The organism is Paenibacillus brevis, from assembly GCF_018919145.1.
Taxonomy (GTDB): domain Bacteria; phylum Bacillota; class Bacilli; order Paenibacillales; family Paenibacillaceae; genus Fontibacillus; species Fontibacillus brevis.
Map to the genome: position 1 here is coordinate 1 of NZ_JAHLQJ010000006.1, position 57671 is coordinate 57671.

Here is a 57671-nt window from a genome sequence, read left to right on the forward strand (position 1 = left end):
TTTAGACGCGAGCCGGTAATAAAGGCTTATAGCCTTAGAGCAAACCACCCGTTTGACGGGTGGTTATGATTTGAATAATATCTAGAGGTGCAGGATGATCCAAAAGCATTTTATAGCGTCCCAGATCAGAAGAACGAATCGGAATCTAGGCATATTGACACTGCTTACGATTATTCCCGGAATCATCTTATTAGCTGTTGGAGGAATTGAGGGAATATTGAAGCTGATTGCTGCATTTATTGAAGGGCCTCTTGGATTTGAATTGCTGCTTGAGATCATGTCTAACTTTTCGGAGCTTCTATTCTTCGTTGTTGGATTAAGACTCCTGATTTATGGTTCAAAGAAGATGTGGCGGTTAGTACCCCGTTTCATTCATTTTGAGCGGCATCCTATTTACAAAGAGGTGGCTTATTATGGTGAATTTGAAGATGTGGCCCTCAATATTCATTATGATCTTATCCAGAGTGGGCATAAGAAATACAAAAATATATACATAACCGAACACTGGGTCATGCAAATAACTGCTTTCCATTTAGCGGTACTCAAGCTGGAGGATGTTGTCTGGGCATACGAAAGAGTCTCAAAGCAAGAGCATGCAGCAGTGATTCCAGGCGCAGTATCCGTAGGACCGTCGGAAGTGGCCAGGACCTACAGCGTAGTTATACATTCCAAAAATCCCCTGGTACCGATGCTTCAAGCCAGTATTACACATGAGCTTGATCTTACGGAGGATATAGAGGGCAATGCGCTTGAGGGAAAAAGAAAGCAAGCATACATGAATACGATTCTAGAGGAACTGGAGCGTAGGCATCCGAGGGCTGTCTATGGGTATTCAAGAGATCTAGAAGAAATGTGGTATAGAGATCGAATGACCTTTATTAAAAGCGCAGGGTTTAGTATGAACTAGAGGAAGAACTGAAAAAAACGTAGCCCCAGCTTGTTACTGGGGCTCACCGCCTATAAGTTGACCGGGTCTCAATCAGTCCGCAACGCATATATAGGACGAAGCTTGGACGCTTTGTAAGCGGGAATCATGCCAAAGATGATTCCGATAAATAAAGAGAAGCCGAAGGAGAAGGCAACCACAGGTGTAGATACACTGGTGGAGAGCTCCGAATATTGGCCGATCAATGCACTTGCTCCGTACCCGAGGCCGATTCCTACCAATCCCCCAAATCCGCTTAGTGCAATAGATTCCACGAGAAATTGAGTAAGGATGTCCCGCTGCTTGGCGCCAATCGCCTTCCGTACCCCGATTTCCCTCGTCCGTTCACTGACCGATACCAGCATGATATTCATAATTCCGATTCCGCCGACAAGCAAGGAAATACCAGCTATGCCTCCAAGCGCAAGAGACAGCATTTGAGTGGTTGAGTTTAAGGTGTCGAGCATTTCCTGAGAGTTGAAAATGTTGTATGCATTATCGGCATTTAAAAACTTCTTGTCCAGCACAGCCTCCAGCCGGCTCTTGACTGCATCAATTTGATTCGTATCCTCAACTTGGACCGTAATCGAGCGAACCCCCGGACTACGCAGAAATCGTTCGGCTGTGCTGATCGGAATCAGCAGCTTGTTATCGTTTGAGGCAGTCAAGCTGGAGCCCTTTGATTCTAACAAGCCTACGATCTTGAAGCTTACCCCGTTCAGTTGAAGCGTTTGGTTCACCGGATTTTCTGTTCCGAAAAAGGTGGCTGCCGCTTCGGTCCCGATCAACGCAACTTTCATCCGAAAGCTGTTGTCCAGGTCAACGATGTAGCGTCCTGATTGAATGTGGAAATCCTGGACCTCTTCATAGGAAGGCGTGATGCCCTCGACAGAGAGGCTGTCGTTGGTCGTTCCTTTCTTCGCAGTGACGGATCCGGATATAACAGGGGATACATTAGCGACCCCTTCAAGATCAGCCAAGTCCATAGCCTCTTCGAGGGTTAGGGAACTTGAACTTCCGCGGCCCATAATACTTACGGTAAGGAGATCCGTCCCCAATCCTTCGAGCTGCGCTGTAATCTGTGAGGTCGTTCCTTGGCCGACGGATACGAGTGTAATGACCGATGATACGCCAATAATGATACCCAGCATGGTTAGAAAAGCGCGAACCTTTGATCCGGAGATGCTCTTCCAGGCCATTTTCATACTCTGCAGCAGATTCATTCCTGGCTCCCCCGATCCTCGACAATTTCGCCATCCTGAATGCGAATGACGCGTTTCGCCTGTTCGGCAATGGAAAGGTCGTGAGTAATGATGATGATGGTATGTCCGAGAGCATTCAATTCCTTCATTTTTTCCATAACCTCAACTCCGGTCTTGCTGTCGAGCGCTCCGGTAGGCTCGTCGGCAAGCAAAAGGGGAGGGGAACCAGCGATTGCACGGGCAATGGCGACTCTCTGCTGTTGTCCCCCTGAGAGCTCTGATGGACGATGATGCATCCGGCTCTCCAAACCGACAATACGCAAGGATTCCTCGACAGCTTTCTTGCGCTCTTTATGAGGAAGATTACGGTAAATTAAGGGGAGTTCCACATTTTCATAGGCTGATAATTTGGACAATAGATTAAATTGTTGAAAAATAAAGCCGATCTTCTCGTTGCGAATGATAGCCAGCTTGTTGTCTGAAAGCTCCCGAACATTTTGTCCGTCGAGGAGATAGGTCCCGTCATTCGCCACATCCAGGCAACCCAGCATATTCATGAGTGTAGATTTTCCCGAACCCGATGGACCGATAATAGCTACAAATTCGCCGTGATAGATTTTAAAAGTCACTTCATGAAGGACGGTCATTAATTCACCGGCCATGACATATCCGTGGCCCAAGCCTTGAACCTCAATTAAAGGAAGAGCGGGTGAAATCATCTATCTTCCACCCCCGCCGCCACCGAAGCCGCTGCTTCCACTTGGAGCAGAACCTCCTCTTCCGCCGCTGAAGCTGCTGCCCCCCGGTGCAGAACCGCTTCCTCCTCCAAAGCTGGCTCCACCGTCAAAGCCGCCAAAGGGTCCTTGCATGGCCGGTTGTTCGGAGGAACCCGATGAAGATTGGAGGACAGTAGGAATAACTACCTCATCTCCTTCGGCAAGTCCGCTAACGATTTCTATGAGGTTTTCGTTGTGAACCCCGACCTCGACTTCCTGGAACCGCTGGTTGGTACTGGCAGCATTCCCTCCAGGACGCCTCGAAGGCATTGATCCTTCAGAACCGGAAGCACCCTCCTGTCCTTCGGGCTGTATCGCTTCAGGTCTTGCTGGATTTCCGGCACTGTTGTCCTGCCCTGACGAACCGGCGGGAGCCGCTGCTGCCGTAGCCGCATTATCAGGCAGAATAACGATATAACGATCGCCCATTTGCTGCACTGCCTCAATAGGAAGCGTCAAAGTATCCGTCTTTTCGTTAATGGTGATTGTGGCTTCTGCGGACATCCCTACCCGGACATTTTCGGAATTGTCCAATGCAACTGTGACATCAAATAAGGATACGCCATTGGAGGAAATCCCCTCGTTAGCAATTTGAGAAACCTTCCCCTCAAAGGTTTGATCCGGCAGCGCGTCTATCTGTACCGTTGACCTCATTCCGACGGCTACGTCAGGAATCTCCAGCTCGTCTATTTGAATTTGAACGCTGAGCTGCTGATAGTCATTAATAACGAACAATTCGGAGCCGCTCTTTGTCTGCTCTCCTGCGGTGATATTTACACTCGTAATCGTCCCGGCAATTGGAGATATCAAAGGATCCGGCGGAATCATCTCTTCCTGCAGGCTTGCAATCTCCGCTTCGGTGTTCTCGATATTCATCTCTTGCTTGGTAATGGATTGCTTGGTAGATTCAAGGGTTTCCTCATCCGCACCTTCCTGCACCTGCTTTTTGAACTGGCCTTGCAGACTGGTCAATTCCCATTGTTGAGACTGAAGGTTATTCTGCATGGATCTAAGGCTATCCGTATGATCTGTCGCTTCAAAGGTCAATAGGGTTTGTCCTTTTTTTACAACATCGTTTGCTTTTACAAGCACCTCGCTGACTTTGCCTTCATCCTTGGTACGGACTGTCTCGCTTTCCGTGGAAATAATAGAACCCGAACCGGAGACGCTGACAGTAATATTATTTTTACTGACTCGGGTTGTATTTTGAACAGGTCCGGCTGTAGTAACCTCTTTGTCTGGGATAACTAAAGTTACTATAACAGCAGCAATACAAACGATTGCAATTCCAATTCCGATCCATAGCCATTTTTTCTTCATCGGTCACTCCAACTTCCTGCTAATTTTGGTCTGTAACATTATGTATTGCGAGTTGTTTATCATTGTTATCGTAGGGTTTGTACATGAATAAAACCTGAATCCCAGCTTAAAGTTTTCTGAAAATTGTTGACGGAAACGCTTGGAAGCCAAGCAGGGATCAGGTACAATAAACATAATATGAGCATCCAAATGATGTATCTGCCGAGGAGGACGTTTTTTCATGAATCAGCAACCACCGAATCAATATCAATATGACAGTTTTAACCCTCAACAAAACTTTCAGCAATATCCTTATCCGCCTGCACCAGCCAAGACGAGTACGAAGTCCATTGTTGCATTGGTCTTTGGTATTCTGTCTGTTCTGCTTCCTTACATTGGCTTTATTCTAGGGATTGTAGCCATTATCGTTTCTAGCCTGTCTTTCAAGGACTTCAAGCAGAAGGGTGAGCAAGGCAAAGGTCTTTCCATCGCAGGCTTGGTCTGCGGGATTATCGGCACGATTGTTTGGGGCTTGGTCGTCTTACTCGTGGTTATTGGACTCTTAATGTATGTAAATGGCGGAGAAAATTTTTACAATAATTACTACACCAATTTCTGATTCCAAAGCGAAGCACCGTCGGTCCATACTGACCCGGTGCTTTCTTTATTTATAGGACTCATTGGCATCAGGGGTAGAACTGGAAAAGCCGACTCAACTTTGTGATAATAATAAGGAGCGCATTTTGAAGGAAAGAGGGATTTTTTTGACGCAGCAGGTGACGGAACATCAACAACAAGACATTCAAGCTTCTATAGATCAGGAAAGACTCGTTCAGCAGGTAGCCAAGGAACTTAGTCTTTCGCTGAAGCAAGTGAGAACGACGATCGGGCTTCTGGATGAGGGGAATACGATTCCGTTTATCGCCAGATACCGGAAAGAAATGACCGGTGAGCTGGATGAGAATCAGTTGCGGGACATCGAGGAACGGACGGCATACTTGCGCAATTTGGAAGAACGTAAATCCGAAGTGATCCGCATCATTATGGAGCAAGAGAAGCTGACGCCGGAGCTTGAGGCTTCGATTCGGCAAGCCGTAAAGCTTCAAGAGGTGGAGGACCTTTACCGGCCGTACCGCCAGAAGCGGAAGACGCGTGCCAGTGTGGCAAAGGAGAAGGGGCTTGAGCCCCTGGCGGACTGGATCCTGTCTCAGCCGAAGCAGGGATCGCCTGCCGTAGAGGCCGAGCAATATCTTCAGCCCGATCTTGGGGTGAATACGGTAGAGGAAGCGATACAAGGCGCAATGGATATTATTGCTGAAAGTATCTCGGACGAAGCAGCTACCCGGGCTTGGGTTCGTAAATATACAATGGACCACGGAATGATGGTATCGGAGGCCAAATCGAAGGATTCGGAATCCGTCTATGAAATGTACTATAACTATCGTGAATCCGCTAAGAAGATGCCTTCTCACCGGATTCTGGCAATGAACCGCGGGGAACGGGAGGATATTCTTAAGGTTGCGCTTGAAGTAGAGACTGAGCCGATTCATCGGTACATTGCTTCAAGGTGGATTCAAGGACGGTCTGTAACCGAAGATTTATTGCGCGCAACTATTGAAGATGCTTACAAGCGGCTCATTGCGCCATCCATTGAGCGTGAGGTGCGGGGAGAGCTAACGGAAAAGGGTGAACAGCAGGCAATCTCCATCTTCTCTGCCAACCTGCGCAGCTTGCTGCTCCAGCCGCCTGTGAAGGGGCAGGTTGTGCTTGGAGTGGATCCGGCTTATCGTACAGGCTGTAAGCTGGCGGTCATTGACGATACAGGGAAGCTGCTTGAAGTAGCTGTAACCTATCCGACACCGCCAAATAATAAGAAGGTCGAAGCCGAAAAGAAGTTCAACGAACTGATCGACCGCTATGGCGTGACCTTGATTGTCATAGGTAATGGAACCGCATCGCGTGAGACAGAGCAGTTTGTTGCGGAAGTTATTGCAGGACGAAAGGCTAAGAAAATGGCCTATTTAATTGTAAATGAAGCCGGTGCGAGCGTGTATTCTGCTTCCAAGCTGGCTCAGGAAGAGTTCCCTGATCTTGATGTGGCCGAGCGAAGCGCGGTATCCATTGCTCGCCGTCTGCAGGACCCGCTGGCTGAGCTGGTCAAAATCGAGCCTAAAGCAATCGGGGTAGGACAGTATCAGCATGATGTGTCCCAGAAGCACCTGGACGAGAGCTTAAAAGGCGTTGTAGAATCTGCTGTTAACCATGTTGGCGTTGATGTGAATACGGCTTCTCCGTCATTGCTTGCTTATGTGTCCGGAGTCAATGCCACTACGGCCAAGAATATTGTGAAATATCGGGAGCAGACTGGGCGTTTCATGAACCGTAAGCAATTGCAGAAGGTTCCTCGCCTTGGAGCAAAAACCTATGAGCAATGTATTGGCTTCATGCGGATCATGGAGGGAGAACATCCACTGGACAGCACACCGATTCATCCTGAGTCCTATGAGGTGGTTAACCGTCTGTTCTCCTTGTTGGGTGTTGACTTCAGTCAGTTAGGCTCCAAGGAGCTGGCTGCTCATCTGGCTTCATTGGATCCGGAAGAGCTGGCAGGCCGGCTCGAGGTCGGGGTGCCTACACTCCGGGATATCCTCGACAGTCTTCGACGCCCGGGCAGAGATCCGCGGGAAGAGCTTCCGTTGCCGATTTTCCGTACTGACGTACTGAAAATCGAAGATCTGATACCTGGGATGGAGCTTCAGGGAACGGTCCGTAATGTAATCGATTTTGGAGCCTTTGTGGACATTGGAATTAAGAATGACGGACTTGTCCATATATCCCAATTAAGCGAGGGCTATGTAAAGCATCCGATGGATGTTGTATCTGTCGGAGATAATGTGACCGTATGGGTGCTTCAGGTTGACTTGAAGAAAGGCCGCGTAGGGCTGACGATGAGAAAGTCCCAGGCGCCGGCAGTGACTACAGAACAGATATAGCGCTATACTGTACAGAAAAAGAGGGCACCGGAAATTCTGATTTTCCGAGCCCTCTTTCTTGTCGTTACGATTCGGTTTTTCCGAGTTCGCTTCCAGCTTCCCGGCGGTTATAATAGAAGAACCAGCAGTCATTCAACAGGCGAATCTGACGGCGGTCACGCTTAAGGAAGGCGCGCATCATCTGGTTGCTGAGCCATTTTGGCAACACGATCTCCTCCTTGGCACCCTTTCGAGTAGCATATGGGGAAATGCCCGGAGATGTGCAGGTCCGACCAAACTTTTAGTGAAGCTGTTCCTCTTCGTACCACTGTTCAAGCTGTGCAAGCAGTGCGCGAATCTCGGTGAGCAGGGAAATTAGCGGATAGTTCTCTTCTTTAAGAGAGGAGAAGGAAGACTCAAGCTCTTGGACGTATTCCAGTCCGCTTCTAACCGCCAGCGATTCCTGAAGCAGATCAAGCTCCTCACATTCGGCGACGGCAAGAGGAAGAACAGGGATATTGTCTGCGGTGAGCTTGCCCACTTCCTTGTTCAAACGCAGATTTAGGGCACTAAGCTGGTAAGCATAGTCACGGGGCATTTCCACAAAGATAAGGTCTTGCTCACGCTGCAAAATAACGTATCTCATAAGAGCCATTAGATGAAATCTCCTTTTACTATCGGATTCTACTTGACAGTGTAGCCTAAGGAGAAGCTAAAATTCAAGTACATTGGGGAAAATGGGGGGGCTGGAGAATGAATGATGCTGAGCTTCAGACCTGGGTGGAACAAATATCGCTGAATAGCTTTGGTATAGCGTTTCGCCATCGTGCCAGGTTCAATTCGAGACTTCGGACGACCGGCGGAAGGTATTTTATGAAGACTCATGATATCGAGATTAATCCCGCACAGCTGGACAATTTTGGACGAGACGAAGTGGAACGGATCATCAAGCATGAGCTATGCCATTACCATCTTCACTTGGCTAAAAGGGGATATCGCCACCGCGATCCTGAGTTCAAGGCGCTGCTTGCAAAGGTAGGAGGGAGCCGGTACTGTCAGTCCTTGCCCGGGAGCTCAAAGCGACGCACCTTGCCCTATCGTTATCACTTGATCTGTGAAGCGTGTGGAATGACCTATCCCAGAAAGCGGAAGGTAGATACGCATAAATACCGCTGCGGGAAGTGCAGCGGCAGTTTAAAGCAATATAAATTGAAGGAACAGGTATGATATAATGAAGGAAATATGCATATAAAGGAGAGATGCAAGATGGCCAGATCAAGCGCCAGTAAGAAGCGGCTCAGAGCCGTGCGCGAGGGCAAACGCGATCCGCTGCTTAGCAGAAGCCCGTTTGCCGCTCATGACCTGAGAACGAGAACCACAAAGACGAAGCAGGATGTATTGAACAGGAGTAAATATAAGAACCGGATTTCCTACGGAGGAGATGGCGGTTCTTATTTATTTTGCCCAGGCAGCATGTCATGCGGGATTTTCGTAATTGTAAAGAATAGCTCGTATATTTCCTGATCCGGAGCTCTGTCTTTACGTTCATGGGCTTTACAAAAATCAAGTATAAGCTGGTTAAGCTGATCAAATTCTTCCCGAGTCAGCTGCAGCTCGGTATTCGTAATTCTTCCATCAGGTTCTTTTTGTTGATTGGCCTGTAAAAAACGCTTTTTATTCTCATCGTACAAATTGCTGAGCAGCTTCGTTGTTTCGGAATGGAATACTTGATGGACCGTCTCGTCGATCTCGCTCTTCTTAATCTTTACTGACCCCTCGTAAGCTTTATAATATTTAGCTGTTATGCCATTGATCAGCTTCGTATCCACCAGAGTAAGAAGCCCAATACTTTCCAGCTTCTTGACGTGATAATGAACTTTTGCAGGTACTTGTCCCATCGTATCGGCAATTTCTTTGACCGTAGCGGGACGTCCGAATTTATTGAAAGCATTTAGAATCTGAATACGATAAGGATCCGAGTAGATTCGGATTTCTTCCAAGGTTTTGAGCTCGATCATAAATTGGGTGCTCCTAAGCATTTTTGTTTCTATTATATCTCATCGTTGTTCAGGCGTACAAAGCCCATGATACCTATTCAGCTCAAGCGGCAACTATATAGACATGAAGCTGCGGTGTCTTGGCAGCAGGAGCGCCGGGATGATCAGCAGGAGGCCGAATCCGAGATAGATCATATCCGTTCGGATCGCATCCCCTAATGCACCAGCCAACAGGCTTCCCAACGGAATAGCGCAGGTGCAGATCATGGAGTGGATAGCCCCAACCCGGCCAAGCATTTCTTGCGGCACATTCTCCATGAAGTAGGTTGTCGTAGGTGTGCTGATTAAGGAGACGGCTGCCCCCATTCCGAAACTGAACAAGGAAGCGGCAGCGATTGAAAGAACAGGCAGAAAGCCGGGAAGATAGAGCAGGGCATAATTAACACCAAGCAGAGTATATCCGGCAAGAATGAGCACGCTTTTCCGATAGTTATTGCCTTTACGGGCCAGCCACAGTCCGCTGATAGCCATGCCACTGACCAAGGAGATCCCCATAATGCTTAGTCCGGCCGGACCCTCTCCAAGAACTTCTGCGATAAAGGCTGGGCCCAGTACGTTGAAGGGAGAGAGGCAGAAATTAGAGAATGCCGCAATGATTACGATGGTAAGAATCGTCTTTTGACGCAAAATAAATGCAATTCCTTCTCTGACTTCTTGAAGTAAGCTGCGGCTTAACTCCTCCGTCCTGGCACGCTCCTTGGACTTCTCTGCCAAGGAAATGAATCCGACCAACAGGGCTGCGGAGAAAAAGGTCGTCCCGTCAACAAGCATAGCTCCGGATACACCGGCAATGGCAATAATACCGCCTGCAGCAGCCAATCCGGCCAGCTCTGTAATTCGAGTAATGGATGTGCTTAGCGAATTTCCGATAAGGAGCTTCTCTTTGGCCAGTAATCTTGGAACCAATGATATTTCAGCGGGCGAGGCAAAGCATTCCAAGGTGGAAGTCAACAAAGTCAGGATATATAGATGCCATGGCTTCAGCAGGGAGGTTGCATAGAGTGCTGCTGTGAGGATGACGATGAGTCCCCGGCCCACATGGGTGATTATAAGGACCCGACGTTTAGACCAACGATCTACCAGCGCCCCGCTAAAGAAGCTTAGGACTAGATTGGGTACAAAATTCAGCGCGAAGAGAGTGCCCATCATCAGCTTGGATCCGGTTAACAAATAGACCATCCAGCTGTAAGCGATGGAATCAATGGAATCTCCGAACCGGGTAATTACACGAGCGGCAAGAAGATACATAAATGACTTGTTCTCAAGAATTGCGGCCCATTTTTGCCTTTTAGTTAAAGCGTTTGCCTGTTCTGTCATAGCGATTCAACTCCTTAATTTCACTTACATTCACCGATAAAATTTTTTTAACGTTAAATTTATTTTAATGGAGAAACGGAATATTGCAAGAGGTTTTAGTTAAAACGATAAATTTTTTTTCACGACTTGAATTTGAGCAGCAAGAGAGGGGCAATTTCTTGACTTCATTACAGAAACGTGATAAATTAAATCTTGTTCTAGCGTTCCCTGATAGCTCAGTTGGTAGAGCACTCGACTGTTAATCGAGTTGTCACAGGTTCGAGTCCTGTTCGGGGAGCCACTTTCTTGGAGAGATACCCAAGTGGCTATAAGGGGACCCTCTGCTAAGGGGTTAGACTGCGTAAGCGGTGCGAGGGTTCGAATCCCTCTCTCTCCGTATTGAGATACATCATTACAACAGCCTCCGCGATCCGGAGGCTGTTTGTTGCAAAAGGGATGAGAATCCTCAGAAGGAGGGTTCGTCGAAGCATAAGCTTCGGTAGAAATACATCGCAGTCTCGAACGAAGTGAGAGTATCCCTCTCTCTCCGTTCTGAAACAACACCAACCAGAAGCCCTCCGGTTTGCCGGGGGGCTTCTTTATGTATAGGGATGAGAACCCTCAGAAAGAGGGTTCGTCGGAGCATAGGCTTCGATAGCCATACATCGCAGTCTCGAGCGAAGTGAGAATGTCCCTCTCTCCGGCAAAGTATAAAGTCGGATGGATGCAGTCGGACTTTACATGGAATACCGTACAAAGGTCGTCCTCTGTAGTGAGTGGGATAAAATTGCAGGCGTAGGGGTTCGTGCGGCCTCAGAGTGACATTATCTTAGTACAACCAAAGGAGAAAATAGGAGAAGAAAGAGGAGAATTTTAGGGGGAATTTAGGAGAAAATTTTGGTTGCATTAGCATTCGGATTTTGCTATACTCATTTTTGCCGCTGCTTCTTGGCGATCTTCGATGTGGCCCGTTGGTCAAGGGGTTAAGACACCTCCCTTTCACGGAGGTAACAGGGGTTCGAATCCCCTACGGGTCACCATTTAATTGAATACGCGGTCGTGGTGGAATGGCAGACACGCTATCTTGAGGGGGTAGTGGGTGTATACCCGTGGAGGTTCGAGTCCTCTCGACCGCATTTCATGAACTAGGATGATTCCTGTGCAAAACAGGGATCATCCTTTTTTCTTTGTGTTGATATTGGCTCAGAGACACATATGCCGAAAATCTCTATAAAGAATTGAGTGAAGCTGAATAATTGCAGTAATGTTTTTTGCAGGACTCAAGCAACTATATAAATATAATATAGTTACGAGCCGATAAACATTGTAAAGAAATATTTCCCAATGAGGGGGTCGTCTTCAAATGGTACAAATTTCAAGCGTCTCAAGTAAAATGCAATCTGCAATGCCTGTAAAGTCTAGGGCAAATATATTGTCGCCCATTGACCGGGAGATTGAGCAACTAATCAAACAAAAAGGAATTCTTAATGAAAAAATTGCTAGTATTAAATCAGATGAAAAAATGGACTCCAAACAAAAAGATGAGAGAATTAAACTACTAACTATGGACTTGGAGTTACTTGAATCTCAAATTATGCAGAAAAGAATGGAGAAGGCAGAGAATAGTAAAAGTGATAAAAGCAATAAAAATAATTCCTCACAAAAGGAAGATTCCAGTAAAAATAGTGAAATGGATACGAGTAAGCTGGACATATCGGGCGCATCAATGGAAAAGTTATTACAGGCAGGCAATTTGCATGAGCAATTAACTAAAATGGCAAGTGTGCGCAAATCAATGAAAGTAGAAGCTAATAATTTCAGGCACGAGGTAAGAAAAGGAAGAGCCATTCTTGAAGGTGAAAATGACCCTGGTGACCCGGGTAAAACCGAAATGAGAAAAAATCTCGAGTTGACAGTTAATAGATCAAAAAACGAACAAGCACTGGAAATAGATCAGAAAATCGCTAAATTAGATCGTGAAATAGGCAAAAAGATCGAAGACACTTTAGAGGGTGTTCAGAAGAATGATAAGGTAAAGGGGAAAGTCATCACCGAAAAAGTTGATGATCAAGAAGATGTGTCTGTATCTGATCAACTTTTTAATGATATTGATACACAGAATCAGGATGCTGACAAGGATAACAATAACCTGCAAGCACAACGGAATGTTAGTATTGACATTCGCGTTTAGAAGATAACTAAAGTGACCATTATGCGATGGAGATAACCATGATAATACATAAAAGTAAATGTCACTCCAGTTGTCTACATTAGATAAAACTTCTGTAACAGAAAAGAGATTTCGAAAAAGCTTATTCCCGCTTGAATTATAAGCAGGAATGAGCTTTTTTTATACTCATTAAACCCAAAAAGCCTTTTATTAAAGTAGAAATCTGACCGAAATAAAAAATTTGCTTGATCAATAACAAATAGAGCTTGAGGCCGGAAGCATTAGATGTAAGAAATCGTTACTAGTAATGATAAAACATTTACAGCCACCCTGAAATAAATGATAATGATAATTGTTATCACCTACAAATATAACTATATTCATATACCCCATTCATGAGTAAGGAGTTCGATTACGAATGAAAGCACAATCTGAAATGATGTTTCATCGGGATAGGCCCTGTTGTTCTCCAAGTCGCAGATTTGGTGAACAGCAAGCAGTAAATAGGGATGAAGCCGATATCCGGTTTCATTTGCGTGATGTGCAGTATCTCCAGCCGAGACCGGAAAGAAGGGAGCAGCAGCTGCATGTGCTGACGGCGCTCATTCTCGTTCAGGAAGGAGAAGGGGTGGTGGAGATGGCAGATCGCAAGATGCTGGTCCGAAAGGGAGATTTCATTGTGTGCCCCGCGGGGTCTACGTCCGTATTCTATTTCCATACTCCTGCCCATTCGAGTGAGGCTTCCATTCCCGGTCTAGCAGCTTTGTTTCACTTCGATTGCTATCGATTGGGAGAGAATTTCCGGGAAATTCCAACGGTTCTGGATACCACTTGCTCTTGGCTGCCTTCCTCAGGTAAGCTGACAAGCCAATTGGAGCGAATCGGGATGCACTGCCGCTCGATATTCGAGCACTTTTACAGTGGAGAGACCCGCAGTTTGTGGCTTGCCCGCATTGAGTTTGAGCACATGCTGCATGAAATATCGCTCTATGCGGAGACTCCGTTTTCGAACGATAGAATGGGTGCCATTGAGAGTACGAAGGCATTCATTGATCAGCACTATGCGGATGAGCTGAGTCTGGAGAAGCTGGCCGAGCTGGCGGAGCTAAGCCCCAAATATTTTGCTGAACAATTCAAAAAGTATTATGCGGTATCTCCTATGGAATATGTGGCGGAAGTGAGATTGCGAAAGGCCAAGCAGTTGCTGGCTTCCGGAAGCGGACCCATGAAGGAAATTGCCCATGCGGTGGGATATCGAGATGAGTTCTATTTTAGCCGAAAATTCAAAAAGAGCTTTGGCATTTCCCCTTCTGCTTATCTCAAGACCAGACACAGCAAATTAGCGGTATATGGAACGTCTGCGATTCTCGGATATTTGGCTGCTCTCGATGCGACTCCCTATGCGGCTCCGTTGCACCCGAAGTGGTCTCCATACTATTACAGGACCATGGGCCCTGATATTCCGGTACATCTCAATGCCTACCTGCATCGGCAATTCCAGCAGGAGAATCTGGAGCAGATCCAGGCAGCTCAGCCTGAACTGATTCTATGTCCTTCGGGTTTGCAGGGTTGGGAGCTTGATGTGCTGCGAAAATGTTCTCGCGTTTATGAAATAGAATGCGCAAATGGAGACAAAGCCTGGAAGGATCGATTAAAGGATTTAAGCACAGTGCTGCATAGGGAGGAAGAGGCGGAAGCGTGGCTGGTTAAATTTGATGAACTGTTGGCAGAAGCAAAACAAAGCCTCTCCTCCACGATTGGCACTGCCAGGGTTCTTCCGATAAGAATGCTTAACGATAACTTTTATGTCAGTGGAGATGAGGGTGCGTCGGAGACGCTGTTCACACAATTAGGCTTGGTGTCCTCAGAAATGCTCAATGGACTTAAGCCCGGAGAATCCCGCCGATGTACGCTTGAGGAAATTCGAGAGAGCGATGCGGACCTGCTGCTGCTCGTCGTTCGTCAGGATTCGCGTACGCTTGAGCATTGGCGAAATATCCAGAGACATCCGGATTGGTCAAGCCTGCCGCAGGTGAAGCGGGGCGACGTATATGTCATGGCCTCTTACCCCTGGAGAGAGTATTCGCCGACAGCCTTTGTACACATGATTCAAGACCTGCTAAGGATCTCAGGGAATTAATCCATGCAAAACCGGAAGATTGTCCATGGATTAACAGGGGCTTATCCTTTAATATAACCAATAATGATAATCATTATCAATTAAGAGAGATGGAAGGGGAAAGCAGGGTATTATGAAAAAGAGCAAACTGATGGCGTTTGTGCTTCTGGTAGCCGTACTGCTGATTTCTGGCTGTGGCGCCAACAAGACTAACGAAGCTTCCGGTAATGCAGCCAATAACGGAGCCGCAACAGGAGTCGAAGAGACACAAGCGGCAACGACAGAGACAGAGCCGGAGGGCGATGAGTCGGCAACGAGAGTCATTAAATATCTGGATCAAGAGTATACCGTTCCATCCCAAATTGAACGAATCGTTATTACAGGGGCTGTAGAAGCGATGGAAGATGCGATTGTGCTGGATGTTCAGCCGGTCGGAGCGATTTCTTTTGCAGGAGAGTTCCCTGAACTGTTCTCCAAGGTAACAGCAAATGCTGTATCTATCGGTGAGAAGACGGAACCAAACTTTGAACAAATTCTGTCCTTGAAACCGGATGTAATCCTGGGGACTTCGAAGTTCAAGCCGGAAGTAGCGGAACAATTGAACAAAATTGCCACGATGATTCCATACTCGCATATCTCCACCAACTGGGAGAGCAACCTGAAGCTGCTCGGTGAGATCAGCGGCAAGACAGCCGAGGCGGAAGCGGCGATTACTCAGTATAAGAGCGACCTGGAAGCGGGGAAAGCGGAGCTTGGCGAAGCTTTGACAGATAGCAAGGTAGTCACAATTCGTATTCGTGGCGGCGAGGCTTATGTCTATCCGAAGGACGTCTTCTTCAATCCTGTTCTGTATGAAGATCTGGGCTTTACCGTGCCGGCTGAGATTGAAGCTGCCGAGGCACAAGAGCTGATCTCTACGGAGAAATTGGCCGAGATGAATCCGGACTATCTGTTTATCCAATTCTCGGAGGCTGAAAATACGGATACACCTAAAGCATTGGAAGAATTCCAGAATAATCCGATTGTAGGAAGCCTGGATGCCTTTAAGAACGGTCATGCTTTTGTTAATGTTGTCGATCCATTGGCTCAAGGCGGAACAGCCTACAGTAAAATCGAGTTTTTGAAGGCGGTATTGTCGAGTTTGAAATAAAATTTGCGATAAGGCGTTGTTAAACTATGCGATTTCGACCTTCGCTGCCGGCTGTCATTCTCATAATGACACCGGCAGTTTGCCTGTTTCTTGCTGTGGTGTCCGTTCTCTACGGCGCCAAGGATATCTCCGCCGAGACGGTCTGGCAAGCCCTGTTTTCCTTTGATAGCGGCAATGTGGATCATCAGATTATTCGCAGCTCCCGTCTGCCTCGTGCGCTCGGTGCGCTGTTGATCGGTGCCTTTCTGGCCGTATCCGGTGCCTTGATGCAAGGGATGACGCGCAACTATCTGGCCTCTCCTTCGATTATGGGGGTAGCGGATGGCTCGGTCTTTGCCGTGACGATCGTAATGATTCTTTTGCCGAATACAAGCTCTTATGGACTGATCTTCAGCTCTATGCTGGGCTCCCTGATTGGCGCCACGCTCGTCTTTGGACTGGCCTGGCTGGTTCCCGGAGGGCTAAGTCCGGTTAAGCTTGCGATTCTCGGAACGATTGTCGGGACCTTCTTGAGCGGGATTTCTTCAGCGATCTCGGTCTATTTTCAAATCTCACAAAATATCAGCTTCTGGTATAATGCAAGGCTTCACAGCATGGACCCCGCTTTGATCAAGCTGAGCCTTCCGTTTGCTGCGGTCGGACTGCTGCTTGCCATCGGCTTATCCCGGTTCGTTACGCTGCTTGCATTAGGCGAGGATACGGCGAAAGGGCTAGGGGTACATACCTGGTTGATCAGGGTGCTTTGCACCGTTGCCGTGGTCATTATGACGGGGGTGGCTGTTGCTCTTGCGGGGAAAATCGCATTTGTCGGATTGATCATTCCGCATATTGCCCGCTTCTTTGCAGGCACGGATTATCGGCGGATTGTTCCGGTGTCCGGGGCGCTCGGAGCGATTTTCCTCCTGGCCTGCGACATTCTTGCCAGATTCATTAACTACCCGTTCGAGACGCCGGTTGGGGTGGTCACCTCACTGATCGGTGTTCCGTTCTTCCTTTATCTAATCAAGATGAAAGGAGGAAAGAGCAATGTCTAACCGGAATTCATCGTTCGCAAGGTTCGGGTTGGTGGTATTGATCGGATTGTTGTTCGTCCTGGCTACGATGTATGTGAGCCTGACGAACGGAATGTTTGATATTTCGGTAAAGGATGTCTTTAGAACCTTGCTCGGGCTGGAGACCAACGCAGATTATCGCCTTGTCATCTTCGAGTTCCGCTTGCCGCGTATCGTCTTGGCGGCTCTGGTGGGAGCGGCTTTGGGGATGGCGGGAGCTGTCATTCAGGGAATTACCCGAAACGGCTTGGCGGATCCGGGTATTCTGGGGATCAATGCCGGGGCGGGGATGACGGTGGTCCTGTTCATGTTCTTCTTCCAGGGACAGGTTACCTTTACCGGATGGCTCGGGGTAATGCTCATGCCATTGTTTGGATTGGCGGGAGGGATCGCAGCCACCTTGTGCATGTATGCCTTTGCAAGGCAACAAGGGCGTCTGGATCCGCAGCGCCTCGTGCTAGTGGGGATAGCGATCGCTTCAGGCTTTGGAGCGGTGACCTTGTTCATTTCGTTAAAAATGAATCCTAGAGACTACGAGGCAGCCGTCTCCTGGCTGGCCGGAAGCCTGCATGGAGCCAACTGGAAATTCGTCGTCACGATGTTGCCGTGGATGCTGGTGCTTCCGCTCTGTATCTGGCTTAGATCCAAACAGCTGGATATTTATCAATTAGGCGAGGACAGCGCCAGAAGCTCCGGAGTAGCCGTGGAACGGGAAAAGAATCTTCTCTTATTGTGCAGCATCGGGCTTGTGAGTGCGGGTGTATCCGTCTCGGGCAGTATCGGCTTTATCGGGCTGATCGCTCCTCATCTGGCTCGCCGTCTCGTGGGCCTGGGCCACAAGTATATGCTCCCGGTGAGCGGCATACTTGGCATGGCCATGGTCGTGATCGGCGATTTTATCGGTAAGACCCTCTTCGCGCCGGCGGAGCTTCCGGTAGGAATTGTGGTATCCATTATCGGCGTTCCATACTTTGTCTATCTCATGATTCGAACGAGAAATTAATGAAGGGAAGTTGACGGGGTGTATCTACATCGACTCCATAAGATAACGGTAGGGGAACGGGCTCTGACCGTGTACCTGCCCCCATCCTATGATCATGGACAAGAGGCCTATCCAGTTGCTTATGTGCATGATGGCGGGAAGCTGTTTATGAACTGCTTGAACTATCTGGAGCATCTGTATACTGCATATAAGCTGTCAGGAGTCATTCTGGTTGGCGTCGAGTCCGCAAATCGGAATGATGAGTATACGCCATGGCCGGCGGAGGAATTGATTAAGACTTGGCCAGATTTCGGGGGGAAAGGCCCGGCATATGTGCAAGAACTGGCTGACGTCATCAAGCCCTATATTGACGAGAATTACCGCACCTTGCCTGAACGGGAGCATACAGCGGTAATCGGCGGGTCTTTCGGCGGTTTGATTTCACTCTTTGCTCTGTATTGGAGGCCGGAGGTATTCGGGAACGGCGGCCTGATCTCGGCATCCTTCTGGTATGAAGGAGTGCTTGCCTATGTGCAGGAGCACCCGCTTTCCTCTACAGTCCGCGTATTCATGTCGATCGGGAAAAACGAGGGAATCTACAAGCAGAATATCCAAAAAAACATGGTACCTTACACCATGAAGGCACACCAATTGTTCCAGTCAGCCTTGCCAGACGGAGAACTGCTGCTGGCGGTAGATCCGGAGGGCACACATGATACCTTGTTCATGACGAGGCAGTTCCCGGAAGCTATATCCTGGCTATTCGAGCGAAAGGGGCGCAGGACACAAGACGCTGACAATGGAGAAGGGGAAAATACACCTCATCAGATTCAGGGGACGGTCAGCTTCCTGAGAAGCTCTATTCGAACCGGCAGACAGTACCGGATTTCTGTCGCCCAGCCGATGGCGCCGCCTCCGAAGGGAGGATATCCGGTACTCTACATGCTGGATGCGAACGCAAGCTTCGGTACCTTCGCAGAGGCAAACCGCTTGCAAACCCGTCGTCCGCGAGGGCATGAACCGGCCATTATCGTCGGCATCGGGTATGATTCACCGGACCCGATGGTCACGCCGGATCGGTTCATCGATTACACCGAACCTGCTGACCGGGACAAAATGCCCGTCCGTCCGGATGGCAGCTTGTGGCCTGATAATGGCGGAGCTGAGGATTTTCTTAACTTTATCAGCGAGCAGCTCAAGCCGGAGATTGAGCGGATGTACAATATTCACCCGAAGCGCCAGAGCTTGCTGGGCCATTCGCTAGGCGGATTTTTTGCTCTCTATGCCATGATGACCAGGACAGAGCTGTTTCAACAGTATATCGCTGCGAGCCCGTCGATCTGGTGGAACGATCAGTCCTTGTACGGCCATTTGGACCAATGGCTCGCTTCCCGGCAGGCTAGTCATGAGCCGATGGAGCCTGTCGCCTGTATGGTCTGTGTCGGTTCTGAGGAAAAGGGGAGCATGCTGGACGGAGCAAGAGAAATGGCCAAGGCGCTGAGAGAGCATCAGGAGCATGTAGATATACACTACTTTGAAGTAGAGGGAGAGGGGCATGTCTCCTTGCTGCCTGCTATCGTCAGTCCAATCCTTCGATATGTCTCGAGGCACCGTAAGCCTTAACTTGCAAAATTTCATAGCTATTTCAATGATGAAGAGCAGCCCTATTCAGAAGGGGACTGCTCTCCTCTCTTTTAGGGGCGGTATGCTATAATATAATCTTTATTATATAAATTGAACTATAAAGCTACGTTAGAAAGGGGATAAGTGTGAAGTGTGCTGTAGAAGCGTTTGCGTTCGCCTTTGTGAGTGGATTTCTACCTTATAATATCTTAGTTCAATTAGAGAAATCCGCGAACAACAGCGATCGTAAGCACACTTCACACGTTGCCCCCGGAACGTAAAATTCAGTAGTTCAACTGATATAATACATATATTCATATAGACATTATTGGATTTGAGGGAATAAGATGGAAAATCTATTTTGGATCATTGCGGTGACAGGTGTGGGGACTTATTTATTTCGTGCAGGCTCGCTGGTATTAGGAAGCCGAGTGAAATGGAACGAGCGGACAAAAGAATGGCTCTCCTACGTTTCTCCGGCTGTGCTGGGGGCTATGCTGGGGCCGGTTCTGCTTTTGTCGGATAATCGCTGGGTATCTGTCACAGACAATGCCGTATTGCTTGCCGCGCTCCCTACCATGCTGATTGCATGGAAGACGCGCCGATTTTTATTGACTGTAACCGCCGGTATATTGCTGTATGCGCTCATTCGCTACCTCATCTTATAGGGCGACGGTGCGAGATGCATAAGTCGGCTTCGAACCACCTCTTATAGAATTCGGAGAGAAGAATATGAATCCATTGGACAAAATCAGACAAGGGTTAAGAGATGTATTTCCTGTTGTATTAGCTTATTTTCCTTTGGCAGTCGCATTTGGCGTTCTGGCTTCCGCTTCCGGGATGCCGGCACATTATAATTTTCTGACCTCCGCATGGATATACTCTGGCGGGGCTCAATTTATGCTGCTTAGTCTGCTGGGCGATGCCATTTCTCCCTTTACGATCATATCGACATTGCTGCTGGTTAATATGCGGCACATTATGTATGGCACATCAATCGGGCCGTATGTAAGGGGATGGAGCGAGCCCTATAAATGGCTGGGTGCCTTCGGATTGACCGACGAAGTATTCGCCGTCGTGTCCAGCCGATTAGACAAGAACGAGCGCTTGAGTGTCCCTTATTTCATAACTGTGATGCTCGCAGCATACGGCTCTTGGCTGGCGGGAACCCTAGCGGGCTATGGCCTGGGTACATTGATCCCGTCAGGAATGGCAGAAATTCTTGGGTTTGCGCTACCGGCCTTATTCATTGCCTTGCTCTTTGGCAGTGAACGAAGCCGGGCGGACTGGACAGCTGCGCTGTGCGGCGCCCTCTTGGCTACTGTCGCAGCCTTATTGAATGCTGGAGGTATTGGGATCGTGCTTGGAGGATTGCTCGGCGCAGCCGTCGCTATGAAGGTGAAGCCGAAGAGGCAAGAGCACAGCTAATCCGTATCGGAGGTTATGTCAGGGACATCGAGAATCGAGGAGTATTTTGGGTATAGGGTTCTTATGCAATCCGGGCAAATATCATGGGTAAATTCTGCATGGGTGTGCCGAATGAGATATTCCTCAATCAAGGTCCAGTGATTAGCCTCGTCTTTGATCTTTTTGCATACCGCGCAGATGGGCAGCAAGCCCCTTAAGGTCCTCACCTCGCCTAGAGCTGTCCTCAGGCTATTCTCCAACGCTTTGTAGAAGGTGACATCGGTCAACGTAAGCAATAACCCTTCGACCTGGCTAGAGATGGGCTGGATGAAGGGGGAAATTTCTAACACCAGTGATCGCCTGGAAGGAGATTCAATGGTTAACTCCATGGCGAAGAACGGGGCACAGCCTCTTAATACGGAGCGAAAATGGCGAAATAGCTGGCGGAAGGTGTGCGGCGGAGAGAACTTGGGATAGGGTCCTTTTTTCAAACGCTCGAGCATGTTGAATCCAATGCTGCTCCATGCTGGTGAGAGCCCAAGATCAACGGTTTGCTGAATCAAGACGGGATTCACGGCCTGAACAACTCCTTCAGGATCAATGATTGCGAACCCTCTAGACAGATTTTGTGTTGCTTGGTGTGCGGAAATGATCTCGGTCACAGTAGACGCTCCTATAATACATATTCATATCAGTGCTTTACGACCCTATTAATGGCTGGAAATGCTGTGATATAATGGTTCTACAATTCTATTTCTAAGTCATTATAAGCGCAAAAGCGTAATTTCTCAACTGTTAATTACTTTTATGCGTAATTCGATGTATTTTGAAGGAAGGTCGGGGCACAGTGTCTATCTACAACAGGATCGAGTTTCTTATTAAGTCGCACAGTTTAACGAAAAAATCATTTTGTGAGGAATTGAAAATCAGCACAGGTAACCTCGGAGATTGGAGAAGGGGAAAGTCGACGCCAAGCACGAATAAACTCATCGAGATTGCTGCTTTTTTTGACGTCAGTCTGGATTGGCTGCTAACCGGGCGAGAGCGGGTCGCTCAACCAGCGGGAGGCGTGAGTGAGCTTCCTGCCGACTATGTGTTTCGGGGTGGGGAAGCATTAAATACGGAACTGGAGCCCGCAGAGAGAGAATTTATTCAGGAGTACATAGCTTTCGCGAAATACCGCAAGCTGCGGCGCAATTCGGGAGGGAATTAATACCACTTTACATTTAAGATTTCAGAAGATATAATAAATCTTGTCGCTTTAACAACTTGCGGTCGTGGTGGAATGGCAGACACGCTATCTTGAGGGGGTAGTGGGTGTATACCCGTGGAGGTTCGAGTCCTCTCGACCGCATTGAAATGATGGACTCCGTGAAGAGTCTGAGAAGAGATCGATTAGGGGCAAGTCCCTTGATCGATTTTTTTTATTTTGGCATCTGCTATAAGTTGAAGCTAATTCGGCAATAATTGAAATAGCCCCGGAGCGGATTGTCATCCTCTTCCAAGTTGACACACCCCGGAAAAATACTTTAATATGTCTAAGTACTACAGAGCACTATATCTTATAAATACGGGTGATGATCATGTCTTACAGACCGAATGTAACGAATGTGACCAAGGCTGGAAGCAATGAAAAAGAAGGATTGTACGAGTTTATCGTAGGGTTGGCCGACGGGACGAAATGCAGGGTATTTTATAATAACCACAATTCGAAATGGCAGCTTACCAACATCAGCCGGTTGCAGCAGACGCCATGTCCGGTCTGCCGTAAAGACTTCATCTGCAAATGCATGGATCAGTTTTCAGGTGATATTGCGAGCCAGATTGAAGATGGACAATGGTTTGACAAGGCTCTTGCTCAATAAGTAGCAGAGTTGGAATAATGAGCGCGGGGGAGCTGCCCCGTGCTTTTTTCTATTCGAGGTTGTTTAATACGTATTATAAGGAGGTTAGGATGAAAAAGAGTCCGCCATTGAAGCAGGAACGCAGCATCGTCTTGTTTGACGGCGTATGTCATCTGTGCCAGGCTGCCGTTCGTTTTATCATTGAACGCGACCCTTCCGGGAAATTTGCCTTTACGTCTCTGCAATCCGCTACTGCGGCCAGGCTGCTGGGAAGAGAGCTTCCGGAGGGAGAAGCTCCGTCAACGATCATACTGGTGGAGAACGGAAGCTGTTATACCCAATCCACAGCAGCCCTTCGCATTGCCAGACGTCTTCGTTTTCCCTGGCCGGCCTTGTATGTCTTTATCGTTCTCCCTTCACCGATTCGGGATGTCATATATAATTTTATTGCTGCTCGCCGTTATCGATGGTTTGGCAAGGATACAGCCTGCATGGTGCCTACGCCGGAAATTCGCAGTCGTTTTATTGAAGATCATAAGGAGGATCGTTAGAATATCGATTGGGTGGCAAAAAATTCTAATAAGAGCTATTCATTTGATATTTCGACAAGAACAGTGCTGACGATCAAACAGAGCTTAAAACGGCAACTGGCCAGACCGACTATGTTACCAAGCATCAAGTAAGTCAGCAGTGGCAATGAATTATAGCTGAGCTATTTGTGAAGGAGAATCAGCATCTTCAGATGCAAGATGAAAAAATCAAGCCTAGATTCTAGGGGATCGCTCGGAGTTTTGCCAAAGAAAAGATTCCTGCACTTTATAAGAGGGATCGCGGTGGCTAAAGGTATAACTTCAAAGGAGTGCTGGCAACTTGATGTGATTACTTGTGACAGAACAAATAATCATGGTTAATCCTGATCAAACATTACACCAAACAGAGATTTAAAGAGGGTTAAATGTGTGGTTTGATTTACCAAGAATTGAGTATCAAGAATATTTTTTTATGAAATTAAAAGGCACCGCCAAGTTATAAGGTCTCTTTTTCGTTTGTATATCATACAATTAGTTGTGCTATTTAATAAACCTGATTTAAAGCAGAGTTCGGCTATACTTACCTACATAGGCGGTATTTACTTATGAATGCAATCGCCAAACAACTGCCCATAAGTACCGCCGTTATGCTGGAAAACTGCTTTTATTGGGTTCATTTGCCCCTAAGGGTAGGTCCTACTTCTCTTACTGATTCCAAGAATGATAAGGGAGTAACGAACAAAAAGGTAAGCTGCTAAAGAGCTTAGCAATGAAATTGATCCATCGCATCATTCTCCTCGTGTTCTTATTTTTTGAACATTGTTGATTATAGCCCATAACGTACATATTTGATTATATATTATTTGGATAAATATAGAAATGAAAGTAGAGGCCGATGGCCTCTACTTTCATTTCTAAAACCTTGAATATCTTTGTATTTCCTTAGTAAACTAACACGAAATGTGAAATGGACACGGAAATAACTATAATTCCATATAATGTATCAGTTGTAACCATTTTATTACTATTATGTAAATTTTACATCTTTATAATATTGTAGAGTTGGATTGTAAATAAATTATAGAGAAAGTCTGACTCAAATTGACTTATTCTTAACTTTAGTGTCAATTGAAGCTGGCCAGCCTTCAATCCACCATAAACTATTCCTATGAATATTTCATCAAGCAAAAATATAATTAGAGGGAGATTATTATGAAAAAAATCTTATCTATAATATTCGCTTGTTCATTCTTTGTATATTCTGGAATATCTTATGCTTCTCCTGTAAGTAATGGTGTCGATACAAAGCAGTTGCAGGAAAAGGTTAAGTTAGAACAATCCATTATGAGTGAATCTAAGATACCCTTACAAAAGGTCACTATTGATCCAAATAATAGTGCTGAAGTGGAATTAACTATTAATGATTATGACGTGCTACCAGAAACCGCTAATGATATTCGTGAATTTGCTGGAAAAGTCCAAAATGGTGAACTTGCCTCGGGAGAAATTAGTTTATTTGTACCAGCGGTCAGTCTATCAGCTGTAGGTGGCTCAACCACTAGAGAATATGTAGGGTACAAAAACAAGTTGTATCGTGAAGAAGTCGTAGTATACGTGAGTTCTAGCAATCCATCGGAAATTGGGAAGACAACAAAAGAAAAATGGGCCGATTATGTAAAAAAAATTATTACAGGAACCGTTAATTACTATATTGATAAAGCACTGGATTCTTATACTTTAGATTCTTGGAGTATGTCAAAAATTTTTTTAACGGCCATACCTACGCAAGTTCCTGCTACATCAGATATTACACATTTTGCGGTGTTTAATCAGACTGTAGCCAAAAAGAATACCTATATACAAATAAATGATGGCATAAAAAATGTATGGGCTTTTGGATACGCCAGTGAGAGCGGTAGTGTGTATTGGCAAAATTACCGTCTTGTCCAAGGATACGGTTTGATAAATGATCAAGACACTCCTGTCGTATCAAAAACGTTGCCAAATTACAATAAGGGTGACGAAAAGGCATGGCAGTGGTATGTTCAAGGAGGGGTTACTGAGCGTTTTAGTAATTACAAGTATGGGGGTGTAGTATTCAACGCGATTTAATATGAAAAAAAACATTATATTAATAGTGAGTTTGCTAATTTTGGGACTGTTGATTTATGGTTTATATAGCGGTTACATGTACACAAGCAGTTATTATAAACATGAACATATTAAAGAAGCAGTTATAGAACTTTATGAAATTATTCCCGGTAAAGGAATGTCAACAATTCAACATATTAAAACCACGGATGAGCAAGAAATTTTTGAAGTGGTAGAGCTCTTGAAAGACAGGACAGTCATAAAATTAATTCCTGACATTGGGCCAGCAAGAAATTATACGAGTGAAACTTTTTATTTGCGAGTTGAGTTTATTTCAGATACAAATTTAACCTTAGAGTACAGAATTCTCTCCACCGGGCATGTTGAAGTTGAAAAAGGCTTTGGTACCGGTTCCTCAAATACTTTGGTTTTCGGTGGTAGCAGCAAGAAATGGTTTAATGAAATTAAAGCCTTGGTCAATGAAAAAAAGCAAAATCCACTATGGTTTAACCCGGAACTTTTATTAAAATAATTTGATGCACATCAGAGGAAGAAGCACCCCTTATTTAGCGGAAACGTTTTATAAGTGGTGCTTTTTTTATTTTATAGAGATGATTCTTAAAACCAATACTTGGCAAGGTACAAGAATAGGACACAATAGCCAGCCAATGCTAAAGCTCCGCATACTCTTCCTGCGATCGACAACCCTTTTCCTTGACTGTATGAACTTGACATTTCATTAATAGATTGCCTTGACAGTATGATTGCTGCTATCGCAAGGAAAAATCCAAAAAGCGGTATGACCAAAGATAAAATTCCCAAGATTAACGAGGCAACAGACTTAGAATTAATCTGTTCTGGTGAATTTCTAGACAATTCCTTCGACCTCCTTTACTCCTTTGACCTGAATATATCAAATTATGGAAGAGATATCCATGCTTCATTCGCCAGTCATTGCTTTTGTTCAGGTGTGATTTGAATAGGGACTTGTCTGAATAACGTTATTATGATATTCTAACTGTAAATTTAAGGAATACCGGAACGGAAGCACCGTCCACCTACCGAGTCATCGGTTCGTGGGCGGTGCTTTTTTTGGTTCCGGGAGGAGGTGAGGCGGGCGATGCAGCCAATCAGGCTTGTTTTAGCCGCAACAGAAGAGGATTACATTGAACCGTTTCTTCAATATATCCGTTGTAGTGAGTTTGAAAGACGGTTGGTGGTGACCGCTTTCAGCCGGAAGGAAGCACTATGGAAATATATTGAGAATGAGCCCGATGAGATGGATGCCGTTCTTGGAGAGACATCGTTTCGGGAGGGCTGGCAAGGGAAGCTGCGGGAGGGGGCTCCATGGATTGAGCTCCGGGAAGGAGGATATTCCGATCGGGAAGTTAGATCAGGCCTAGGGGTATCGAAGTACCAGCCATTAAGCCGTTTGCTGGCAGAGATTGAGGAGATGATCCGGGGCAGAAGAGAGACGGTTGGGAATGAGGGGAAGACAAAACTGATCGGAGTCATATCGGCAGCAGGAGGAAGCGGGAAGACAACAGTCTCTATCCAGCTTGCCAGACAGTTCGCATCCGAGGGAAAGCATGTAATTTACATCAGTCTTGAATCACTTCAGTCAAATATTTCAAGTGACGGAAGAGAGGAGGTCGAGGCTGAGGGACGCCCGGGTTTGGCTCGGCTGTTATATGACTTGAAGGCATCAGGGGAGAAGCATCAGAAGCCCCGTCATCCAATTAGTCACTATGTATATAGAAATGCTTTCTTGAGGGGCGACGCCTTTCCGGCATTGTATAACCTGAACGAGATGAAGGAGTTGGAGCGAAGTGATGTTGTAGCATTGCTCGAATTCATTATTGAGAGCCGGAGTTATGATGCTGTAATTGTTGATACGGATTCCATTCCTGATTTTCGTATAGAGACCGTGATGGAACGGGCAGACCAGCTTCTTTGGATTGTCGGTGAGAACCAGATCATATTGGACAAGACGGTAAAATGGCTGGTATTTCTGGAACGAACCAACCCGGGGCTATACAACGGGATTATAGGAAAGTCGCTGTTTGTTGCCAATCGCACGACAGAAGAAGTCCCCCGTTCTCTTCCTGAAAGAAACATCCCGATTTCGGCCGTACTGCCCTGGATTTCAGCGTGGAATGGCCTTACTGGATATGCTGAAGGTCAGCGGCAGGCGCCCGCATATCAACGAGATGTGATGAAATTGAGCAGATTGCTTCACGAGAATGAGAACCGGACGGCTCCTGGTGGAAGGGAGAGCCCGGCATGCTCGAAGATGAGCTCTTCCTGACACTGCGCCGAGAGATTCGCTCTGGACTTGATGTGACATCTACTATGCAGGATGACCAGCTAATGGAGCATATCGAGCGGTATGTTCTTGGAGATGAACGGTTAACGGAGCTGACTTCAACAGCGAAGCGAAAATGGGTGCGCAGGCTGTACGATTCTTTCCGAGGGCTTGATGTACTGCAGCCTCTGATCGATGACCGAACCATCACGGAGATTATGATCAATGGTCATGAGGAGATTTTTATAGAGCAAGCAGGAGCTATCCGGCAGCTTACTGCGCAGTTTGAATCAAGGGGACGGCTGGAGGATATTATTCAGAGCATCGTGTCGAATGTGAACCGGGTTGTCAATGAGTCGTCACCAATTGTCGATGCCCGGTTGAAGGATGGCTCCCGGGTCAATATTGTACTTCCGCCGATTTCACTTAAAGGACCGGCCATGACGATCCGGAAATTTCCCGAGCGGCCGTTATCTATGGATGATCTTGTGGCTAAGGGCTCGCTGGACACAGATACCGCTGAATGGTTAAAGAAGCTGATTTACGGCAAATTCAATATTTTTATCAGCGGGGGAACCGGATCCGGGAAAACCACGTTTTTGAATGCTCTGTCCCAATACATCCCTTCGGATGAACGGGTCATTACGATTGAGGACTCCGCAGAGCTGCAGATCGTAACAGTCCCTAACCTGGTCTCCTTAGAGACGCGGAATGCGAATACCGAAGGCAAAGGGGAAGTTACGGTCAGAGACCTGATCCGCTCCTCCCTCCGGATGCGCCCTAACCGAATTATTGTCGGGGAGGTTCGGGGGGCCGAGGCGCTTGATATGCTCCAGGCGATGAACACTGGCCATGACGGCAGCTTATCCACTGGGCATGCGAACAATACAGCAGATATGATCAGCCGTCTGGAGACCATGGTGTTGAGTGGCGCTGATTTGCCGATTGGGGTTGTAAGGAAGCAAATTGCTTCGGCGATCGATATTTTTATCCATTTGTCCAGGCTCCGTGACCGAAGCAGACGAGTCATGGAAATCTCTGAGGTCATCGGCATGGAGGATGGGGAGGTGGTTCTGAACCGATTGTATCAATTCAAAGAATTGGGTGAGGAAGAGGGGAAATTGATAGGGGTTCTGGAGCGAACGGGAACGATGCTTCGAACCGAGAAGCTGAGCATGGCAGGGATTGCTGCCGATGTAACGGCCCTATCTGAGGAGGCAAGCGCACATGGCATGGACTAAAAGGGTGCTGAGACAACTAAACGAAGCCAAAAAGCAGCCGCAAGGTGCTTCACCCCTTCCTGACTATCGGCAGTATACGCTCAGTAATCGGCAAAGAGCGGCCTGTTTATTGGTGGGCGGTTTATTACTGTACGGCATTGGCTATGTGTTTTTCCATTCGGTTATGATAGCTTTTGTTCTTGTCGGAGGCACGGTGCTTCTTCCAAAGTACTGGAGCCAATATTTGCTGCGCAGAAGACGCGAAGCATTAGGTCTTCATTTCAAACAGGCGCTGTATTCGCTGTCTTCCTCATTAGCCGCCGGGCGCTCTGTGGAGAATGGATTTCGTGAGGCGATCAACGATCTTGAGCTGTTGTATCCGGACGGGGGCAATGACTTGATCCGCGAGTTGGAGATTATCTGCGCCAGAATGCAGTATGGTCAACCTATCGAAGAGGCATTGCAAGACTTTAGCCAACGTGCAGATCTTGAAGACATACGCAATTTTGCGGATGTGTTCACAACCTGTAAACGCTCCGGAGGCGACCTCATCGAAATCGTAAGACGAACTTCTTCTATTATCAGCGAGAAGCTGGAGATTACCCAGGAGATCGGAGTCATGCTTGCCCAGAAGAGGTTTGAGTCCAAAGCAATGCTGGCGGCACCTGTGTTATTTCTGATCTTTATGGATGTCAGCTCACCGGATTATATGGAGCCCCTGCATAGCGGGGGAGGACTCCTTATTTCTGCGATAGCTCTTCTGATGTACGCAGGCTGCTCCTGGATGATTCTGCGTATGATGGATATCCGCCTATAAGGAGGCTAGGTATGCTCATTCTGGCTGGAATATTATTTGGGCTCTTATCGGTAGGCTGGATAGCACTCTTCGCTGTATCCCGGCCAAGATATACGGCTGGCAAGCCTGCTGAACTGGAGGGGATCCGCCTTCAGGCCATTGCTCCACCCATGTTGTATTTATTGGATCAGATAGCCGTCTCACGGAGACTTCCTATTTTCTTCTATAAAATTCAGCGCTCGATTACAAAAATTAGCGGAGGCAGACGAGGCGGAGAACACACCTTATTATTTTTAGCTGAAATGCTGTCTTATGCTTGGCTGCTGCTTACATTGGGCTGTCTGATGTCATTGTTGGCTCAGAAATCGGATGGACTGATTATCGGCACGATGCTTGCTTTCCTGCTGCCTGCTGCACTGATTCATGATTTGCACAAAAAAGTCGTTCGGCGGGAGCAAGAGATGCTGCTGGAATTGCCGGAGCTGCTTAACAAGATAATTTTGCTGGTCGGTGCAGGATCAACTGTGCAGCAGGCGATCCGGACGAGTATTGAACGGAAAGGAGAGGATTGTAAGCATCCTTTGTATAGAGAACTGAGACAGATGCAGCGGGAATGGGACGGGGGGTATTCATTTCAACAGGCGATGGAGGGCTTCTCCAGACGCTGCGGCATCCAGGAGATTTCTGCATTCGCAACAGCCGTCCTGCTTAATTTCCGAAGAGGAGGCAATGATTTTGTGCTCGCCCTGATGGACGTGTCCAGATCGTTATGGGAGCGGAGGAAGGCGATATGCAAGACACTCGGAGAGCAAGCCTCTTCGAAATTGATATTTCCGATGGTGCTCCTGTTTTTGGTGGTGGTCATTCTCGTAGGAGCCCCGGCATTTATGATGATGAATTTATAACTTAACTTAATTTAATTCATGAATAGGAGCGAATGGATATGTGGATGCAAATTCAAGGGAAAGTAAAGAGCTTTTGGGGAAATGAGGACGGTCTTGGCATGCTGGAGATGATCCTGATTATTGCCGTCATTGTTATTATTGCAATCATTTTCCGGTCTCAGCTTAAGGAGATGATTACGAGTCTGATGGGCAAGGCGAAGTCTCAGACCGAGGACTTCATGGAAGGTAAATGAGTAAGCTGCGTCGGGATTGTGAGGGAAGCTTTACGCTTGAAGCTTCCCTGGTCATGCCGGTAATATTTGTATCCCTGTTTCTGCTTCTGTTCTTCTGCTTGTATTTCTATCAACAGAGTATTCTCAGTCATGTTGCTGTCGTGGCAGCGGAACGAAGCGCCTATGTATGGGATAACAGCCACCGCGGGATAAGGGATGGCTCCTTTGAAGCCGGTGAACGCGATCAACTCTACTGGCGTTTGACCGAGGATCGGATGCTTGAGGCGATTTTCGGACTCGGAGGGAAGGTGGATGCGGCGGAGTTGCAATTACCGGTCGAAGGGAACAGCAAAGATTCTCTTGCGATCACGAAGCTGCTTAGAGTTGGTACAGAAATTCCGGCAGGGCTTGAAGGGAGTGTGGAATACCAGAATCAATTGCTGCTGCGAAAGGTAAGCGTCTCGCTGAACCGATTCGTCCCCTTTCCGGCCTTGGAGCGAGTCATCGGCTCACTGAGGCAAATCGGCATTTCCGAGGCCTATGTTGTCGATCCGGTGGAATGGATCAGGACAGTAGAGCTGGCTCGATATTATGGCGGCAGATTTAAAGAGCGCGGAGACGGTGGAATGAATCCCTCGGAGGCAGGGAAAGCGCTCGAAGCTTACGGGAAATGAGTGATCCGTTCCAAGCGCTTGGAGGTGACGTTATTGAAAAGATGGAGAAATCATCCCGAGGCAGGCAGTGTATCCGTATTTTTGATTATGATCTTTGCTGCGGTATTTGCCTTTGTTGCCATTTTCATTGATTTTGCCAGAATGTCGGCGCTGCAGGCAAAGACAGAGCTGCTGGTGCGCTCTGCATCACGTTCTGTGCTCTCGGCTTACGATCCGATACTTCTGGAGCGATACGGCTTATTTGCCTTTGGTGAAACAGATGAGAATTACCTTATGTCCAAGGTGCTGAGCGACCAGCTGAACTATATGAGGCGAAGCGACTCCTTTCCGATTGTGGATGTTCGGCTGGATGAATCTACAGTAGAGCTGGGGCGGCAGCTTGGTAAATATGAAGTGTTTGAACAGCAGATTCGGGAACAGATGAAGTATCGTGCCCCGATTGACTTCTCTATCGATATTATTAATCGCTTTAAGCCGATGTCGGAGGCGATGAAGGAGGCTTCCAACACGGTAGATTTACTTGGAAAGCTGCAGAAGCTGTACGACCGTCGAGAAGCCAAGCTGGATGAATTGCTGAACGGACAAGCCTCAGCGGCTCAGTCAGCAGCTCAGTTGGCTGCCTTGCTTCCAAGAACCGGTTCAGGTTCCGGCAGCAGTCAATCAGGCTTTTCAACTGCGGAGCAACTGGTGTCAGGGTACAGCAATTATGTCTCGATGATTGAGGCTGAGCGGGCACGCAGAGAAGCTTCTGAGCATTCAGGAGGAGAACAGGAAGAAGATGATAGTTATGCTTTGGAAATTAGCCGGTACCAGCAGTCGGCTTCGCTTCTGTTTAGCGAGATGAATGACCGTAATAATGCTGCAAAGCAGCTTCATAATGTTGTGCTTTCTAAGTCAAAGGAGCTCTTGCAAGAAATTAGAAGCTTGAATGCGGAAATGCTGCTTCTGATCGAGAAGGCGGAGCAACGTCCTGAGCAGGAGGCTTATAACAAGGTGGGAAGCGGTGAGGGTTTACCGGTCTCCGGAAAAGAAGAAATCGCTCCGCTTCGTGCTCAAAGCCGCAAGCTGCTGCTTTCTGATTCATTATTGAATGATATTTCAGCGGGAATTGAGGCGCAGACTGAGCGGATCATTTCGTTATCAGGCGCTGCAAGCGCATTTTTATCTATGGAAGGCTCGGTTCTGTCTGCGTCGGCTTCAGAGTCGGCACTTCATTCTGCGGTTGAACATGCGAGAAAAGAAGCTGATAAGTACTTGACTGAATTTGTTGATGCCGGATCTGGAAACCGTCTGCAGCGAATCAATGCAATCATCGAAGAGTACCGCGGATCAGACAAGGAACGCAAAGAGACCGAAAAGAAGGCCGAGGATAAACTGGATGAAGCTAAAGGGCTTCTTGGCCGAATTGATAATCTGAAGGAGGAATCGCAGCAGAATCAGGAGCAGTTTGATCTGCTAGAGTCCTTTTACAAGGCGAACAAAGATATGAATCAAGCTGAGGATAGCGATAATGCGCGAAAGAACGGCATCAAGAGTGATCCATATGAAGCCGGAGGAGCGGCGATGGGCGGAATGGATTCCTTCTATGGTGGAATTGCAGCACTGATGGACAGTATGTCGGACAATCTTTTTCAAGCAGAATACATAACAGGCTATTTCAATCATTTCAATTTGAAGGAGCTTCAGGGAACGATCGACTCCTCGGGGGGAGAGTCTGGTCCATCTGGCGCTGCAGATTTCTCCGTGGAGAGCCAGGAGATTGAATATATTCTCTATGGATTTCATTCTCCCCAAGGCAATATTGCCGCCGCGTACGGGGAGATTTTCGCGATGCGTCTGGCGATTCGGACGATGGAGGGGCTGCTCAAAAACTCGAAGAACGGGAACCCGTTGCTGATTGTGGCTGGAGCGCTTCTCTACGGCGTAGAACACGCTATTAAGGACATGATCTCACTGACGAAGGACGGATATCTGGAGCTAAGTGATTATCTGAAGGTCAAGCTGACCTATAGGGATCACTTGCGTATATTTCTAATGCTTCATGGTCCTGGCAAGTCTCGGTTGTCACGTATGCTGGCTGTTATTCGCCTGAATACCGGGGTGCCTGTTGATGAGAGGGAAACCTATGTGAGTGCCAAGCTGACGACGGCTATTCCGCTATGGTTCCTCCCTGGAATAGCAAGTCTGATGGGGAATACGGGGATTCTGAAGGGTAAAGTGGAAGGGACAAGATATTATGCGGAGAAACAAGCAGACTTTTCATACTAGATCCCTGGGCGAAGTGCGCGGAAGCATTGTACTGGAAGCGACCCTGGTTATGCCTATGTTCGTGATGGTGCTGTTCTTGTTTATCTATATGATTCAAATGACCCTTGTCGCTACCCAACTGCATGCTGTGACATCGAATGCGGTCAGACAAGTATCAGCACATATCTATCCGGTCGCGCTTGCAGTTGCTTCTTCCCGGATGGAGGAGGATCAAAGTGTGAGCACGAACAAATCGTTATCGCTTGAACGCATCTATGACTTTTCTCTATCAGAATGGTCGTCACAGTATGCCTCCAAGCTGCCTTCTCCGGTATCGGAGTGGGTTCAGGCAGCTGTGAAGAAGGGCGAAGCCCCCCTTCAAGACCTTAAGGGAAATGCTGCAGAGGCGGTTCTGGACCCTGTTATCAAGCCGCTCCTGAGTCCATTTCTGCAGACGGCCTCCTTAAATGAAGACAGATTACATGTAAGCAGAGTTACGATTCCGGACTTGCGGACAGGAAAGACCCCGTACTTTGGGCTGGAGGTCAGCTATGTGCTGCCGATCAAGGTTCCTTTTACCGGGCAATCGATTCGGATTCAGGCTCGGGCAGAGGAACGGTTGTGGATTGGAGATACAGATGAGCTGGGTAACAAGAATTCAGATGGCGAGTCAGATACAGGGACTGCGGCCAAGGTACTATCCAAGCCAAATCCGGCTTATGCAGGCCACAGGGCTGAAGTGAAAGCATTAGTCAAGCCAGGATCGGCTGCAACGATGACTGTTTATTACAAGAGCGGGGTCAGCCAAGCTAAGTATTTAGGGGAAGCCAAGGCAGACGAGGATGGAATCATTTCATGGAATTGGCTCGTAGGAGGCAATACCACTCCTGGGGAATGGACTTTCGTCATTGCAACAGAAGATGGAGTTCGGACCACAGAGCAGTTCCATGTCGAGAGCCCACGATCCAAAGAATAGGAGGAATGATAGAATATGAATCTGTCATGGGAATATATCGGATGCTTCATCATGTTAGGAACGGCATTTGCTACGGACATCAAATCTATGAAAATTCCAAATTGGATTACGATTAGCGGGCTGGTAACAGGCATAGTTGCTCATCTGCTCCAAAATGGTTGGCCCGGAGGGTGGTTTTCACTCCAAGGAGCTGGGGCAGGCTTCGGCTTGATGCTTCTGATGTATTGGTGCGGAGCGGTCGGCGGAGGAGATGTCAAGCTTTTTGCAGGGATTGGCGCTTGGACGGGCACACTGCTTACCCTGCAGATTTTGTTCTATTCTGTGATGGCCGCAGGATTAATCGGTTTGGTTGTCTTGTTGTTTAGAAGAGAGATGTTTTCCCGGATCAGAGCTCTGTTTGCACGTATCTTTTCTGCCCTTATGCTGCGCAGTATTGATCCTCTTCGGATTGCTGGCAAGAGTCAACTCCGGATTCCATTCATGCTGGCAGTCCTGCCGGGAGCCATTCTGACCGTTACCTTATATTAGTAGGATCGAGGTGTATGAACTGTGGTACTGCTGACCGACTTTACCAGAGATGACGGTATATTTATGCACTTGACCGGCAAGGAGCCTTTGAAGGGAGCACAGATGAATCGTGTTCAACGCATGATGCTGTCTTCTGTGGCAATCCCTCATTTGCTTCCGTTTATCGTTCGCGAGGTCGATGATGATGTAAGTCTTCAATATAATATTACAGGCAAAAAGATGCTGTCCCAATGCCTGAGACAGGACAAGCTGGAATTGACGGAGTTCTACAGTCTCCTGCTGCAAATTGTGACCGTGCTGGAAGAGAGTAGGCAGTATATGCTTTCACCGGATCAGTTTTATTTGGACGAGGACTATATTTTTGTGGAAGAGCCTTTATCCTTGGCGGTATTACACTTCACGTATGTGCCTTTGAAGCAGGCGATCAGGGAAGAGCCGCTGCCCCAGGTGTTTTTAAAGCTGGTTACCAAAATTATGGCATGCGTGGATAATATGAATGGAAACGGTATTCAGAAGCTGCTTCGCTGGTGCTCTGATGATCGATTCACCCTGGCAGAGACAAGACAATTGATCAGTAATTTCATAACCGATACGGGCCCGCAGCAGCCCGAGCCCAATAAGATTGAAGCCCAATTCAAGGTTAAGGAATATGTTAGAACGAATGAAGAACAGGCACAGTCTCCGGTTGTCTCTCCGTCTCCAGAGTGGAGGATGCCCGTGGCGCCACAATGGAAGATGCCGAAAGCCCCGATGTTTTCCGATGAGGGAGAGGAAGAAGAATACGAGCGGGGGCCGCAATCCTCGTCGGTGAAAACTTATATTGTCCTTGGAACTGTATTGGCTGCGGCTATGCTTTGGAAATTCGTATATCTGGATCATCCGGGGACCGGATCATTATGGATAAGTCTGCTAGGAACGCTGCTCTTGACAGGGGGAATCCTGCTAAGCCGAATTGGCTTCAAGCTGCCTCTTCCCAAAATCGGAATACATAAAAACGTAGAACAAGAAGAGCAAGCAGAGCAGAATAACGGCTTGGGTGCATACCGGTATCCACTAGATGAGGATGAATTGTCGCTGCTAAGCAATTGGGTAAGGGATGAAAAGCCGGTCACGGTTCAAGAGGAAGTCCAGGTACGTAAAGAAATTGAGAAAAATCCTCCGGAGCTCATCGTCCGGCCGCCTCAGACTGTGTTGCTTTCAAGGAGCGGACTGGATAAAGAACATAAGATCGGTGCTGCCGCCTATTCTCTTGAGCGTACCAGCCGCGGTTCATCAGGAGGTGAGACGATTACGCTGTCCAAGGGAAGCTTCGTCATTGGAAGGTCCGAGGAGATTGCTCAATACATCGATAATACGCCGGGCGTATCACGCGCTCATGTTGAATTGATGGTCAAGACCACAGGCTGTACGCTTAAGGATCTGGGATCAAGGAACGGCACGGTACTCGGAGAGGAGCTAATGGCCCCCTATAAGGAGTACCCTCTGAGCCCCGGCGATACGTTCTCGATTGCGGGGAGCAAGTACACGCTGTGGATAGATAGTCTGTATTTCCCCTGACAAATTGAAAGCGTAAATAATGAAAGAATTGCGATCGCAACTTCTCAAGTAAAATGATCAAATGTGATCGTTTCTAAAAGTAGGTACTAAGATTATTCACATGATTCTGATAGAGTAGGAGGTGCTGATAACCAAACCAGCTCACAACTTCTTATAGAAAACGAATAAACATATGTGGACGAAAAAAGACAATAAGATTCTAAGTCGTTCCTCGAGATTGATCAGCATGGAATTACTACAAGGGATAAGAATGACGGCAAAACAATTAAAGCCACTAATCAAGAAATCCGAGCCGCGGGAATGCAAGCTTAAAAAAGGATTTCTCCGAAATGGATAATCCCCTATAACACAATCAAAAACGAAAATTAAATTTGTAGCAAACTCAATTTGCTCATCGCATAAAGTATATAGAAAAAGGAAGATGATTCTTGTGCAATAAGGATACCGTAATGTACATGTTCAAAAGCTGACCATATGGTCCCACGAAAAGTCAATCAAGCAGAAGAGCAATATTCGTATGGTTAAAGTGAAGCAGAAAATCTCTGGGACCTTTCGCACTTGGGAAGGGGGCAGCTTCATTTCAACTCTCTGTAAACAGAATCTCCCCATCTTATCTTCCCTAACGTCTGCTTTGCAGCATCAATTTCATTTTGCTATTCAATGATGACCTAAGTAGTAACAAGCTTAAGCACGAGTAGGACGTAGTTACATCCTCGGAGCTGTATGATATGCGACTACAAAGAGCGAGGGTCATATTTGATGAAGATTTTAAATAAATAATGAAGATAACCGAAGAGTACAACAGAAAATGAAAAAGAAGACAACTCAGACCGATCAGGTATGAGTGTCTTCTTATGATTAGACCTTACTCTTCATTAAAAACCAAGTAATTCAGTAAAAGATTACAATGAGCCCTCTACAACGCTTCGAATACTGTATTTTACATCTCTACTAGAAAGGCCATCCCATCTAAGCTCAGTGGTAATGCCAATTGTTTTACTGTAAGTTATTTCTTTTATTATTCCTGTAATAGTATACTCTCCAGAACTTTTAACATTTTTTGAATTATTTGTAATAACACTTGAGGATTGAGACTCAATCTTTCCTGGGAACCATGCATTTGTACCAACAGTGCTTGTGCTAGTAATTTCAATATCACTCATAGAAATTTTTCCTTTAGTAACTAAATGAAGCTCCTGGGTCTTCCATACACCCCAAAAGTCATGTCTAGCGTCGTTTGTAAAGTTATGCCCCGAGGGATTAGTATATTTTTGCCACCCTGTATCCTGAAGTATATCCATCAATCGGATATCGTCAGTAATAGGTTGGGGCTTAATTTCAACGCCTTCATCATTTTTCAAAGATTGATGTTGAATAATAAAACTTCCATCAGGCATTCTTGTTACTCTATTTCCCTCAACAGTATATGTGTGAACATTATCAACATGATTATTGATCTGTTCATTGTTATAAATGTCCAATTTGCTGAGATATTCAATATAAAGCTCAGGGTTTTGTTCAAAAATCTCTTTGTATTTCTTTACCAAAGGCAGTGATTCAACTGCATCTTCTTTACCTTGAATGACAAGGTCATATGTTTGTGAATGTAATAATTTTATTTCTTCATCATTAATCTGTGATTGTGGAGACGGATTTGCAAAAATTGATGGGGACATTACTAGTGATAAAGAGATTACGACGATGAAAGTGCTTAAAATTCTTTTCAAGGATAATTCCCTCCAATTATATTTTTTTCCTTACATTACCATTTTATACTATAATATATTTTTTTTCAACCATTTCACTTGTGATAATTTGGTTTTATGGAAAGGCTCATTCTAAAACTTAGCGTTTGAACTTTTAGACTCCGAAAATGTAGTCGATTATATTCAATTAAAATACCAGCTTTGTAGCACTTCCTATTACGAGTAAAGTAGTAAAAATGCTGGTAAGCCTAAATACGATTGTGCCGCCCTTCTAAGGTTCCGTTGGTCAATGACAATGATGGTAATTTACGATCTTAATCTGCCAATTGTGCATTGTTTTCAAGGTGTTTTGCTATGCTCTAATGGTCTATTTTCTCGCTTTGCTTGAGCCAGTGAGTAATCTCGGACAGGCAATGCATATATTCGATGAACAGTCATATCACCGATAAAAGTTTCCTTCTATTTTTATGCACTTCAATTACAGCTAGAGAAGGTGAACAGTGTTAACTCAGCTCTGTTCTTTCAGGTAGGCAGTCGGCGAGGGGATTCAGCAGTTGATGATTCTTTCAAGGTCACCTTTGCCCTTAAGATATGGGCTGCTGAACCGACGTACAGACTTTCTGGACACTTGCAATGACATAACTATTAACATGGAATTGATTCGCAATATGAACTTGCTCTAAAATCATTTTCTGCTCCAGGCATGACGCCTGCCCCCAACTAATCACAACTGTTTTGGGTTTCAGCACCAGATAGATAGTCGGTATGCTGTCGAGCTTAGGCAAGCAGGTCTTTGAACTTGCGGAAAATCAGTAAATTTCAGCATCGCTTCGCTCCAGAGATTGTTTGTTCATCCGTTCTAAAGTAATATGCAGTTCTCCAACTTCTCGCTATGCGTCCGCTTTGACTTAGAAACTTACTGACCAATCTCCCTGGTGCGGCTGGCTTCCACCCATTCAAAAGGTGAAACGGAAGGCAGCCAATTTATGGAGACTGGAACTGAATTGAGCTTCGTGAGTAGTCGGCAAGGAAAGGATAGTTCCCTACGTGAAAGACCCAGAACTTGCAGGAGGAGTATACCGAACGAATGAAGAAGACACAGACGACAAGTTCATTCATTAATCAACAAGAGGTATCACTGAGCAAACTTGGAAATGGAGTGAGAATCGGTGAGAGCAAACGGAGGAATCGACAAAGTTGCTATCCCGAAATTCCAAGAAGTAGCAGAAGATGAACGTGAACGATTGCACGAAGTACTGAAAGAGGGCACGTATAGACCGATGACAGTCAGACGAAACCTCTTATTCCTAAGGAAGGGGAAACCCCGATAGAAACGTCCGCTCGGTACCCCGGCTATCCGGAAAGGGTTGTCAGCAAACGCTTAAAAATAGGATTGAACCGAGTAAAACCAGATTAATCGAGTTTGGAAGATTTGCGAGCAAACATAGCCAAAGAAAATGGAAGAAGCCGGATCGCCCTATTACTGAATGCGCAGCAAACCGGCAAGGGAATTTCATGGTTGGGATAAAGACAGAGAAGAATTGACTGAAGCAAAGTATAGGAAACATGCCGGAATCCATTGAGAAGAATGCACCATGAACTGCTTAAGGTCCAGACAAAGAGGATGAACCGAATATTGTAAGGACATTATGCCTATTATGGAATGGCAGGCAACATGAGGTATCTGAGCAAGTCTACGCTACAGCTGTCACCTACTTGGAGGAAAGTGCTCAGAAGACGAAGCTGAAAGAGCTAAGTAACCTAGAAAAAATACCAGCGATTGTGTTCAGTGTTTCCACTAATACGACCGAAAATCTTCATCCCATAACAACCGATTGGAGACAAACGCGATGCCTAAAGCCAGTTCTGAGGATCCCGGCGCGGGAAACCACCACGCAGGGTTCTGTGGGGATTTGGGTTACAAGTTGGTGATCCTTCTACCCGGAGGGCTGGGATCCACCCAGCCTTTCTCTCTAGGGAGGTTTGTCCCAGCCTCATTTTCTCTTTTTTCTTTTGATAATTAACGTACATAGGGCGATTATAATCCCTAATATCACCAATTGTAGCACGACATTTTGCCAAATAATAGTGATATCAATCCCTCCTATTATAATTTATTAAATGTTACCATAAATGATATTTTTATTCAAAAGACTAAGAACTTATTTGCTTTTAAATGATAGTTATATATCTTCTTTGGCTCGGGCTGCTGAACAGGCACAGTCTCCGGCTGTCTCTCCGTCTCCAGAGTGGAGGATGCCCGTGGCGCCACAATGGAAGATGCCGAAAGCCCCGATGTTTTCCGATGAGGGAGAGGAAGAAGAATACGAGCGGGGGCCGCAATCCTCGTCGGTGAAAACTTATATTGTCCTTGGAACTGTATTGGCTGCGGCTATGCTTTGGAAATTCGTATATCTGGATCATCCGGGGACCGGATCATTATGGATAAGTCTGCTAGGAACGCTGCTCTTGACAGGGGGAATCCTGCTAAGCCGAATTGGCTTCAAGCTGCCTCTTCCCAAAATCGGAATACATAAAAACGTAGAACAAGAAGAGCAAGCAGAGCAGAATAACGGCTTGGGTGCATACCGGTATCCACTAGATGAGGATGAATTGTCGCTGCTAAGCAATTGGGTAAGGGATGAAAAGCCGGTCACGGTTCAAGAGGAAGTCCAGGTACGTAAAGAAATTGAGAAAAATCCTCCGGAGCTCATCGTCCGGCCGCCTCAGACTGTGTTGCTTTCAAGGAGCGGACTGGATAAAGAACATAAGATCGGTGCTGCCGCCTATTCTCTTGAGCGTACCAGCCGCGGTTCATCAGGAGGTGAGACGATTACGCTGTCCAAGGGAAGCTTCGTCATTGGAAGGTCCGAGGAGATTGCTCAATACATCGATAATACGCCGGGCGTATCACGCGCTCATGTTGAATTGATGGTCAAGACCACAGGCTGTACGCTTAAGGATCTGGGATCAAGGAACGGCACGGTACTCGGAGAGGAGCTAATGGCCCCCTATAAGGAGTACCCTCTGAGTCCTGGCGATACGTTCTCGATTGCGGGGAGCAAGTACACGCTGCTAATAGCGTAACGGAATATGATTCTATTAAGCATGGATAATCCATGTTGGGGCGCCTTATTTCCTGTATTTGCAGTCCAAATCAAAAATTTAATTCCGCAAAAAAAGGCCTTATCTCCGCTGCATCGCGGGAATAAGGCCCTTTATAAATACAAAATGATTAGAATATCGGTCAGAAGCTTTATTCAAAAAGCCACTCATCGTAATATTCCGAATAGTCAAAATCCGGGTCTCCGACAAAAATCATGACCGGATAATACCCGTCTTCGTCAAGCTGCTCGGGAAAGCGAGCTTTGCCTTCGACATCGATAAACCCGGCACCGCGTGCGCTTAAGGTGATCGTGGAGTTATTGCTGAATTGCTCGTAGGTGTATTTAGTCGTCTCTCCATTGATCGTGACGAATACATCCATGGGATAATTGGATTGAATCCGAATTCTCACATGTTCAAGCTTGGTTCCGGGATGCTTCGCCCACTCAGGCGATTCCGCCAAAACAATGGTCTCATAAATAGCGTTGGATTGGAGGGTGCCGCCAAAGCCGTTTTCTCCTCCCGGACGCAGGTATGAACCCGAAAGGGCTTCTTCTTCCTTATCCCCGATATATGCGTAATCTTCTCCAACCACGGTCAGCATGCGATTCAGAATCGTTACGATTTCTGCACGGCTAACAGGTTTATTTGGGTAAAAATAACCGTTTGAATTAGGGGTAATAATGCCATGCTTTACGAATCGGTACAGTGCAGATGCTTTTGAATAGTCCAGCTCGGTGGCCCAGTCCGTGTCGGTATTATTTCCTGTCATGTCCATCTTCGGACTCATCAGGGACAAGGGCAGATTTTTTTGCTCATACGCATCGTAGGACGCATATTTCGTTACTGGAATATCTTTAATAGCTGATAGCTGATTCGATACCTCCGGTGCAGAAAGTAAATCGAAATTCAGACCATCCATCCGTGTGAACAGCGCGTCTAATGTCATCATTACTTCCCAACGGGTCATTTGTTTGTCCGGCTTGTAGGCATATTCCAAATCGCTGTTGAAATCCTGCTCATCGGCGGCGTAAATCGGCCAAGTCGTACTGTACAGCTCGGAAAATTCCTTGCTGGCCCAATGATTCTCGGGCACACCGGAGATGGCCTGAGGATCGGGATGATGCAGCAGAGGGAAGAGGCGGTATACCATGACCGTAAATTGGGCCTTGGTAACAGACATGGCGGGACGGAAAGTACCGTCAGGATAACCTGTTAGTACGCCGCGTTCGTTCATGACATCAATCGATGGTTTGGCCCAATTATAACTTGCATTCCCATCGACATCCTTAAAGCCCGCAAATGCTGGCGTTACCAAAGCCACAGAAAGAAAAATAGAAGCCATGGAGGTCAGAAGCAGCTTTCTCATAACAAACTCCTTTAATTCGTAATGTCTGAATGTAAGTTGGACGAAGAGTTGAAGTTCGTCATCGCTCCAGCCAACCTAGTTTACCAAATTGCGGATAGAGCTTCATTGAAATAAATGTAAATTGACTGAATTACATTAACCTGGCTTTGCATGATAATACACTATGCATGCCCGCTCGTCGCCGCCCTGGTCTCATTACAAGAATGGTCGACAGCAAATCTGTCTGCTACCTCCTCAAGCGGCCCATTCAGCATCCGCAGCGATGGCGAGAAGAAAGCCGAAACAGAGCAGACTAGGGATACGATCCCTACGCCTGCAAACAACGCCGGAATACCATAGCTTTGACCGATAACGCCCCCAAGTCCCCCGCCAACCGGATGTAGCGAGCCGCCGATCAGATAGCGAATCGAATTGACACGCCCCTGCATCTCTTCGGGCACAAGCCTTCCGTACAATGCTGAGCTGAGCGAGGAAAAGAACGGCGCCGCTGCGCCGCTTAACGACACTAGCACAATCGCACCGCCATATGAGCTTGTGAAACCGAGCAGCAGCGTCAGCAGCCCGATGACAGCAAGACTCCCGGGCATCCACATACTCCTTCTGTGCAGATCACCCACCATAGCTACTGACGCAACGCCGAGCAGCGCGCCCAGCGACGAGAAGGTCGTCAATAGCCCGATCGCGGCTGGTCCTTGTTGTAAAATCTCCGTCCCATAAGGAACCATCATCGTCCATACGGCAGCAGAGCCCATATTGCTGATCGAGACAAGCAGCATTACGAGCAGAATCGGACGGTATTGCTTAAAAAATGAAAAACCCTGTAACAGCTCGTGTACATATCCAGTGCTGTTGTCCCCTTTGACCTCCTTCTGTATGACAAAGGAGGCCTTCGGAATCATGAATAGCAGTCCGATTGCTACGCCGTAGATGACGGCGTTGATCCCCAGCGCATAGAGCGAGCCGTAGAGTGCGGTTGCTCCTCCGGCGAGTGAAGGACCCAATAGGGCAGCTGCTCCGCGGCAGCCCTCCATGATCGCGAAGGCACGGACCAATATCCCTTTCGGTGCTATGCTGGGCAGAGCGGCGGATGCCGCAGGAAGGTACAGTGCGGAGCAAGCGCCCAGAACTCCTGCTGTTATGAATAGGTGCCAGACCTGGAGCGAGCCCAGAGTCGCTGCTAATAGAGGAAGAACAGCGGCACTGGCCTTGATTGCGGCGAGCACAATCAACAGCCTTCCTCTGTTTATGCGGTCAGTGAGCGGAGCGCCAACCAAACGTATGACCAGCTCAGGTATGCCTGCACAGAGGGCAAGTGCACCCATTGACAGCTTCGAGCCTGTCAGATCATATACCATCCATTCCATGGCAAGCAGCCCGAAGGCGTCCCCGAGCGTAGTAAAAAAAGCGGCTCCGAGCAACCACGCAAACCTGAGCCGTCTCATCCCTTTTCCTCAAGTCGGTCCTCTGTATCCTGTTGCAGTTGCAGATAACTGCTCAGCTGCGAGGTCAAGGCGGTAATGCCAGAAGGGCGCAGGCTGTACTGGGTTGAACGAGGATAGACGTGAACCTTCACAAATCCTGCAGCGCGCAGCAGTACCAGATGATAATGAATGGTGCTCTTGGAGATGCCGATATGCTTCACAATTTCCGAGAAGCTTGCCTCCGGATTATTGCGCAGGTAGTGTAAAATGCGAAGGCGGGAATCATCGGAGAGAGCCCGTGTCATACGACTGAGAAGCGGCGGCGGAAAATCCGCTTCCGACAGGACAGCGTCGCACGGATAGGATGTAATTGCAAGATTCGGATAGAAGCTGGAGTTGTTATAGGGCCGCATATGGTGTTGCGGAATAAGCAGAACCCGCTGCCCAGCCTCCTTCGGATGCAACGCCATTCCGTTTGTAAGCTGCTCATACAGTTCATCCGCAGGCAGTCGGGAGATTAACTGTCTCACCCGTTCTGCTTCACGGTTCAGTCCATCCAGTATCTCGGGCTTCACCTGGCTGAAGCAGTATGTGTTCCAATCTTCGAGAGCATCTGCCGCTGCATCGCGCAGTTCTCCCAGATTGGGCGGCACAGCTTCACCGGTTGAAGCCATCCGCTCATACAATTCGCCGGGGTTCAGTGATCTAAGCCATCCGATAAATGCTTCTGGAGTACGTGGACCGGGACAGCAGGACACAAACAACTGGAAGTCAAAATTTTCAATTTCAGGATGATTCCCTAGTCGAGCCCGCACTTCAGGCGGCAGGAGCAAATTCATTTCCTTGATCCAGCCGGCCCCTGACTCTAGCGCTTTGTGATTAGCTTTTCTCAAATAAGCCTGCAAACTGGTGGCACATTCGTGTGCTGGGGCAAAATCAACTTCAAGCAAAAAAGATTCTGACACTATAGTTCACCCTCTTATTTGTTCTATATTTATAGAACTAAATTATAATTCTATAATATACGAACTTAAGGGGTGTTGTAAATGACTTCTTAATATACATGCTATAAGGAGTTGCAGAATATATCGGGGAGGAATTCATTCGCAGGCTTACTCTCAACACATCTAGCATATAAAAAAGGCGATCCCCCGGCTGACATCAGCCGAGGGAATCGCCCTTATTCATCGTTCTTTTGATGAATTAGAATGCTTCTATATAAGTTGAACTAAAAAAGCTGCGTAGAAAGGGCATAAATGTGAAGTGTTACAAGCTTTCTGCAAGAAAGCTACTTCGGAAGCATACAGCGTAGCGTTCGACTTTATGAGCGGAATTCTGCCTTAATAATGGCTTCGTTCAACTTGTATGCTTTATTTATTGATAAGGTGCTTATAGGGCTGATAGTCAATTTGATTCTTCTCCAGAAACCGGACGAGGAATTTATTGTCTCGTCTTGGCGTGGCTACAATGTATCCTTTAATGCAGTGATCACGCGTTACTTCCGACGCCTGATCCTCCAGAGCGATGCGTCCGATCTCGGCAGCAATGGAGTGCTTGGCAATGTCTCTGAATGCGCTGGGAACCGGCTGGACGAGTTGATTAAGGAAGGCCTTGGCGTCCTCTGTCCATAAATGACGGCTGCTCTCTACCCAATGGTTCTGCCAGTCGAGCTTCGACCGCCCGTCGGCCTTGGGAAGCACCTTCAGAAACTTGCGGAACATAAAGAAGCCGCCAATGCACATCATGCCGAGCAGAAGGAAGGCCCAAAAAACAATGCTGTTCAGGAATAGATTACTTGGTCCGTTCGAAAGGCTGTATGCAAGGGAATGCTTAAGCATGGAAATCACCTCAATAAGTACATTTGATGATCAATTTGGTTAGAATTATACCTTATTTCTTTATTTATTTCAGCTTTCAGGCTAAAATAGGTTTGTTTAGCGATTTAATGTCCAAAAGGGGGATTAACATGCTGAAAATTGGATCCCATGTATCTTTTTCAGATAAAGGACTGCTTAGTGCGACTGCGGAAGCAGCAAGCTACGGTTCTAGCTCATTCATGATTTATACCGGTGCGCCTCAGAATACCCGGCGCAAACCGATCGAAGCCATGAATATTGCGGAAGGCAAGCTGGCGATGGAAGCTGCCGGCATAGAAGAAATCGTCGTTCATGCACCGTACATTATTAATTTGGGCTCTTACAAACCGGCGACTTATCAACTCGCTGTTGATTTCTTGCAGGAAGAGATTCGCCGGACTCATGCCCTCGGTGTAAGAAACATCGTGCTTCATCCGGGCGCTTTTACGGATATGGATGCCGGATACGGAATAGACCGTATTGCGGAAGGATTGAATGCCGTTCTGAACGGTACGGCTGAGACGGATGTGAATATCGCTTTGGAGACAATGGCCGGCAAAGGCACGGAGATGGGGCGCAGCTTCGAGGAAATCGCGGCTATGATCAACAAGGTAGAGCATAATGAGCGTTTAACGATTTGCATGGATACCTGCCATATCCATGATGCCGGTTATGATATCGTCAATGATCTTGATGGCGTGCTGCGGAAATTCGATGAGCTTATTGGGCTGGACAGGCTGGCCATAGTGCACATTAATGACAGCAAGAACCCGATTGGCTCCGGCAAGGACCGGCACACCCCGATCGGCAGCGGCTGGATCGGCTTTGAAGCCATTAACCGCATTGTGCATCATGAAGCTTTGCAAGGACGTCCATTTATTCTGGAGACGCCTTGGATCGGAAAGGATGCGAAGACACAGCGGCCGATGTATGAGATGGAGATTGCCTTACTTCGCGGCAATGTTGCCGAACGGTTCGGAGAGAGCATCCTGTCCGAGATTGAGCAATTGAAGGAATTCTTTGCAGGACAAGGAATCTATCCTCGTTCCTTTGTGCTCGATACGTGGAATTTGCTCAAATCGGACGCGAAGGCGAAAAAGGCCGATCCTCGTGAGCCTCTGGAAAGACTGTACGATCTGGTTCTGGCTGCCGGCTTGTTCCCGGATTATGCAGAGGAGCAGATCAATCAGCGCTTGGTCGCTTGGCTTGCTTCAGGGGAGTAACGCTATATAAGTTGAACTATAAAAGCTACGTTGGCCTCAGAACGTAAAATTCAGAAGTTCAACTTATCTATACTTAGAAGATAGAGATCAGGGGGCTTGGAGAGATGGACACTCATATCAAGGCGGCTTTGAAGCCAGCTAAACCTTATGAACAAAACCGGGCAAGAATGCTGATATCCTGTCCGGACGGACCCGGGATCGTAGCTGCGGTATCACATTTCCTTTATCAACATGGCGCTAATATCGTGCAGTCTGATCAGTATACGATGGACCCGGAAGGCGGCATGTTCTTCATGCGGGTCGAGTTTGATCTGCCTCAGCTGGAGTTGCGCATTGCAGGCTTACAGCAGGATTTCGCCGAGATTGCGGACAAGTTCGAGATGAAATGGCAGCTTTATCCGTTGAGTCATAAGAAGAAGTTAGCGATTTTCGTGTCCAAGGAGGATCATTGTCTTGTTGAACTGCTCTGGCAATGGCAGGCTGGTGATCTTGATGCGGAAATTACAATGGTGGTCAGCAACCACCCGGATATGAAGGAATATGTCGAATCATTCGGCATTACTTATCATTATATTCCGGTTACACCGGAGACGAAGGCTGAAGCGGAGAAACAGCAGCTGGAACTGGTAAATGGTCAAGTGGATCTGATCATTCTGGCCCGCTACATGCAAATTGTATCTCCGGCCCTGATCGAGCCGTACCGGAACCGGATCATTAATATCCATCACTCCTTCCTTCCGGCTTTTGTCGGCGGCAAGCCCTATGCTCAAGCTTATAACCGCGGTGTGAAGATTATCGGCGCTACGGCACATTATGTCACCGAAGAGCTGGACGGCGGACCGATTATTGAACAGGACGTGCAGCGGGTTAGCCACGGGGATGACGTCAACGAGTTAAAGCGGATCGGGCGCACGATTGAGCGTGTGGTTCTGGCGCGTGCCGTCAAATGGCATATCGAAGACCGGATCCTTGTTCATCAGAATAAAACAGTGGTGTTTAACTAAATATTGAAGCGATAGCATAGCCATAGACATCAGCCTCGTCAGCAGGGAATACTCCCGCTTGTCCGAGGCTTTTTTTATGAATGAACTAAGGCATACCCATTGAAGGAAACTTTTGGGTACAAGTGTACGTTATAATAACAGTAAGTCTATGGATGGAAATACAGATAGGAGAGGGGAACGAAGCGTGTATTTATCAATACCAAGAACCAATAGAAGCAGCATTTTGGCTAAGGTTGTATGTGCCTTGCTCACAGTACTGGTCCTACTGGGCATAGCGCAGCCTCTGACAGCCTGGGCAGCAGGGCCCAAGATTGCGGTAGAATCTGAACTCGGCTACAACGGGAATATTAAAATGAATGATTGGGGACCGCTTACCGTCAAGCTGACCAGTGACCAGGATATTTCCGGTGATTTGGTTGTCCAGATGGAGAATCCGTACACCGGAACGTTCTCTTCCTATGTGGAACGGGTGGATTTAACTGCGGGTACGGCCAAATCAGTTCAGTTTGCTGTTGTAGGCAACAGCTTCGGTAAGCAGAACAGCAGTATTAAATTTTACGAAGGATCGATGGAAAAAGGGGATTATATCGCTTTTTCAACCGGCCGGGCTTACATACAGAATTCAGCGGTCAACGGTTTGATGATCGGTGTTCTTGCTGCTGATCCGGATACCCTGAATTTTCTGGCACTGGGCAGCGGCATCGGGAAGACTGCATTCGTCGTTCCGCTTGAGAAGGAAAAGCTGCCTGAGAACGCCACGATGCTGTCGACAATGGATGTCATCGTTATGAACGACTATTCGGCGGATACCTTAACCGAAGATCAGATCCATGCCATTCGTACTTGGGTGAAGCGAGGCGGAACCCTTGTGCTGGCTGGAGGTCAAGGCTATGCCAAAACCGTGAAAGGCTTCGAGGACTTGTCTCCTGTGGAGGTTCAGGGCGGAACGGACGTGCTTGAACTGGATGCCTTGGCTAAAGCAAGCGGGGAGCCCCTTGTCCTTAACGGAGCCTTTCCTATCTCTAAGGGAGCTCTGAAGCAAGGAGCAATAAGCATCTACGGTACGGCAGAATTACCGCTAATCGCAGAGCAGGCGGCAGGAACAGGGGAAGTCATCTACGCGGCTTACGATATTTCCATGGACCCGGTCTATCATTGGCGTGGTCATGCGGCATTATGGCTGGATGTGCTTCAGGAACAGTTCTCGAATATTAATGGCAATTATAGATCGAACTCATCGGATTGGAATCTGTTGACCGGGTTGTCCTATATTCTGGATTACTTCCCTTCCTTGACGCTTCCGCCATTCTCATTACTGTTCTGGATGCTTGTATTATACGCGGTTGTGGTTGCTCCTCTCCTCTACTATGTGCTTAAGAAGCTTGATCGAAGAGAATGGGCCTGGGGATTGATCCCGCTGATTGCTATTACGGCAAGTGCATCGATTTACTTTGCTGGAACAAGCGGCAGATCGGACATCCGTGCCCATACGCTTAACATTATCGAGCTTGATGGACAAGGTGAGGCAGTACAATCCGCCTCTTCCGCCTTGTTTGTTCCCAAAGGAGGAGATTATAGCCTTAAGCTGCCGGCGGGAACTCGGGTAACAGTGGAACGGGAACATAACCTGATCACAGGCGGACAGATTGGCGGGGCGGATCGTCAGATGATTCGTGTCCAAGCGGATTCTACGGATTTGATCTTGCGTGAAATGACGACTCGCTCCATAGCCAAGCTGTGGATGGAGTCTTCGGAGCTGTTAAGTACCGGTGAAATGAAGATCGATTTACATTTTGACGGCCAGGGGACACTGCAAGGTACGATTGAAAATCAAACGAACAGTAACCTGGAAGAGATATTCATTATCGCGGCAAGCCGGATTTATTCCTTGGGTGAGCTCCCTCGCGGGAAGCAAGTTCAGCTCCCTACAACCTTTACTTCTGCCTATAATAACGATTACGGATCGGCAATTTTCCCTTATCAAGGCTACTCATCCGGCTCTTCCTATGAAGACAAAGAGCGGGAGCGCTCCATGATTAACCAGTATATGAATTATTCAGGCCATTACGGCGGGTATGTGCTGCTCGGCTGGAGTAAGGATTATCCTGATTCCGCAAGCAACTATACGGTTAATGGGAAAAATCCGCAGTTTGATTATTTAAATATGTGGGTTCAATCCTTCGATCCTCACTATGACCTGGATGGAGCGGTTGAGATTCCAGCAGGGGTAATTGTGCCTGAAATCTTGAACAATACGGCCACCGATTATTCCAAAGACTGGGGCAATATGATCAATATGTCTGCAGGGGAGATTACCTTTGGATTCACCTTGCCGACTGATGCAAAGGTTGAATATAACGAGATTCAAATTCAGAACTCTTTCCCTAGTAATGTAAGCATGCAGGTATGGAACGAGAGCAAGGGAGAGTGGGAAGCCATGATTACCGGACCGGCGAATGAGTATACCCGAAGCGGGATCGTCAAGGTGAAATATATTGCGACCGAGTGGACTAACTTCCCAATGCCGGAGATCATGCTGAAGGGAGAGGTATCCCATGATTGAAATCCGGAATTTAACTAAAATGTATGGTAGCTTTGCTGCCCTTCAGGATGTCAATATTTCAATTGGCAAAGGAACAGTCTTTGGCTTTGTAGGTCCAAACGGAGCGGGCAAGTCAACGACGATGTCTATTCTGGCTACGCTGCTGTCACCAACCTCTGGTTCTGCCAAGGTTGGCGGCTATGAGGTAACGGATTACCCGCAAGAAGTTCGCAAGCTGATCGGGTATATGCCCGACTTCTTCGGAGTCTATGATCAGTTTAAGACAACAGAATACTTACACTTCTACGGGGCCAGCTACGGGATTCCCCGTCAAGAGCGCGAGCAACTGATTCCCCAGCTTTTGGAGCTCGTTAATCTGAGCGATAAACAGGATGTATACGTGGACAGTCTTTCCCGCGGGATGAAGCAGCGGCTGTGTCTGGCACGCTGTCTTGTTCATGATCCCGAGGTGCTGATTCTGGATGAGCCGGCATCGGGGCTTGATCCGCGTGCGCGGATCGAGATGAGAGAAATACTCAAAGAGTTAAAGCTGATGGGCAAAACGATCATTATTTCATCTCACATCCTGCCTGAGCTGGCGGAGATGGTAGATGAAATTGGTGTTATTGAGCATGGAAGAATGGTAGCTCAAGGCAAGGTATCGGAGATTCAGAACCGGTTGCGGGTGAAGAGGGTGCTCCACATCCGGGTATTGGAACGGGCAGAGGAATTAGCAGGACAGCTTCGTGACGAGCTTCATGTGAGCCAGGTTCTGTGCGATGAGACGGGAGTCCATGTTCATTTCGGCGGAGGAGATACCGAGCAGTCGGCGTTGTTGACGAATATCCTGTCATCGGGTTATCAAGTCGTCTCCTTCCATGAAGCACAGAGCAATCTTGAGGATGTATTCCTTGAAATCACGAAAGGAGGCGGAGCGAATGAACTGGCGTAACATGGTTATGAACCCGGTGTTGGATAAGGAATTCCGGCTGCGGATGCGCTCGCCCCGTTCGGCGATTACGATCCTTGCCTATGTGCTTGTCATGGGACTTTTTGCAATGGGGATTATCTACGTGCTGACCTCCACAGGAATGACGTCCTCGCGGGTAGATTCCGGAACGAGCCGCTTGATGTTCTACGCGCTTAGTATTGCTCAGCTTGTCTTGATCGCTTTCATGACCCCTGCACTGACAGCTGGAGTCATCAGCGGAGAGCGAGAGAAGCAGACGTTGAATATGCTGCTGACAACACAGCAAAGCTCGTCCGCTATCATCCTAAGCAAGCTGGTTTCCTCACTCAGCTTCATGACGCTGATTATAGTGGCGACGCTTCCTGTTTACAGCATTGTGTTCTTGTATGGAGGAGTATCTACAGGGCAGCTTCTGCTGGTGTTCCTGTTCTATCTATTCGTTATGCTACTGTTAGGCGCCATCGGTGTATGCTTCTCTACCATATTTAAAAAGACGATTTTTGCAGTCATCATGACCTATGGAGCTGGATTGGTTATCTTTCTATTTACGGGAATTGCTTATTTGTTCGCCATGAGCATTGATCAGGCTAACTATTACAGTTCAGGTGCGCCGGTACGGGCATATTCCTGGGTGGGATATATCCTTGGATTGAATCCGGCGGGAGCATTGATCAGTATTTTCGAGCCATCGTTCTCAGAGTCTGCCTTCTTCGTACAGCGAAGCAATCTTCAGTCTTCGGCTCCGATTGCTCTGTGGCAGCAGTTCTTGCTTGTATATAGTGTTGTAATTGTCATTATGCTCTGGATTGCGATTCGCAAGATCCGCCCGGTACGCGGCAGACGGCGGAGCAAAGCCGGGCAGGTTGTTCAGGCAGCTTCTGACATACGTCATGAGGATTCAGTTGAATTGCCCCCTCAACCTGAGGAGCTTAAACAGATGGAAAAGATAGAGCCCAAAGCAACTGAACGTGAGAAATAAGGGGCTGAGTGTAGGCAAACCCTACATGAGCGAAATGCTTCCAAAGGAAGCATACCTCGTAAGCATCCGCTTGGACTTCGAGGGTGAACGCAAGATTCGATGTCGAATGACCCCCTTGAATCACTTCGTGATCCAAAGATGACTTTTTGAACTACCTCTAGGAAGGAGCCATGGAGATGGACAAGTCAGGTATAGAAAAGCTGCAACAGCAACTCAAAAAGGTGTCGTTTCGAATGAGATGGATTAGAGTGTGCTCCGGTGTCGGATACGGCAGCCTTGTTGGACTTGGCTTTGTCCTCCTTTGGCTGTCAGCCGAAAGAGTATGGCCGATTCATCATGTCACTCTATATGCAGGTATAAGCCTTATGCTGTGTGTGACCGCAGGAGGCGTATGGGAGTTGCTGCGTCCTATATCCGCGCAATGGACTGCCCGAATCATGGATCATCAGCGTGACGGCAGCGAGAGACAGGATGCTATGGTGACCGCGCTCCATTACTTGAACGCTGAGGGATATGCTGCTGATTTACAACGGGAGCAGGCGATCATTTACGGACAACAATACGTGGAGGGGCTGAAGCAGCATTTGCCGCTTCCCCGTCCGCGGCGTTCTATGCTTATCGCGGCGTGCAGCGCAGCTTTGGCCGCTGTAGTTCTATTTATGGCTCCGAACCCGATGGATGAGGTGCTGGAGCGTGAACGGCAGCAGCAAGCATGGATCGACTCCCGGCTGGAGGAAATCGATAAGAATCTGGAGGAGCTTGATGCGCAAGAGCTCGATCCGATTGTTCAGGCACCTTTACAGGAGGAATTGACTAAGCTTCGGGAGGAATTGTCTGCTGCAAAGCAACCGGAGGAGGTCCTCCAATCTCTGGAAGAGAGCATGAAGAAGCTCCAGGAAATGGCGGAACGTCAAGAGCTGGAGCAGCAGGAGCGGTCAGCCTGGCTTGATGCATGGAAGCAGCAACCCGAGCTTCAGGATATTGCCCGCGCGTTGGAGCAGAACGAAGCGAAGCAGATTTCAGAAGAACTGGATAAGCTGAAGCAGAAGCTGCCTGAGCTATCGGATGAGGCAAAGGACCGACTAGCCGATGCGTTATCCCAGCTCGCGGATCAAGTCCCTCAAGAGGGAGAGGATGCCAAGCAGCTTGCGGAAGCCCTGCGCAAAGCAGCCGAAAGCATCGGGGAAGGGCAGGACAGCGCCACTGATCTGGCGCTCTCGGAACTGGCCGCTGTCCTTGAGGAGGAGCTGAAATCTGCAAGCGCGGAGGCATTGCAGGCTGCCGCGGCGTCTGCAATGGCATCCGGACTCGCCCAGCAGGGACTGGAGCTTGCCGCTGAGATGTCCGCAGCAGGTCTGTCTGTCTCCGATGCCTGGGCTATGGGCGGAAGCGCGGAGCAATTGGCTGCTGCGTCAGGAAGCGGGCAAGGATCAAGGGGTGAAGCGGGAAATCCGGAAGGAAGCAACGGATCTTCGGGTCAAGGTAACAGTCAAGGAAATGCCAATGGGCAAGGACAAGGGCAGGGCTCGGGAAGCGGCTCGGGACAAGGCTCCGGAAACGGACAAGGAGGCAGCGGGAGTGGTCAGGGTCAGGGAAGCGGAGCCGGATTTGGCAGCGGCGGACGGGCTTTGGTAACCACTCCGCGCGACAGCTCGGGAACGGGCAACGTTGAAATTGACTCAGGTCCGGCAACTGGCGGGAATGTGCAGAAGGGCGGACAAGGCCCTGTCTTTGATGGAGCAAGCCGTCCTTATGAAGAGGTGTACAGTGATTATGCAGCTGAGGCAAAGCGAGCACTGGACCGCGGGGAGCTTCCTCAAAGCTTGCAAGGCTTGGTAGAAAGTTATTTTACCGAAATTGATCCGGGGAAATAAGGCAGCTACAAGGAGAGGGGATCGACATGTTGGAGCATACGGCTGATGTAAAGAAATGGAGCGGTACAATCGCAGGGGTCCGGGAACAGATTGCCAAGGTGATCGTGGGACAAGAGGACGTTGTAGAGCAGATGCTGTGGTGTATTTTTGCCGGAGGCCATGCCTTGCTGGAAGGGATTCCCGGGCTAGGGAAGACGGCGTTGGTCCGTACCGTGTCCGACACGCTGGACCTGTCTTTTTCGCGGATCCAGTTTACGCCTGATTTAATGCCAAGCGATATTACCGGTACGAATATTATCTCCTTCGGCCCGCAGGGGAGCGCAGAGATGAGCTTTCAGCCGGGGCCGGTATTCAGCAGCATCGTGCTTGCAGACGAAATTAACCGGGCCTCGCCGAAGACGCAGAGTGCCATGCTGGAGGCAATGCAGGAGCAGACAGTTACCGTGGGCGGAGAAACGCGGAGTCTGCCTCGGCCATTCTTTGTCCTTGCGACGCAAAATCCGCTGGAGCAGGAAGGGACCTACCCGCTTCCGGAAGCCCAATTGGACCGGTTCATGCTGAAAATTCTCGTCAGCTATCCTTCCGAGGAGGAGCTGAAGGAAATTGTCCGTAGAACCACCTCAACGGCACAGCCATTAGCGGATAAGGCGGCTTCAGCAGAGGAATTGCTGGAAATCCGTCAAGCAGTCAAGGAGGTTTTGCTGGCGGACGAAGTATTGGATTTTGGCGTACGTTTGTTAATGATGACGCATCCAGAGGAAGCAGCGGCCCCGGAGATGGTGAAAAGCTATGTACGCTTCGGCTCCGGCCCGCGCGGCATCCAGTCTATTGTTTCCGCGGCCAAGGTTCGAGCGGTCAGCAAGGGCAGAATGCATGTATCGACCGGCGACATTTCCGCTGTAGCGATTCCGGCGCTTCGACACCGTCTCTTTTTGAACTTTGAGGGCCAATCGCTCGGGATTGTTACGGATCATGTGGTCCGTGAGATCCTTGACGTACTGGAGGGAGGGAAATGACATCCTCCCTGCTGCCGTCTTCCTTGCTGCCAAGACTGGAGCGGTTGTCTATCGTCTCCAAACGCAATGTGCGCGGGACAACCCAGGGCAAACGGCGCTCCGGCCACTTGGGAGCTTCTCTTGAATTTGCGGATTATCGCGAATATACGTCTGGAGACGATATTCGAAGATTCGATTGGGGTGTTTACCGGCGAACAGGAAAACCGTTCATCCGTCAGTATTGGGATGAGCAGGAGCTTACCTTCAGTCTTTATCTGGATGTATCTGCGTCTATGAATTTCGGCAACAAGCTGGATATGGCCCAAAGATTAGCCGCCGCTGCCGGTTATGTGGCTCTTTCCTCGGAGGATAAGGTTCAGGCGTTACTGCTTGGCGAGCGGCCGCTGGACAAGCTGCCTCCGCTGCGTGGCAAGGCATCCAGCCCCCGGCTATTCACCTTTTTGAAGGAAGCAAGCACAGTCCAGGGCGGTAATCTGGCTTCGGCTATGAAGCAGGTTCATGCACGCCCGGGTGAACAGGGAATGGCCTGGCTCTTCACGGACTGCTGGTTAGAAGGCGGAGTCCATCAACTGCGTGACCTGCTGCTTCGCTTGATGTCGATGGGACAGGAGCCGGTACTGGTTCAGGTTATATCCAGGGAAGAGCTTGCTCCGGGCTACAATGGAGATTTGCGGCTGGTCGACAGTGAGCTTGGCAGCGGCAAGGAAGTAGCGATGAGCGGCAAAGTATTGAAGGCCTATGAACGGGAAGTAAGCCGGTATACCCGGGAATTGAAGGAGTGCTGCGCAGGGCTGGGTGCCCGTTATGTGCAGATCCCTTCGGATTGGCCGCTTGAGAAGGCGGTATTTACTATGCTGCGGGCTGCAGGGGCGGCGGGTAATTAAGTGATGGAGATAGGGGAGCGTTGCAATATGGGGAAATGATATGGGCTGAACTTATAGAGTTACGTAAAAAGGGATAAGTGTGATGGGAGCTGAAGAAGCGGAGCGTTCGCCTTTGCGAGTAGATTTCTTCCTTGTCGGAACTTCGTTAAATAAGTGAAATCCGCGAACAACAGCGATCGTAAGCACACATCACACGTTCATTAGAACGTAACTTGCATCGTTAAACTTGGGGACGGACAGAGAGGAGGCGAGCGGAAATGGGCATCGGATCATGGATGAGTCTCTGGTTTGCACTGGCGCTGCCGGTCATTATCATTTTGTATTTATTTAAACGGATCTATATCGATACGCCTGTTCCCAGCCACCTGCTGTGGAGACGCGTGCTGCTTAATATGGAAGCAAATCGTCCATGGCAGAAGCTCCAGAACCGACTTCTGCTCTGGCTTCAGTTATTGGCTGCGGCATTGCTCGTGCTGGCCTTAATGCAGCCCTTCATCTGGAAAACCGGAGGACATCAGGGGCATACGGTGCTCATTGCCGATACTTCGGCCAGTATGATGGCACTCCCGCAAGCAGCGGAAGAGACGGAGGATGACAGCAAGCTGGCGGAGATGAAGCACAAGCTGAATACATACGTCCGTGAAGCAGGAGCAGGCGAAGAAATCACGCTGATTCGGCTGGGGAGCAGACCGGAAGTGCTTCTGACTCGGGAGAAAGATAGAGAGAGCTTGTCCCGTACAATCGATGGTTTATCTGCGGATTATGGGAGAGCGGCTTACCATGAGACACTATCGCTCGCTGCTGCGC

At 47.9% G+C, this 57671-nt stretch carries 52 protein-coding genes and 5 tRNA genes (1 of these 57 running past the window's edge); 43 read left to right on the plus strand and 14 right to left on the minus strand.

Going from position 1 to position 57671, the window contains the following annotated elements; genetic code table 11:
• The first annotated feature begins 154 nt into the window (after positions 1 to 154).
• The gene (locus KQJ23_RS08040) at positions 155 to 907 is read left to right on the plus strand and encodes a DUF6709 family protein (protein WP_216478334.1); all 753 of its coding nucleotides are present in this window, start codon (positions 155 to 157) and stop codon (positions 905 to 907) included.
• A gap of 68 nt (positions 908 to 975) precedes the next feature.
• Here KQJ23_RS08040 and KQJ23_RS08045 read toward each other — a convergent pair whose 3' ends face one another.
• Genes KQJ23_RS08045 through KQJ23_RS08055 form a run of 3 tightly spaced genes read right to left on the minus strand, consistent with a single transcriptional unit; the run spans position 976 to position 4223 of the window.
• Entirely contained in the window at positions 976 to 2148 is a 1173-nt protein-coding gene (locus KQJ23_RS08045) for an ABC transporter permease (RefSeq protein WP_216478335.1), read from the minus strand.
• A complete protein-coding gene (locus KQJ23_RS08050; protein WP_216478336.1) occupies positions 2145 to 2846 on the minus strand; it encodes an ABC transporter ATP-binding protein in 702 nt (233 codons plus the stop codon). Before KQJ23_RS08050 ends, KQJ23_RS08045 begins: the two co-directional genes overlap by 4 nt.
• Entirely contained in the window at positions 2847 to 4223 is a 1377-nt protein-coding gene (locus KQJ23_RS08055; protein WP_216478337.1) for an efflux RND transporter periplasmic adaptor subunit, read from the minus strand. It abuts the gene before it with no gap.
• A 220-nt stretch (positions 4224 to 4443) separates the two neighbouring features.
• Between KQJ23_RS08055 and KQJ23_RS08060 the strand changes: the two genes are divergently transcribed.
• A complete protein-coding gene (locus KQJ23_RS08060) occupies positions 4444 to 4821 on the plus strand; it encodes a DUF4190 domain-containing protein (RefSeq protein ID WP_216478338.1) in 378 nt (125 codons plus the stop codon).
• A 157-nt stretch (positions 4822 to 4978) separates the two neighbouring features.
• Positions 4979 to 7195 carry a Tex family protein gene (locus KQJ23_RS08065; RefSeq protein ID WP_346779363.1) on the plus strand — a complete coding sequence of 739 codons (2217 nt, stop codon included), beginning with the start codon at positions 4979 to 4981 and terminating at the stop codon, positions 7193 to 7195.
• 64 nt (positions 7196 to 7259) lie between these two features.
• Here the strand turns inward: KQJ23_RS08065 and cmpA are convergent, their stop codons facing one another.
• Positions 7260 to 7400: a cortex morphogenetic protein CmpA gene (gene cmpA, locus KQJ23_RS08070; RefSeq protein ID WP_216478340.1), complete on the minus strand. Its 141-nt coding sequence runs from the start codon at positions 7398 to 7400 to the stop codon at positions 7260 to 7262.
• Positions 7401 to 7475: 75 nt separating this feature from the next.
• Positions 7476 to 7829, minus strand: a complete 354-nt coding sequence (locus KQJ23_RS08075) for a hydrolase/acyltransferase (RefSeq protein ID WP_216478341.1) — start codon at positions 7827 to 7829, stop codon at positions 7476 to 7478.
• A 98-nt stretch (positions 7830 to 7927) separates the two neighbouring features.
• Between KQJ23_RS08075 and KQJ23_RS08080 the strand changes: the two genes are divergently transcribed.
• Entirely contained in the window at positions 7928 to 8401 is a 474-nt protein-coding gene (locus tag KQJ23_RS08080; RefSeq protein WP_216478342.1) for a SprT family protein, read from the plus strand.
• Between the two features lie 39 nt (positions 8402 to 8440).
• On the plus strand, positions 8441 to 8698 hold the full coding sequence (locus KQJ23_RS24225) for a hypothetical protein (RefSeq protein ID WP_249529607.1): 258 nt from the start codon (positions 8441 to 8443) through the stop codon (positions 8696 to 8698).
• On the opposite strand, the gene KQJ23_RS08085 is transcribed toward KQJ23_RS24225, so the two are convergent.
• Both KQJ23_RS08085 and KQJ23_RS08090 read right to left on the minus strand, forming a co-directional pair.
• Positions 8626 to 9192, minus strand: coding sequence for a winged helix-turn-helix domain-containing protein (locus KQJ23_RS08085; protein ID WP_216478343.1), 567 nt, complete (start codon positions 9190 to 9192; stop codon positions 8626 to 8628). The genes KQJ23_RS24225 and KQJ23_RS08085 overlap by 73 nt on opposite strands.
• A gap of 93 nt (positions 9193 to 9285) precedes the next feature.
• Positions 9286 to 10548 carry an MFS transporter gene (locus KQJ23_RS08090; protein ID WP_216478344.1) on the minus strand — a complete coding sequence of 421 codons (1263 nt, stop codon included), beginning with the start codon at positions 10546 to 10548 and terminating at the stop codon, positions 9286 to 9288.
• Positions 10549 to 10752: 204 nt separating this feature from the next.
• Between KQJ23_RS08090 and KQJ23_RS08095 the strand changes: the two genes are divergently transcribed.
• From KQJ23_RS08095 to KQJ23_RS08150, 12 genes are all read left to right on the plus strand, one after another.
• A tRNA-Asn gene (locus tag KQJ23_RS08095) sits at positions 10753 to 10828 on the plus strand.
• A gap of 7 nt (positions 10829 to 10835) precedes the next feature.
• Positions 10836 to 10924: transfer RNA gene (locus tag KQJ23_RS08100), tRNA-Ser, on the plus strand.
• Positions 10925 to 11492: 568 nt separating this feature from the next.
• Positions 11493 to 11567 (plus strand) — tRNA-Glu (locus KQJ23_RS08105).
• A 13-nt stretch (positions 11568 to 11580) separates the two neighbouring features.
• Positions 11581 to 11663, plus strand: a tRNA-Leu gene (locus tag KQJ23_RS08110).
• A gap of 227 nt (positions 11664 to 11890) precedes the next feature.
• Positions 11891 to 12718: a FlxA-like family protein gene (locus KQJ23_RS08115; protein ID WP_216478345.1), complete on the plus strand. Its 828-nt coding sequence runs from the start codon at positions 11891 to 11893 to the stop codon at positions 12716 to 12718.
• Positions 12719 to 13115: 397 nt separating this feature from the next.
• A complete protein-coding gene (locus KQJ23_RS08120) occupies positions 13116 to 14837 on the plus strand; it encodes a helix-turn-helix domain-containing protein (RefSeq protein ID WP_216478346.1) in 1722 nt (573 codons plus the stop codon).
• A gap of 112 nt (positions 14838 to 14949) precedes the next feature.
• Positions 14950 to 15966, plus strand: coding sequence for an ABC transporter substrate-binding protein (locus tag KQJ23_RS08125; RefSeq protein WP_216478347.1), 1017 nt, complete (start codon positions 14950 to 14952; stop codon positions 15964 to 15966).
• A 26-nt stretch (positions 15967 to 15992) separates the two neighbouring features.
• Positions 15993 to 17000 carry a FecCD family ABC transporter permease gene (locus KQJ23_RS08130; RefSeq protein ID WP_216478348.1) on the plus strand — a complete coding sequence of 336 codons (1008 nt, stop codon included), beginning with the start codon at positions 15993 to 15995 and terminating at the stop codon, positions 16998 to 17000.
• Positions 16993 to 18021, plus strand: coding sequence for a FecCD family ABC transporter permease (locus KQJ23_RS08135; protein ID WP_216478349.1), 1029 nt, complete (start codon positions 16993 to 16995; stop codon positions 18019 to 18021). The genes KQJ23_RS08130 and KQJ23_RS08135 overlap by 8 nt, the downstream gene beginning before the upstream one ends.
• 18 nt (positions 18022 to 18039) lie before the next feature.
• The gene (locus KQJ23_RS08140) at positions 18040 to 19623 is read left to right on the plus strand and encodes an alpha/beta hydrolase (protein ID WP_216478350.1); all 1584 of its coding nucleotides are present in this window, start codon (positions 18040 to 18042) and stop codon (positions 19621 to 19623) included.
• 347 nt (positions 19624 to 19970) lie between these two features.
• Entirely contained in the window at positions 19971 to 20291 is a 321-nt protein-coding gene (locus KQJ23_RS08145; protein WP_216478351.1) for an AzlD domain-containing protein, read from the plus strand.
• Positions 20292 to 20355: 64 nt separating this feature from the next.
• Positions 20356 to 21051 (plus strand): AzlC family ABC transporter permease, encoded by a 696-nt coding sequence (locus KQJ23_RS08150; protein WP_216478352.1) that lies wholly within the window; start codon positions 20356 to 20358, stop codon positions 21049 to 21051.
• On the opposite strand, the gene KQJ23_RS08155 is transcribed toward KQJ23_RS08150, so the two are convergent.
• Positions 21048 to 21692 carry a nitrogen regulation protein NR(II) gene (locus tag KQJ23_RS08155; RefSeq protein ID WP_216478353.1) on the minus strand — a complete coding sequence of 215 codons (645 nt, stop codon included), beginning with the start codon at positions 21690 to 21692 and terminating at the stop codon, positions 21048 to 21050. The genes KQJ23_RS08150 and KQJ23_RS08155 overlap by 4 nt on opposite strands.
• Positions 21693 to 21877: 185 nt before the next feature.
• On the opposite strand from KQJ23_RS08155, the gene KQJ23_RS08160 reads away from it, so the two are divergent.
• The 6 genes from KQJ23_RS08160 to KQJ23_RS08185 all read left to right on the plus strand — a co-directional run bounded on the left by KQJ23_RS08160 (position 21878) and on the right by KQJ23_RS08185 (position 26027).
• The gene (locus KQJ23_RS08160) at positions 21878 to 22243 is read left to right on the plus strand and encodes a helix-turn-helix domain-containing protein (protein WP_216478354.1); all 366 of its coding nucleotides are present in this window, start codon (positions 21878 to 21880) and stop codon (positions 22241 to 22243) included.
• A gap of 58 nt (positions 22244 to 22301) precedes the next feature.
• Positions 22302 to 22384 (plus strand) — tRNA-Leu (locus tag KQJ23_RS08165).
• A gap of 229 nt (positions 22385 to 22613) precedes the next feature.
• Positions 22614 to 22895 carry a hypothetical protein gene (locus tag KQJ23_RS08170; RefSeq protein ID WP_216478355.1) on the plus strand — a complete coding sequence of 94 codons (282 nt, stop codon included), beginning with the start codon at positions 22614 to 22616 and terminating at the stop codon, positions 22893 to 22895.
• 89 nt (positions 22896 to 22984) lie between these two features.
• Entirely contained in the window at positions 22985 to 23425 is a 441-nt protein-coding gene (locus KQJ23_RS08175; protein WP_216478356.1) for a thiol-disulfide oxidoreductase DCC family protein, read from the plus strand.
• Positions 23426 to 24616: 1191 nt separating this feature from the next.
• Positions 24617 to 25516 carry a hypothetical protein gene (locus KQJ23_RS08180; protein WP_216478357.1) on the plus strand — a complete coding sequence of 300 codons (900 nt, stop codon included), beginning with the start codon at positions 24617 to 24619 and terminating at the stop codon, positions 25514 to 25516.
• Between the two features lies 1 nt (position 25517).
• Positions 25518 to 26027 carry a hypothetical protein gene (locus tag KQJ23_RS08185; protein WP_216478358.1) on the plus strand — a complete coding sequence of 170 codons (510 nt, stop codon included), beginning with the start codon at positions 25518 to 25520 and terminating at the stop codon, positions 26025 to 26027.
• 86 nt (positions 26028 to 26113) lie between these two features.
• Here the strand turns inward: KQJ23_RS08185 and KQJ23_RS08190 are convergent, their stop codons facing one another.
• Positions 26114 to 26371, minus strand: a complete 258-nt coding sequence (locus KQJ23_RS08190; protein ID WP_216478359.1) for a DUF4190 domain-containing protein — start codon at positions 26369 to 26371, stop codon at positions 26114 to 26116.
• A 244-nt stretch (positions 26372 to 26615) separates the two neighbouring features.
• Here KQJ23_RS08190 and KQJ23_RS08195 point away from each other — a divergent pair, with 244 nt between their 5' ends.
• The 10 genes from KQJ23_RS08195 to KQJ23_RS08240 are packed head-to-tail and all read left to right on the plus strand — an operon-like array spanning position 26616 to position 36915.
• Positions 26616 to 27803: an AAA family ATPase gene (locus tag KQJ23_RS08195; RefSeq protein ID WP_216478360.1), complete on the plus strand. Its 1188-nt coding sequence runs from the start codon at positions 26616 to 26618 to the stop codon at positions 27801 to 27803.
• Positions 27779 to 29041, plus strand: coding sequence for a TadA family conjugal transfer-associated ATPase (locus KQJ23_RS08200; protein WP_216478361.1), 1263 nt, complete (start codon positions 27779 to 27781; stop codon positions 29039 to 29041). Before KQJ23_RS08195 ends, KQJ23_RS08200 begins: the two co-directional genes overlap by 25 nt.
• On the plus strand, positions 29028 to 29837 hold the full coding sequence (locus KQJ23_RS08205) for a type II secretion system F family protein (protein ID WP_216478362.1): 810 nt from the start codon (positions 29028 to 29030) through the stop codon (positions 29835 to 29837). Before KQJ23_RS08200 ends, KQJ23_RS08205 begins: the two co-directional genes overlap by 14 nt.
• Positions 29838 to 29848: 11 nt before the next feature.
• On the plus strand, positions 29849 to 30721 hold the full coding sequence (locus tag KQJ23_RS08210; protein ID WP_216478363.1) for a type II secretion system F family protein: 873 nt from the start codon (positions 29849 to 29851) through the stop codon (positions 30719 to 30721).
• Positions 30722 to 30759: 38 nt separating this feature from the next.
• A complete protein-coding gene (locus KQJ23_RS08215; RefSeq protein WP_044477476.1) occupies positions 30760 to 30954 on the plus strand; it encodes a Flp1 family type IVb pilin in 195 nt (64 codons plus the stop codon).
• Complete coding sequence (locus KQJ23_RS08220) at positions 30951 to 31607, plus strand: TadE/TadG family type IV pilus assembly protein (RefSeq protein WP_216478364.1); 657 nt, start codon at positions 30951 to 30953, stop codon at positions 31605 to 31607. Before KQJ23_RS08215 ends, KQJ23_RS08220 begins: the two co-directional genes overlap by 4 nt.
• A 33-nt stretch (positions 31608 to 31640) precedes the next feature.
• A complete protein-coding gene (locus KQJ23_RS08225; protein WP_249529609.1) occupies positions 31641 to 33875 on the plus strand; it encodes a hypothetical protein in 2235 nt (744 codons plus the stop codon).
• Complete coding sequence (locus tag KQJ23_RS08230; RefSeq protein WP_216478365.1) at positions 33844 to 34830, plus strand: pilus assembly protein; 987 nt, start codon at positions 33844 to 33846, stop codon at positions 34828 to 34830. Before KQJ23_RS08225 ends, KQJ23_RS08230 begins: the two co-directional genes overlap by 32 nt.
• Before the next feature lie 15 nt (positions 34831 to 34845).
• Positions 34846 to 35358 carry an A24 family peptidase gene (locus KQJ23_RS08235; protein WP_216478366.1) on the plus strand — a complete coding sequence of 171 codons (513 nt, stop codon included), beginning with the start codon at positions 34846 to 34848 and terminating at the stop codon, positions 35356 to 35358.
• Between the two features lie 21 nt (positions 35359 to 35379).
• A complete protein-coding gene (locus KQJ23_RS08240) occupies positions 35380 to 36915 on the plus strand; it encodes a DUF6382 domain-containing protein (protein WP_216478367.1) in 1536 nt (511 codons plus the stop codon).
• A 902-nt stretch (positions 36916 to 37817) separates the two neighbouring features.
• Here the strand turns inward: KQJ23_RS08240 and KQJ23_RS08245 are convergent.
• The gene (locus KQJ23_RS08245) at positions 37818 to 38642 is read right to left on the minus strand and encodes a hypothetical protein (protein ID WP_216478368.1); all 825 of its coding nucleotides are present in this window, start codon (positions 38640 to 38642) and stop codon (positions 37818 to 37820) included.
• Positions 38643 to 40883: 2241 nt separating this feature from the next.
• Here KQJ23_RS08245 and KQJ23_RS08250 point away from each other — a divergent pair.
• Positions 40884 to 41708, plus strand: a complete 825-nt coding sequence (locus tag KQJ23_RS08250) for an FHA domain-containing protein (RefSeq protein ID WP_216478369.1) — start codon at positions 40884 to 40886, stop codon at positions 41706 to 41708.
• A 169-nt stretch (positions 41709 to 41877) separates the two neighbouring features.
• Here the strand turns inward: KQJ23_RS08250 and KQJ23_RS08255 are convergent, their stop codons facing one another.
• The 4 genes from KQJ23_RS08255 to KQJ23_RS08270 form a co-directional block, all read right to left on the minus strand.
• Positions 41878 to 43095, minus strand: a complete 1218-nt coding sequence (locus KQJ23_RS08255) for an S-layer homology domain-containing protein (protein ID WP_216478370.1) — start codon at positions 43093 to 43095, stop codon at positions 41878 to 41880.
• Positions 43096 to 43256: 161 nt separating this feature from the next.
• A complete protein-coding gene (locus KQJ23_RS08260) occupies positions 43257 to 44537 on the minus strand; it encodes an MFS transporter (RefSeq protein ID WP_216478371.1) in 1281 nt (426 codons plus the stop codon).
• Positions 44534 to 45421 carry an ArsR family transcriptional regulator gene (locus tag KQJ23_RS08265; protein ID WP_216478372.1) on the minus strand — a complete coding sequence of 296 codons (888 nt, stop codon included), beginning with the start codon at positions 45419 to 45421 and terminating at the stop codon, positions 44534 to 44536. The genes KQJ23_RS08260 and KQJ23_RS08265 overlap by 4 nt, the downstream gene beginning before the upstream one ends.
• Before the next feature lie 465 nt (positions 45422 to 45886).
• Positions 45887 to 46354 carry a DUF2621 domain-containing protein gene (locus KQJ23_RS08270; protein WP_216478373.1) on the minus strand — a complete coding sequence of 156 codons (468 nt, stop codon included), beginning with the start codon at positions 46352 to 46354 and terminating at the stop codon, positions 45887 to 45889.
• Positions 46355 to 46482: 128 nt separating this feature from the next.
• On the opposite strand from KQJ23_RS08270, the gene KQJ23_RS08275 reads away from it, so the two are divergent.
• The 9 genes from KQJ23_RS08275 to KQJ23_RS08315 all read left to right on the plus strand — a co-directional run.
• Positions 46483 to 47595 (plus strand): deoxyribonuclease IV, encoded by a 1113-nt coding sequence (locus KQJ23_RS08275; protein ID WP_216478374.1) that lies wholly within the window; start codon positions 46483 to 46485, stop codon positions 47593 to 47595.
• Between the two features lie 104 nt (positions 47596 to 47699).
• Complete coding sequence (purU, locus tag KQJ23_RS08280; RefSeq protein ID WP_216478375.1) at positions 47700 to 48599, plus strand: formyltetrahydrofolate deformylase; 900 nt, start codon at positions 47700 to 47702, stop codon at positions 48597 to 48599.
• A gap of 184 nt (positions 48600 to 48783) precedes the next feature.
• Entirely contained in the window at positions 48784 to 51162 is a 2379-nt protein-coding gene (locus KQJ23_RS08285; protein WP_216478376.1) for a DUF7408 domain-containing protein, read from the plus strand.
• Positions 51155 to 52093, plus strand: a complete 939-nt coding sequence (locus KQJ23_RS08290; protein ID WP_216478377.1) for an ABC transporter ATP-binding protein — start codon at positions 51155 to 51157, stop codon at positions 52091 to 52093. Before KQJ23_RS08285 ends, KQJ23_RS08290 begins: the two co-directional genes overlap by 8 nt.
• A complete protein-coding gene (locus KQJ23_RS08295) occupies positions 52080 to 53090 on the plus strand; it encodes an ABC transporter permease (RefSeq protein ID WP_216478378.1) in 1011 nt (336 codons plus the stop codon). The genes KQJ23_RS08290 and KQJ23_RS08295 overlap by 14 nt, the downstream gene beginning before the upstream one ends.
• A gap of 233 nt (positions 53091 to 53323) precedes the next feature.
• The gene (locus KQJ23_RS08300; protein WP_216478379.1) at positions 53324 to 54964 is read left to right on the plus strand and encodes a coiled-coil domain-containing protein; all 1641 of its coding nucleotides are present in this window, start codon (positions 53324 to 53326) and stop codon (positions 54962 to 54964) included.
• Positions 54965 to 54990: 26 nt separating this feature from the next.
• On the plus strand, positions 54991 to 55980 hold the full coding sequence (locus KQJ23_RS08305) for an AAA family ATPase (RefSeq protein ID WP_216478380.1): 990 nt from the start codon (positions 54991 to 54993) through the stop codon (positions 55978 to 55980).
• Positions 55977 to 56864 (plus strand): DUF58 domain-containing protein, encoded by an 888-nt coding sequence (locus KQJ23_RS08310; protein ID WP_216478381.1) that lies wholly within the window; start codon positions 55977 to 55979, stop codon positions 56862 to 56864. The genes KQJ23_RS08305 and KQJ23_RS08310 overlap by 4 nt, the downstream gene beginning before the upstream one ends.
• A gap of 257 nt (positions 56865 to 57121) precedes the next feature.
• On the plus strand, positions 57122 to 57671 hold the 5' end (the start) of the coding sequence (locus tag KQJ23_RS08315; protein WP_216478382.1) for a vWA domain-containing protein. Its footprint extends 1481 nt past the window's final position; the window shows 550 of its 2031 coding nt (coding positions 1-550); its start codon is at positions 57122 to 57124; its stop codon lies beyond the right edge, outside the window.

Bases quoted from the DNA above. Each gene is read 5' to 3' on its own strand.
- KQJ23_RS08045 (WP_216478335.1), bottom strand. From the start codon at position 2,148: ATGAATCTGCTGCAGAGTATGAAAATGGCCTGGAAGAGCATCTCCGGA.
- KQJ23_RS08050 (WP_216478336.1), bottom strand. From the start codon at position 2,846: ATGATTTCACCCGCTCTTCCTTTAATTGAGGTTCAAGGCTTGGGCCAC.
- KQJ23_RS08055 (WP_216478337.1), bottom strand. From the start codon at position 4,223: ATGAAGAAAAAATGGCTATGGATCGGAATTGGAATTGCAATCGTTTGT.
- KQJ23_RS08060 (WP_216478338.1), top strand. From the start codon at position 4,444: ATGAATCAGCAACCACCGAATCAATATCAATATGACAGTTTTAACCCT.
- KQJ23_RS08075 (WP_216478341.1), bottom strand. From the start codon at position 7,829: ATGGCTCTTATGAGATACGTTATTTTGCAGCGTGAGCAAGACCTTATC.
- KQJ23_RS08080 (WP_216478342.1), top strand. From the start codon at position 7,928: ATGAATGATGCTGAGCTTCAGACCTGGGTGGAACAAATATCGCTGAAT.
- KQJ23_RS24225 (WP_249529607.1), top strand. From the start codon at position 8,441: ATGGCCAGATCAAGCGCCAGTAAGAAGCGGCTCAGAGCCGTGCGCGAG.
- KQJ23_RS08085 (WP_216478343.1), bottom strand. From the start codon at position 9,192: ATGATCGAGCTCAAAACCTTGGAAGAAATCCGAATCTACTCGGATCCT.
- KQJ23_RS08090 (WP_216478344.1), bottom strand. From the start codon at position 10,548: ATGACAGAACAGGCAAACGCTTTAACTAAAAGGCAAAAATGGGCCGCA.
- KQJ23_RS08115 (WP_216478345.1), top strand. From the start codon at position 11,891: ATGGTACAAATTTCAAGCGTCTCAAGTAAAATGCAATCTGCAATGCCT.
- KQJ23_RS08120 (WP_216478346.1), top strand. From the start codon at position 13,116: ATGAAAGCACAATCTGAAATGATGTTTCATCGGGATAGGCCCTGTTGT.
- KQJ23_RS08125 (WP_216478347.1), top strand. From the start codon at position 14,950: ATGAAAAAGAGCAAACTGATGGCGTTTGTGCTTCTGGTAGCCGTACTG.
- KQJ23_RS08130 (WP_216478348.1), top strand. From the start codon at position 15,993: ATGCGATTTCGACCTTCGCTGCCGGCTGTCATTCTCATAATGACACCG.
- KQJ23_RS08135 (WP_216478349.1), top strand. From the start codon at position 16,993: ATGTCTAACCGGAATTCATCGTTCGCAAGGTTCGGGTTGGTGGTATTG.
- KQJ23_RS08145 (WP_216478351.1), top strand. From the start codon at position 19,971: ATGGAAAATCTATTTTGGATCATTGCGGTGACAGGTGTGGGGACTTAT.
- KQJ23_RS08150 (WP_216478352.1), top strand. From the start codon at position 20,356: ATGAATCCATTGGACAAAATCAGACAAGGGTTAAGAGATGTATTTCCT.
- KQJ23_RS08170 (WP_216478355.1), top strand. From the start codon at position 22,614: ATGTCTTACAGACCGAATGTAACGAATGTGACCAAGGCTGGAAGCAAT.
- KQJ23_RS08175 (WP_216478356.1), top strand. From the start codon at position 22,985: ATGAAAAAGAGTCCGCCATTGAAGCAGGAACGCAGCATCGTCTTGTTT.
- KQJ23_RS08180 (WP_216478357.1), top strand. From the start codon at position 24,617: ATGAAAAAAATCTTATCTATAATATTCGCTTGTTCATTCTTTGTATAT.
- KQJ23_RS08185 (WP_216478358.1), top strand. From the start codon at position 25,518: ATGAAAAAAAACATTATATTAATAGTGAGTTTGCTAATTTTGGGACTG.
- KQJ23_RS08195 (WP_216478360.1), top strand. From the start codon at position 26,616: ATGCAGCCAATCAGGCTTGTTTTAGCCGCAACAGAAGAGGATTACATT.
- KQJ23_RS08200 (WP_216478361.1), top strand. From the start codon at position 27,779: ATGCTCGAAGATGAGCTCTTCCTGACACTGCGCCGAGAGATTCGCTCT.
- KQJ23_RS08205 (WP_216478362.1), top strand. From the start codon at position 29,028: ATGGCATGGACTAAAAGGGTGCTGAGACAACTAAACGAAGCCAAAAAG.
- KQJ23_RS08210 (WP_216478363.1), top strand. From the start codon at position 29,849: ATGCTCATTCTGGCTGGAATATTATTTGGGCTCTTATCGGTAGGCTGG.
- KQJ23_RS08215 (WP_044477476.1), top strand. From the start codon at position 30,760: ATGTGGATGCAAATTCAAGGGAAAGTAAAGAGCTTTTGGGGAAATGAG.
- KQJ23_RS08220 (WP_216478364.1), top strand. From the start codon at position 30,951: ATGAGTAAGCTGCGTCGGGATTGTGAGGGAAGCTTTACGCTTGAAGCT.
- KQJ23_RS08230 (WP_216478365.1), top strand. From the start codon at position 33,844: ATGCGGAGAAACAAGCAGACTTTTCATACTAGATCCCTGGGCGAAGTG.
- KQJ23_RS08235 (WP_216478366.1), top strand. From the start codon at position 34,846: ATGAATCTGTCATGGGAATATATCGGATGCTTCATCATGTTAGGAACG.
- KQJ23_RS08255 (WP_216478370.1), bottom strand. From the start codon at position 43,095: ATGAGAAAGCTGCTTCTGACCTCCATGGCTTCTATTTTTCTTTCTGTG.
- KQJ23_RS08260 (WP_216478371.1), bottom strand. From the start codon at position 44,537: ATGAGACGGCTCAGGTTTGCGTGGTTGCTCGGAGCCGCTTTTTTTACT.
- KQJ23_RS08270 (WP_216478373.1), bottom strand. From the start codon at position 46,354: ATGCTTAAGCATTCCCTTGCATACAGCCTTTCGAACGGACCAAGTAAT.
- KQJ23_RS08275 (WP_216478374.1), top strand. From the start codon at position 46,483: ATGCTGAAAATTGGATCCCATGTATCTTTTTCAGATAAAGGACTGCTT.
- purU (WP_216478375.1), top strand. From the start codon at position 47,700: ATGGACACTCATATCAAGGCGGCTTTGAAGCCAGCTAAACCTTATGAA.
- KQJ23_RS08290 (WP_216478377.1), top strand. From the start codon at position 51,155: ATGATTGAAATCCGGAATTTAACTAAAATGTATGGTAGCTTTGCTGCC.
- KQJ23_RS08295 (WP_216478378.1), top strand. From the start codon at position 52,080: ATGAACTGGCGTAACATGGTTATGAACCCGGTGTTGGATAAGGAATTC.
- KQJ23_RS08300 (WP_216478379.1), top strand. From the start codon at position 53,324: ATGAGATGGATTAGAGTGTGCTCCGGTGTCGGATACGGCAGCCTTGTT.
- KQJ23_RS08305 (WP_216478380.1), top strand. From the start codon at position 54,991: ATGTTGGAGCATACGGCTGATGTAAAGAAATGGAGCGGTACAATCGCA.
- KQJ23_RS08310 (WP_216478381.1), top strand. From the start codon at position 55,977: ATGACATCCTCCCTGCTGCCGTCTTCCTTGCTGCCAAGACTGGAGCGG.